Source organism: Acinetobacter sp. HZNU-JH01 (assembly GCF_037996845.1).
Classification (GTDB): domain Bacteria; phylum Pseudomonadota; class Gammaproteobacteria; order Pseudomonadales; family Moraxellaceae; genus Acinetobacter; species Acinetobacter haemolyticus.
Map to the genome: position 1 here is coordinate 1,730,147 of NZ_JBBMZX010000001.1, position 57,671 is coordinate 1,787,817.

The 57,671-nt window shown below is 41.1% G+C and carries 54 protein-coding genes, 1 pseudogene and 1 riboswitch (2 of these 56 running past the window's edge); of the genes and pseudogenes, 16 read left to right on the forward strand and 39 right to left on the reverse strand.

The features are described from left to right. On the reverse strand, positions 1–728 hold the start of the coding sequence (gene acs, locus AAC851_RS08295; protein WP_075314437.1) for an acetate--CoA ligase. It extends 1,231 nt beyond the left edge of the window; only the first 728 of its 1,959 coding nucleotides appear in the window; it begins with the start codon at positions 726–728; the stop codon falls past the left edge of the window. A 449-nt stretch (positions 729–1,177) separates the two neighbouring features. On the opposite strand from acs, the gene AAC851_RS08300 reads away from it, so the two are divergent. After that, a complete protein-coding gene (locus tag AAC851_RS08300; RefSeq protein WP_004641509.1) occupies positions 1,178–2,167 on the forward strand; it encodes a mechanosensitive ion channel family protein in 990 nt (329 codons plus the stop codon). Here the strand turns inward: AAC851_RS08300 and AAC851_RS08305 are convergent. The 5 genes from AAC851_RS08305 to prfB all read right to left on the reverse strand — a co-directional run bounded on the left by AAC851_RS08305 (position 2,147) and on the right by prfB (position 7,096). Continuing rightward, positions 2,147–2,857: a 16S rRNA (uracil(1498)-N(3))-methyltransferase gene (locus AAC851_RS08305; protein WP_134251254.1), complete on the reverse strand. Its 711-nt coding sequence runs from the start codon at positions 2,855–2,857 to the stop codon at positions 2,147–2,149. The two genes, AAC851_RS08300 and AAC851_RS08305, sit on opposite strands and share 21 nt — an antisense overlap. Beyond that, complete coding sequence (locus tag AAC851_RS08310; protein ID WP_340600749.1) at positions 2,854–4,173, reverse strand: 3-deoxy-D-manno-octulosonic acid transferase; 1,320 nt, start codon at positions 4,171–4,173, stop codon at positions 2,854–2,856. Before AAC851_RS08310 ends, AAC851_RS08305 begins: the two co-directional genes overlap by 4 nt. 129 nt (positions 4,174–4,302) lie before the next feature. Continuing rightward, positions 4,303–5,367, reverse strand: a complete 1,065-nt coding sequence (locus AAC851_RS08315) for an alkene reductase (protein ID WP_004641515.1) — start codon at positions 5,365–5,367, stop codon at positions 4,303–4,305. A 55-nt stretch (positions 5,368–5,422) separates the two neighbouring features. Next, on the reverse strand, positions 5,423–5,725 hold the full coding sequence (locus AAC851_RS08320; protein ID WP_075314431.1) for an ArsR/SmtB family transcription factor: 303 nt from the start codon (positions 5,723–5,725) through the stop codon (positions 5,423–5,425). A gap of 275 nt (positions 5,726–6,000) precedes the next feature. Then, a protein-coding gene (gene prfB / locus AAC851_RS08325; RefSeq protein WP_100222739.1) for a peptide chain release factor 2 occupies positions 6,001–7,096 on the reverse strand; the annotation gives its coding sequence in 2 pieces (ribosomal slippage) (positions 6,001–7,023 and positions 7,025–7,096; 1,095 coding nt in all). A 410-nt stretch (positions 7,097–7,506) separates the two neighbouring features. Between prfB and AAC851_RS08330 the strand changes: the two genes are divergently transcribed. Beyond that, positions 7,507–8,289 (forward strand): putative porin, encoded by a 783-nt coding sequence (locus AAC851_RS08330; RefSeq protein ID WP_340600750.1) that lies wholly within the window; start codon positions 7,507–7,509, stop codon positions 8,287–8,289. Positions 8,290–8,553: 264 nt separating this feature from the next. Next, positions 8,554–9,468 (forward strand): putative porin, encoded by a 915-nt coding sequence (locus tag AAC851_RS08335; protein WP_340600751.1) that lies wholly within the window; start codon positions 8,554–8,556, stop codon positions 9,466–9,468. Between the two features lie 47 nt (positions 9,469–9,515). Here AAC851_RS08335 and recJ read toward each other — a convergent pair whose 3' ends face one another. From recJ to AAC851_RS08365, 6 genes are all read right to left on the reverse strand, one after another. Next, the gene (gene recJ / locus AAC851_RS08340; RefSeq protein ID WP_340600752.1) at positions 9,516–11,216 is read right to left on the reverse strand and encodes a single-stranded-DNA-specific exonuclease RecJ; all 1,701 of its coding nucleotides are present in this window, start codon (positions 11,214–11,216) and stop codon (positions 9,516–9,518) included. Then, on the reverse strand, positions 11,217–11,873 hold the full coding sequence (pdxH, locus tag AAC851_RS08345; RefSeq protein WP_100833071.1) for a pyridoxamine 5'-phosphate oxidase: 657 nt from the start codon (positions 11,871–11,873) through the stop codon (positions 11,217–11,219). It lies immediately after the preceding gene. Between the two features lie 12 nt (positions 11,874–11,885). Next, positions 11,886–13,223, reverse strand: coding sequence for a phosphoglucosamine mutase (gene glmM, locus AAC851_RS08350; RefSeq protein WP_340600753.1), 1,338 nt, complete (start codon positions 13,221–13,223; stop codon positions 11,886–11,888). 126 nt (positions 13,224–13,349) lie between these two features. Further along, positions 13,350–14,816 (reverse strand): IMP dehydrogenase, encoded by a 1,467-nt coding sequence (gene guaB, locus AAC851_RS08355; RefSeq protein WP_004641532.1) that lies wholly within the window; start codon positions 14,814–14,816, stop codon positions 13,350–13,352. Positions 14,817–14,955: 139 nt separating this feature from the next. Next, entirely contained in the window at positions 14,956–15,321 is a 366-nt protein-coding gene (locus AAC851_RS08360; RefSeq protein WP_340600754.1) for a YkgJ family cysteine cluster protein, read from the reverse strand. A gap of 124 nt (positions 15,322–15,445) precedes the next feature. Continuing rightward, positions 15,446–16,252: an MBL fold metallo-hydrolase gene (locus AAC851_RS08365; RefSeq protein WP_004641535.1), complete on the reverse strand. Its 807-nt coding sequence runs from the start codon at positions 16,250–16,252 to the stop codon at positions 15,446–15,448. Between the two features lie 221 nt (positions 16,253–16,473). Here AAC851_RS08365 and AAC851_RS08370 point away from each other — a divergent pair, with 221 nt between their 5' ends. After that, entirely contained in the window at positions 16,474–18,597 is a 2,124-nt protein-coding gene (locus AAC851_RS08370) for a TonB-dependent receptor (protein ID WP_340600755.1), read from the forward strand. 103 nt (positions 18,598–18,700) lie between these two features. Here the strand turns inward: AAC851_RS08370 and AAC851_RS08375 are convergent, their stop codons facing one another. The 5 genes from AAC851_RS08375 to AAC851_RS08395 form a co-directional block, all read right to left on the reverse strand. After that, on the reverse strand, positions 18,701–19,276 hold the full coding sequence (locus AAC851_RS08375) for a TMEM165/GDT1 family protein (protein ID WP_008942147.1): 576 nt from the start codon (positions 19,274–19,276) through the stop codon (positions 18,701–18,703). Positions 19,277–19,358: 82 nt separating this feature from the next. Continuing rightward, positions 19,359–19,497: riboswitch (yybP-ykoY riboswitch) on the reverse strand. 40 nt (positions 19,498–19,537) lie between these two features. Then, entirely contained in the window at positions 19,538–19,819 is a 282-nt protein-coding gene (locus AAC851_RS08380) for a hypothetical protein (RefSeq protein ID WP_113996537.1), read from the reverse strand. Between the two features lie 139 nt (positions 19,820–19,958). Then, complete coding sequence (locus AAC851_RS08385; RefSeq protein WP_340600756.1) at positions 19,959–21,938, reverse strand: 2-oxo acid dehydrogenase subunit E2; 1,980 nt, start codon at positions 21,936–21,938, stop codon at positions 19,959–19,961. Positions 21,939–21,940: 2 nt separating this feature from the next. Further along, positions 21,941–24,658, reverse strand: a complete 2,718-nt coding sequence (gene aceE / locus AAC851_RS08390; RefSeq protein WP_161404996.1) for a pyruvate dehydrogenase (acetyl-transferring), homodimeric type — start codon at positions 24,656–24,658, stop codon at positions 21,941–21,943. 205 nt (positions 24,659–24,863) lie between these two features. Next, positions 24,864–25,547, reverse strand: coding sequence for a M23 family metallopeptidase (locus AAC851_RS08395; RefSeq protein WP_004641547.1), 684 nt, complete (start codon positions 25,545–25,547; stop codon positions 24,864–24,866). Between the two features lie 106 nt (positions 25,548–25,653). On the opposite strand from AAC851_RS08395, the gene AAC851_RS08400 reads away from it, so the two are divergent. Continuing rightward, on the forward strand, positions 25,654–26,094 hold the full coding sequence (locus AAC851_RS08400) for a hypothetical protein (RefSeq protein WP_008942142.1): 441 nt from the start codon (positions 25,654–25,656) through the stop codon (positions 26,092–26,094). Positions 26,095–26,192: 98 nt separating this feature from the next. On the opposite strand, the gene lpxC is transcribed toward AAC851_RS08400, so the two are convergent. From lpxC to AAC851_RS08445, 9 genes are all read right to left on the reverse strand, one after another. Then, positions 26,193–27,095, reverse strand: a complete 903-nt coding sequence (gene lpxC, locus AAC851_RS08405) for a UDP-3-O-acyl-N-acetylglucosamine deacetylase (protein ID WP_004641551.1) — start codon at positions 27,093–27,095, stop codon at positions 26,193–26,195. A 166-nt stretch (positions 27,096–27,261) separates the two neighbouring features. Continuing rightward, positions 27,262–28,437, reverse strand: coding sequence for a cell division protein FtsZ (ftsZ, locus tag AAC851_RS08410; RefSeq protein WP_075314407.1), 1,176 nt, complete (start codon positions 28,435–28,437; stop codon positions 27,262–27,264). Positions 28,438–28,702: 265 nt separating this feature from the next. Further along, positions 28,703–29,965, reverse strand: a complete 1,263-nt coding sequence (ftsA, locus tag AAC851_RS08415) for a cell division protein FtsA (RefSeq protein ID WP_004641555.1) — start codon at positions 29,963–29,965, stop codon at positions 28,703–28,705. Between the two features lie 65 nt (positions 29,966–30,030). Beyond that, positions 30,031–30,888: a cell division protein FtsQ/DivIB gene (locus tag AAC851_RS08420; RefSeq protein ID WP_340600757.1), complete on the reverse strand. Its 858-nt coding sequence runs from the start codon at positions 30,886–30,888 to the stop codon at positions 30,031–30,033. A 4-nt stretch (positions 30,889–30,892) separates the two neighbouring features. Then, positions 30,893–31,819 carry a D-alanine--D-alanine ligase gene (locus AAC851_RS08425; protein ID WP_004641558.1) on the reverse strand — a complete coding sequence of 309 codons (927 nt, stop codon included), beginning with the start codon at positions 31,817–31,819 and terminating at the stop codon, positions 30,893–30,895. A 91-nt stretch (positions 31,820–31,910) separates the two neighbouring features. Continuing rightward, complete coding sequence (murC, locus tag AAC851_RS08430; RefSeq protein ID WP_160126799.1) at positions 31,911–33,362, reverse strand: UDP-N-acetylmuramate--L-alanine ligase; 1,452 nt, start codon at positions 33,360–33,362, stop codon at positions 31,911–31,913. A gap of 13 nt (positions 33,363–33,375) precedes the next feature. After that, positions 33,376–34,473, reverse strand: a complete 1,098-nt coding sequence (gene murG, locus AAC851_RS08435) for an undecaprenyldiphospho-muramoylpentapeptide beta-N-acetylglucosaminyltransferase (RefSeq protein ID WP_160140335.1) — start codon at positions 34,471–34,473, stop codon at positions 33,376–33,378. Positions 34,474–34,724: 251 nt separating this feature from the next. Beyond that, entirely contained in the window at positions 34,725–35,669 is a 945-nt protein-coding gene (gene gshB / locus AAC851_RS08440; RefSeq protein ID WP_134251238.1) for a glutathione synthase, read from the reverse strand. 225 nt (positions 35,670–35,894) lie between these two features. Next, positions 35,895–36,377 carry a glutathione peroxidase gene (locus tag AAC851_RS08445; RefSeq protein WP_340600758.1) on the reverse strand — a complete coding sequence of 161 codons (483 nt, stop codon included), beginning with the start codon at positions 36,375–36,377 and terminating at the stop codon, positions 35,895–35,897. Positions 36,378–36,556: 179 nt separating this feature from the next. On the opposite strand from AAC851_RS08445, the gene AAC851_RS08450 reads away from it, so the two are divergent. Together AAC851_RS08450 and AAC851_RS08455 are read left to right on the forward strand one after the other, a co-directional pair. Continuing rightward, positions 36,557–37,009 carry a MarR family winged helix-turn-helix transcriptional regulator gene (locus AAC851_RS08450; protein ID WP_340600759.1) on the forward strand — a complete coding sequence of 151 codons (453 nt, stop codon included), beginning with the start codon at positions 36,557–36,559 and terminating at the stop codon, positions 37,007–37,009. Then, positions 37,010–37,113 (forward strand): annotated as a pseudogene (locus AAC851_RS08455) (DUF3565 domain-containing protein); the annotation flags it as partial. A gap of 210 nt (positions 37,114–37,323) precedes the next feature. Here AAC851_RS08455 and AAC851_RS08460 read toward each other — a convergent pair. Continuing rightward, the gene (locus AAC851_RS08460; RefSeq protein WP_340600760.1) at positions 37,324–37,815 is read right to left on the reverse strand and encodes a GNAT family N-acetyltransferase; all 492 of its coding nucleotides are present in this window, start codon (positions 37,813–37,815) and stop codon (positions 37,324–37,326) included. Then, positions 37,809–38,243, reverse strand: a complete 435-nt coding sequence (locus tag AAC851_RS08465; RefSeq protein WP_262569041.1) for a rhodanese-like domain-containing protein — start codon at positions 38,241–38,243, stop codon at positions 37,809–37,811. Before AAC851_RS08465 ends, AAC851_RS08460 begins: the two co-directional genes overlap by 7 nt. 73 nt (positions 38,244–38,316) lie before the next feature. Between AAC851_RS08465 and ftrA the strand changes: the two genes are divergently transcribed. Further along, complete coding sequence (gene ftrA / locus AAC851_RS08470) at positions 38,317–39,297, forward strand: transcriptional regulator FtrA (protein WP_335982615.1); 981 nt, start codon at positions 38,317–38,319, stop codon at positions 39,295–39,297. A gap of 243 nt (positions 39,298–39,540) precedes the next feature. Continuing rightward, the gene (locus AAC851_RS08475; RefSeq protein ID WP_340600761.1) at positions 39,541–40,260 is read left to right on the forward strand and encodes an SDR family oxidoreductase; all 720 of its coding nucleotides are present in this window, start codon (positions 39,541–39,543) and stop codon (positions 40,258–40,260) included. A 592-nt stretch (positions 40,261–40,852) separates the two neighbouring features. Here AAC851_RS08475 and pyrE read toward each other — a convergent pair. After that, entirely contained in the window at positions 40,853–41,503 is a 651-nt protein-coding gene (gene pyrE / locus AAC851_RS08480; RefSeq protein WP_340600762.1) for an orotate phosphoribosyltransferase, read from the reverse strand. A gap of 41 nt (positions 41,504–41,544) precedes the next feature. On the opposite strand from pyrE, the gene AAC851_RS08485 reads away from it, so the two are divergent. Both AAC851_RS08485 and AAC851_RS08490 read left to right on the forward strand, forming a co-directional pair. Next, a complete protein-coding gene (locus AAC851_RS08485) occupies positions 41,545–42,369 on the forward strand; it encodes an exodeoxyribonuclease III (RefSeq protein ID WP_153568388.1) in 825 nt (274 codons plus the stop codon). Between the two features lie 439 nt (positions 42,370–42,808). After that, positions 42,809–43,159, forward strand: a complete 351-nt coding sequence (locus tag AAC851_RS08490) for an arsenate reductase (protein WP_340600763.1) — start codon at positions 42,809–42,811, stop codon at positions 43,157–43,159. 63 nt (positions 43,160–43,222) lie between these two features. On the opposite strand, the gene AAC851_RS08495 is transcribed toward AAC851_RS08490, so the two are convergent. After that, entirely contained in the window at positions 43,223–43,660 is a 438-nt protein-coding gene (locus AAC851_RS08495; RefSeq protein WP_005087215.1) for a DUF2147 domain-containing protein, read from the reverse strand. 189 nt (positions 43,661–43,849) lie between these two features. On the opposite strand from AAC851_RS08495, the gene AAC851_RS08500 reads away from it, so the two are divergent. Continuing rightward, positions 43,850–44,761, forward strand: coding sequence for an alpha/beta hydrolase (locus AAC851_RS08500; RefSeq protein ID WP_005087216.1), 912 nt, complete (start codon positions 43,850–43,852; stop codon positions 44,759–44,761). A gap of 282 nt (positions 44,762–45,043) precedes the next feature. Further along, positions 45,044–46,231: a GGDEF domain-containing protein gene (locus tag AAC851_RS08505; RefSeq protein ID WP_017396427.1), complete on the forward strand. Its 1,188-nt coding sequence runs from the start codon at positions 45,044–45,046 to the stop codon at positions 46,229–46,231. 41 nt (positions 46,232–46,272) lie between these two features. On the opposite strand, the gene AAC851_RS08510 is transcribed toward AAC851_RS08505, so the two are convergent. The 5 genes from AAC851_RS08510 to AAC851_RS08530 all read right to left on the reverse strand — a co-directional run bounded on the left by AAC851_RS08510 (position 46,273) and on the right by AAC851_RS08530 (position 50,744). Continuing rightward, complete coding sequence (locus tag AAC851_RS08510; RefSeq protein WP_004641589.1) at positions 46,273–46,968, reverse strand: glutathione S-transferase family protein; 696 nt, start codon at positions 46,966–46,968, stop codon at positions 46,273–46,275. Positions 46,969–46,970: 2 nt separating this feature from the next. Beyond that, a complete protein-coding gene (gene dsbD / locus AAC851_RS08515) occupies positions 46,971–48,824 on the reverse strand; it encodes a protein-disulfide reductase DsbD (RefSeq protein ID WP_340600764.1) in 1,854 nt (617 codons plus the stop codon). 77 nt (positions 48,825–48,901) lie between these two features. Beyond that, positions 48,902–49,669, reverse strand: coding sequence for a transporter (locus AAC851_RS08520; RefSeq protein WP_208464655.1), 768 nt, complete (start codon positions 49,667–49,669; stop codon positions 48,902–48,904). 30 nt (positions 49,670–49,699) lie between these two features. Further along, the gene (locus AAC851_RS08525) at positions 49,700–50,245 is read right to left on the reverse strand and encodes an ankyrin repeat domain-containing protein (protein ID WP_005087224.1); all 546 of its coding nucleotides are present in this window, start codon (positions 50,243–50,245) and stop codon (positions 49,700–49,702) included. 139 nt (positions 50,246–50,384) lie between these two features. Next, complete coding sequence (locus tag AAC851_RS08530; RefSeq protein ID WP_004641598.1) at positions 50,385–50,744, reverse strand: HPF/RaiA family ribosome-associated protein; 360 nt, start codon at positions 50,742–50,744, stop codon at positions 50,385–50,387. Between the two features lie 368 nt (positions 50,745–51,112). On the opposite strand from AAC851_RS08530, the gene AAC851_RS08535 reads away from it, so the two are divergent. The 3 genes from AAC851_RS08535 (at position 51,113) to AAC851_RS08545 (ending at position 53,530) form a co-directional block, all read left to right on the forward strand. Further along, positions 51,113–51,838, forward strand: a complete 726-nt coding sequence (locus tag AAC851_RS08535; RefSeq protein WP_005087226.1) for an outer membrane protein OmpK — start codon at positions 51,113–51,115, stop codon at positions 51,836–51,838. 325 nt (positions 51,839–52,163) lie between these two features. After that, a complete protein-coding gene (locus tag AAC851_RS08540) occupies positions 52,164–52,712 on the forward strand; it encodes a GNAT family N-acetyltransferase (RefSeq protein ID WP_335962587.1) in 549 nt (182 codons plus the stop codon). Positions 52,713–52,792: 80 nt separating this feature from the next. After that, positions 52,793–53,530 carry a hypothetical protein gene (locus AAC851_RS08545; protein WP_340600765.1) on the forward strand — a complete coding sequence of 246 codons (738 nt, stop codon included), beginning with the start codon at positions 52,793–52,795 and terminating at the stop codon, positions 53,528–53,530. A gap of 25 nt (positions 53,531–53,555) precedes the next feature. Here the strand turns inward: AAC851_RS08545 and urtE are convergent, their stop codons facing one another. The 4 genes in view from urtE to urtB are tightly spaced (at most 9 nt apart) and all read right to left on the reverse strand, a layout consistent with a single transcriptional unit that may run on beyond the window. Next, positions 53,556–54,254: an urea ABC transporter ATP-binding subunit UrtE gene (urtE, locus tag AAC851_RS08550; RefSeq protein ID WP_008942126.1), complete on the reverse strand. Its 699-nt coding sequence runs from the start codon at positions 54,252–54,254 to the stop codon at positions 53,556–53,558. A 9-nt stretch (positions 54,255–54,263) separates the two neighbouring features. Beyond that, positions 54,264–55,091 (reverse strand): urea ABC transporter ATP-binding protein UrtD, encoded by an 828-nt coding sequence (gene urtD, locus AAC851_RS08555; protein ID WP_004641608.1) that lies wholly within the window; start codon positions 55,089–55,091, stop codon positions 54,264–54,266. Then, the gene (gene urtC, locus AAC851_RS08560) at positions 55,092–56,162 is read right to left on the reverse strand and encodes an urea ABC transporter permease subunit UrtC (RefSeq protein ID WP_262569052.1); all 1,071 of its coding nucleotides are present in this window, start codon (positions 56,160–56,162) and stop codon (positions 55,092–55,094) included. 4 nt (positions 56,163–56,166) lie between these two features. Then, positions 56,167–57,671, reverse strand: partial view of an urea ABC transporter permease subunit UrtB gene (urtB, locus tag AAC851_RS08565; protein ID WP_445290554.1) — the 3' portion only. The gene runs 130 nt beyond the window's last position; only the last 1,505 of its 1,635 coding nucleotides appear in the window; the start codon falls outside the window, past its right edge; it ends in the stop codon at positions 56,167–56,169.

Here is a 57,671-nt window from a genome sequence, read left to right on the forward strand (position 1 = left end):
TCAACTTCCATGATTTCGAGGTGATACCATAAATCACGTGCTTCATTAAACTGAATCGGATTACCGGTGCGATGCACCACAATCACATGTTCTACACTTTCCGTACCCTGAATTTCTAAAGCGGCATCCACATTTTCTTTCAATGGAATTAACTTACCACCACGCATGCCAGCATCCGCAGTAATGACTAATTTTGCTTGACTGTCTTCAATACGGCTTGCCAGTGAATCAGGTGAAAATCCGCCAAAAACGACGCAATGCACAGCACCAATGCGGGCACAAGCCAACATCGCAATTGCTGCTTCAGGGACCATTGGCATATATAAAACAACACGGTCGCCTTTGCTAATACCTTGTTTCTTTAATACATTTGCAAAACGACAAACTTCGTCATGTAACTCAGCAAATGAGATGATCTTGTGACGTGAAGGATGGTCACCTTCCCAAATGATCGCTGGCTTTAATGCATTATCTTTTAAATGACGGTCTAAGCAATTTGCTGATACGTTTAGTTCACCATCGGCAAACCATTCGATTTTAAAATTCGCGGGGTCAAAATTAGTATTTTTGACTTGAGTAAAAGGTTTAATCCAATCAATATTTTGTGCTTCTTCTGCCCAAAAAGCATCAGGCTGCTCAATAGAGTATTGATAACGATTGAAATAGTCTGCTTCCGAGATCCTTGCCATTTCTTTAAATTTTTCAGGCACTGGGTAGATTTCTTTCATAACTTACTTCCTTGGTCTTTTATCTCATACCTTAGATGTACTCATCTATTTCTTTGGTATGTCTGTGCTCATTTGCAGTATGGCGATCATCTATAAGGGTAAACAATGCGGCTTTGGTCGTAGGAGTTTGCGACCTCTTCGACCAATTCGACACATAAAGTCCCTCAAAATAATTTAAATATTAACCGCTTGTCGATGTTTTTTATTTTCAAAAAAGATCATTGTTTTGATCATTGACCATCTATCAACAGACCAAAGTATAAAAAATAAACCGATAAAAATGTTTATTTTTGACAACAAATCTTCCAACAATCATCATAAACGATCATGCCCGATTCGGTATAAAATAAAACCATATCATGACAAACCAATTTCTCATGCGTGCCCAATATAAATTGATTATGATGGCGCACCTGATTCCTCCCTCACCGTGAAATAGAGATCTTACCTTGGCAAACGAACAAATCACCTTAACAAGTGTCGCCAAAGATACAGGCACATTGATCCAACAAGCTGGCAGCAAAACGACCGAAACAGTCCTAGCGCATACGGAAAAATATCAAGATGCATACAGTGCTATCGATAAAATGATCTATGCGTTTTGGGATCGTATCCCCTATATCGGTCTTGCGATTATTGTTTTTGTGATTTTTTGGCTACTCACAAAACTATTCAAAGTTTTTGTGAATAAAACACTCAGTAATCGTTCTTATGCACGACAAAACTTGGTTCTGGTATTACATCGTGTCGGTAGCACTTTCATTCTATTTTTTGGCTTCTTGATTGCTTTGGTGATCGCGATTCCTGGGTTTACACCGAGCCAGCTCATTGGAGCTTTAGGAATCGGCTCAGTCGCGATTGGTTTTGCTTTTAAGGATATTTTTCAGAACTTACTTTCTGGCGTACTCATCTTATTGGGTGAACCATTTCGCATAGGGGATGCCATCATCGTCAATGGCATGGAAGGTACTGTAGAGGATATTCAAATTCGCGCCACCTTCTTACGCTCTTACGATGGTCGTCGAATTGTGATTCCAAATGCGACGGTTTATACCAGTGCCGTAACGGTAAATACGGCTTATCAACAACGCCGCTGTGAGTTTGTCGTTGGCATTGGTTATGATGATGATGAACAGAAAGCGAAACAAATTGTCTTGGACATTTTAAACAATGACCGTAATGTGTTAAGCCAACCAAAATTTTCAGTCAATGTAACAGCACTGGCAGACTTCTCAGTCAACTTAACTGTTCGTTGGTGGATTGATACCACAGAAACCGATATTTTATCATCGACAAGCTCAATCCAAGCTCAAGTAAAACAAGCATTTAATGCTCAAGATATTAATATTCCATACCCAATCCAAGAACTCAAAGTTCAGGCAAATCAAGCCGCACAATTGCCAACAGTGATGCAGCCTTCAGATAAACAGCCGTCCTAAGATATGTGCTACTGCTGTTTCTGTGCGTAAGATTCGGTTGCCTAAGCATACTGCTTGGCAACCATTTTTTTGCATCAATTCAATCTCATATGGAATGAATCCTCCCTCAGGTCCAACGATCACACTACATCGATGTTGAATCGCATGAGGCATAACCGCTTCAGCATAAGGATGTGCGACATATGCAGCGGCCTCAGTCGTGATAAAGCAAGGCAAGATATCTTCAACAAAAGGCTTGAACCGCTTATACAATTGAATCTCAGGAGCAATCGGATCGCCGGCTTGTTCTAAGCCAAGCGTCACATAATCATCCAATTGTTGCAAAAACGGCGTTTGCCAATAGCTTTTATCGACTCGATAACTATGGATTAAACTGATCCGTTCCACCCCCAAAGTCACAGCATCCATCACCATACGGCGCAACACTTTAGGACGAGGTAAAGCCAAAATCAGATGGACTGGTAATTTTTCAGGAATTGCCTCAACTCGAATCGGTTTAACAATGATTCTTTGCTCGGAAACATACAACACTTCTGTTAAATAACGCTGCTCGTTGCGAATACCTATTTTTAATGTATCGCCGGCACTTAATTGCAGATGTTGCTGTAAATGTTTTAATTGACGTGGGTTGTCGATTAACCATTGATCAGCACTAGCCGTTTGATGTGGCTCCAATAAAACCATATTCATGACAAATCAGTTTGCTTCAAATAATGATCAAGTAATTGAATATGCTTTTGCAACGAACCTTGATTACGCTGTAACACCACTTGAGCCTGTTCGATTAACTGCTGACGTTGCGTTGAATCATTCAAACAATTGAGAAGTTGTGCCGTAACCTGCTCAGCATTCTCGCCAATCAAAATCGCCCGCTCTGCAACAAACTCATCCACGATGGTTTGGAAATTAAAATAACGGGGACCAATCACCGTTGGGACATCTAAAACCATCGGCTCTAGAATATTATGCCCACCACCTGGTTCATTCAATGATCCACCTACAAAGCAGGCTTGACTCAAGGCATACCACAACCACATTTCGCCCATACTATCAGCCAAAAAAACTTGCGTATCTGCTTGAATCGTTTGCTTAAGACTACGACGTTGCGTATTTAAATTTAAACTTTGGCAAGCCTTATACACTTCCTCGAAACGCTCTGGATGACGAGGAACAACGATACAAAGTAGATGAGGATTTGAATTTAAATATTGCTGTAATTGTTTAAGTAAATTTTCTTCCTCAGGGGCATGCGTACTGGCTAAAGTGATAATTTGCCGCCCAAGTAAATTCCAGTCTTGTTTTAATTGTTCTGCTTGCTCGATAAACTGCTGGGGAGCAGTAATATCAAATTTTATATTTCCTAAGACCTGACTTTTTGTTCGATCCAGACCTAACTCAATATAGCGTTGTTGGGTAGCTTTATCTTGTGCCAACAGCCAAGTCAGCTGTTGTAACATCGGTCGAGTTAAACGACTCACTTTTCCATAGCCTTTGGCTGATTTTTCCGAAAGGCGTGCATTGAGCAAAATACAGGGAATTTGTTGTTGTCTTGCTTCAGCAATTAAGTTCGGCCAAATTTCAGTTTCAACCAAAGCCAAGAGTTTTGGTTGATATAACTCAAAAAACTGTTTGAGTAATGACTTTTGATCAACGGGTAAGTAAACCGCCTGAAATAAATCAAGATAAGGCGCTTTTAAAAAAAGTGATTTTGCTCGAGCTTGACCTGTCTTGGTGGTATTGGTAACCAGTACTGGATGACCTAATTTTAAATAATGCTCAATCAAAGGCTGTGCAGCATTGGTTTCACCGACAGAAACCACATGAAACCAAATGGTCGCTAAATTTTTTGGTGGCTGGAAGGGACCAAACCGCTCCACACATTCTTGCTGATACAGCGCATCACTTTCTGCACGTTGTTTTATTTTCCAACGATATAAGGGTTTGAGACAGGTCAATAAAAAGTTATACCAAAATGGTGTTTGCTGTACTGCGTTTTGCTGCGCCATCCTAGACCATATTTCACGATTTAATATGTGCTTATTATGCGGAATTTCAATAAAAAACTCATGCCATTTTTGTTGGTTCTGTTAAGACGATTTAACAACCATTAATGACATGAGTGTTCGAATAGAAGCTTATGCTTCTAGTTTTTCAAAAACAGGATAATCCGTATATCCCTCTGCACCATCAGCATATAAAGTTTGAAAGTTTACCTGATTTAAAGGTAAATCATATTGTAAACGCTCAAATAGATCCGGATTGGCAATATACGCTAAACCAAATGCCACAGCATCCGCTTGCCCAGTCGCCAAAATGCGTTTTGCTGATGCAGGCGTTAATTTTTCGTTGGCAATCCAAGTACCTTTGAATTTAGGACGCAATTTTGGCATTAAACTGTCTTCTGCTTCATATTCACGCGTGAAAATGAATGCAACATGACGTTGATCTAACTGCTCCACCACATAACCAAAGGTTGCCAATGGATTTTCATCCCCCATATCGTGCGAATCAGCACGTGGTGCTAAATGTACACCGACACGACCTGCGCCCCACACTTCAATAAAGGCGTCCACGACCTGTAATAACAAACGTGCACGGTTTTCGATAGAACCACCATACTCGTCATCACGTGTATTGGTCTTACTTTGCAAGAATTGATCGATCAAATAACCATTGGCTGCATGTAGCTCCACCCCATCGAAACCTGCTGCTTTGGCTTGTTCAGCAGCATGTTTATATTCCGCTACGATTTCTTGAATTTCTTCATGTGATAAAGCACGAGGCGTGACGAAAGGACGTTTTGGACGAAGTAAACTCACTTCACCAGCAGGTTGAATTGCACTTGGTGCAACAGGTGTATCGCCATCCAATAGGTCAGGATGCGAAATACGGCCCACATGCCAAAGTTGAACAACTATTTTTGAACCTTGTGCATGTACGGCATCAACAATCTTGTGCCAAGCTTGAGCTTGTTCTTGTGACCATAGACCTGGTGTCTTGGCATATCCCACGGCCTTAGGACTAATCACCGTTGCTTCAGTAATAATTAAACCCGCATTCGCACGTTGTTGGTAATATTCCACCATCAAATCATTTGGAATACGTTCTTCACCACTACGTGCACGGGTTAATGGAGCTAAAACCAAACGGTTTTTAATTGTAAAATCACCTACTTGTAAGGTAGAGCTTAATTCTGCCATGATCGCCTCAACTTCACTATGAACCGAAGCTTAAAGACCAAGTCTTGACTCACGGCTATAGTGTTTGTTTTAAATATTCGATGTATTGCTGAATCAAAGCTTCATTACGTGTGAAGTATGACCATTGCCCATATTTTTCAACTTTAATCAAACCCGCTTGCTGTAATACAGACAAGTGATTCGACATCGTCGATTGCGCAACTTTGCCTAAACGTTCGATGTGTCCTGCACATACACCGCGTTCAAAACTGCCACCACATTCTTGTACAGGTAAAAATTGCTCAGGCTCTTTTAACCATTGCAAGATCTGTCGACGTAATGGATTGGCTAAGGCCTTGCTTATAACATCAATATCCATAGACTCACCATGTTTCTCAACAGGCAAAGCTTTGTTCAGCACCTAGAATCAGTATATCGAATTTTATAAATATTAATATCTATTTTTTTCGATATTAATATCATATTTTTCCGATTAACCTTAAGGTACTGAACGAGATTGCCGTTCTGAATTTCTTTATACCCCTCCTTCTGCTCTCTCAGAATACTGAGAAAGTTCATCTCTTCAAAAGAGAGGACACTCGATTAAACCATCGAAGACGTCTCCCTCTTTTAAGAAGTGATTGAGAGAGGTTCTTATAAACCTTGTTTCAAACTCGCTTCAATGAACTTATCTAAGTCACCGTCTAGCACAGCTTTAGTGTTGGAATTCTCCACACCAGTCCGTAAGTCTTTAATTCGTGAATCATCCAAGACATAAGAGCGAATTTGACTTCCCCAACCAATATCAGACTTCGAATCTTCCAATGCTTGTGCAGCTTCATTACGCTTGCTCATCTCTAACTCATAGAGTTTGGCACGTAATTGCTTCCATGCATGGTCACGGTTCGCGTGCTGCGAACGCTGGTTCTGACACGCCACCACAATTCCTGTCGGAGCATGCGTTAAACGCACCGCAGAATCGGTTTTGTTAATATGCTGACCACCTGCACCCGAAGCACGATAGGTATCAGTACGAACGTCAGAAGGATTAATATCAATTTCGATATTGTCATCAATCTCAGGTGAAATGAATACCGCAGAAAATGAAGTATGACGGTTATTGTTACTGTCAAATGGCGATTTACGTACTAAACGATGCACACCACTTTCAGTACGTAACCAACCATAAGCAAACTCACCATCGACACGAATTGTTGCTGATTTAATACCCGCAACATCACCATCTGAAACTTCCATCAACTCGGCCTTAAAGCCATGACGTTCGATCCAACGTAAATACATACGCAATAGCATAGACGCCCAATCCTGTGCTTCTGTTCCGCCAGAACCTGACTGAATTTCAAGGAAGCATGGATTCGGATCCATGGGATTGCTAAACATGCGACGGAATTCTAGATTACCTAAAGCTTGTTCTGCACTGTCCAACTCAGCTTGTACATCGAGCAATAGACTTTCATCATCAGCTTCAACAGCCAAATCAAGCATTGCTTTTGCATCATCAAGCTGTTCAGCAAGACGATCAAACACTCCAATGGTATTTTCTAAACTGCCCTTTTCTTTGGCGATGGCTTGAGCACGGTTTTGATCGTTCCAAATCGCAGGGTCTTCTAATTCTCTTAAAACTTCTTCTAAACGCTCAACTTTTAGATCGTAGTCAAAGATACCCCCGTAGTGTTTGGCTACGATCAGATAAATCTTTCAATTGAACTAAATACGGATTAATTTCCACGTGTGTTTTCTCACAAAAATTTTTCACTCAATTTGATATTTTAACATAACTGATATAGCCGACACAGCCTCTATCAGGTGAGAGCAATAATTGCGAAACAAGATCAACATCAACATTTTTCCTTATCGGTTTTATAACTCTCAAACGACACATTTAGCGACAATAGTGTTCAATAATTACACGAAGAATACCTAAACACACAATCCATCCTATGTTTTAATAAATCAAAACATTAATTTTTTACAATTAAAATCAATATCTTAAATAAAAAAACTTACAATACATTTACATTTGTACCATCTGATTACTGACGAAGGATTGACGCATGCTGGTTTTAGCCTAGACTGGAAGTTGTAACAAAACATGTAATCGAAATTTCATTTGGTTCATTATCTCAAAGGGGCATAACCATGAAAAAATTAGCAATTGCATCAGCACTTTTATCTGTATTTGCAGTAACAGCCACTGCTCATGCGTATCAAGCTGAAGTTGGGGCATCTGTAGGTTATATCGACCCTGACAAAGGTAGTTCAGGCAGTGACTTCGCGATTAATGGTAAATACTATTTCAATCCTGTACAAACTCGTAACGCGCCACTTGCTGAAGCAGCATTTTTAGATCGTGCAAGTAACGTTAGCGCTGAAGCAGTTTGGAAAGACAAAGGTGATACTGATGACAATACCTATGGTGTTGGCGTCGAGTACTTTGTTCCTAACTCAGATTTTTATGTCAGTGGTGATGTTAGCCGTAATATCTTGAAGCTAAATCATGCACGTGATATCAAAACTACTTATTACAGTGCTGAAGTTGGTTATTTACCAGCACCAGGTTTCTTAGTTGCTGTGGGCGCGAAAGGCTATGACAACAAGTTTGACGATGGTGTTGATCCAACTATTCGTGCGAAATATGTGACTCAAGTCGGCGGTAATGACATCAACTTAGAAGCTGGTGCAGCATTCGGTGACTTAGATGAGTTTAACCTAGCAGCGGATTACTACATCGATAAAACATTCAGTGTTGGTGCTGATTACTACGACAATGATCTCACTAAACAACGTGAATTTGGTGTGAATGCACGTAAATTCTTCAACCAACAAATGAGTTTAGAAGGACGTATTGGTTTCGGTAAAGACAGAACCGTTGCTAAAAATGACTACAATACATTTGGTGTTGCAGCAAAATATCGCTTCTAATGTAATTACTAAAATAGACGTTTTCGTCTAATACATAATCGCTCTGAAATAGGAATATTTCAGGGCGATTTTTATATACATAATTTCAACCAAATCAGAATAACAATCCAACTTCCCTAAAAGCATAAATGTCTTTTTTAAACGATAAATATATAATCAATTTGACCATTCATTTAATAATTGACGTATGGTTTTTTTTCACTAAACTACCCCGTGCAACACAATATTAATAAATGACTTATTTTAATAAGGGGTTATCAATCAATGAAAAAACTTAGTCTAATTACAGCGCTTTTATCCTCATTCGTTGGTTTTAATGCAAATGCATATCAAGCAGAAGTCAATGGTGCTTATGAATATACTGATATTGATGGAGGAGTAAAAGTTAATACAACGACTATTAGTGGAAAATACTACTTTAATCCAGTTCAAACTCGAAATGTGCCTTTAGCAGAAACTGCTTTTTTAGATAAAGCGTCAAATATTGGTTTAGGTTATACCTATGCTAAACAATCAATGAAAATTGGCTTTGAAGAAAATGAGTTATTTTGGAATAGCCCTGCCGTAACTGCGAACTTAAAACAAGAGTTTAATACTGTAGGTGTCAATGGTGAATTCTTTATTCCAGACTCACAGTTCTACATTTCTGGGAGTCTCCACAGAACTGACATAAAGAATAGCTCCAAGGTTTTTGGATATTCTTATAGTGAAAGTACTGATGGTGCTGGTTATGCTTTTGAAGCTGGTTTCCTTCCAATGAATGGCTTGTTACTTGCTATAGGTGTTGCGGATCTATCAGAGAGCTTTGATCCAATCCAAGCCGCAAAATATGGTTTTATTACGACTTATACAAATGCAGCAGTTGTCACTGGTGAAGATGATGATAAGGCTGTAACACTTCGTGCTAAATATGTCACTCAAGTTGGTGGTTACTATACCAACTTTGAAGCACAAAGTTATTTTGGCGATGAAACCACTTACCGCTTCGCTGCAGATCTCTATCTAGATCCAACACTTAGTGTCGGAGTTTCAATTGCTGACTCAACTGCAGATGAATCAGATAGTATTTTTAGCATTCGTGCACAAAAATTCTTTACACCACAAGTTGCTGTAGGTGTTGGTTATACTACGATTGACGGTGCAGACTCATTTGGTATCAACGGAACGTTCCGTTTCTAAATTACTTTAGAAAACAGTGAAGATCCGCTCAATATGAGCGGATTTTTTTATTGTTGAAGATGCACAATCTGTAATTGCAGACTGGTACTTCCATTAAATACATTGCGCTCTAAACTATAGACTAAATCGACATACCCTAGCATTGGGTTAAATTCGAAACGATCTATTGCGTTAAAAGCAATCGCGTCAATTGAGTGTGACCCTACTGCCAATTTTAGTTTTAAATGCTGATCTTTAAGCCAACGATAATCAACCACTTGGAATCGTCCTTCAAACTGCGGCAAAGGAAATTTTTGTCCCCAAGGTCCAAGCTGCTCAATCCAATCCAAAGAGCTTAAATGAAGAGCTGAATCCCCCAACTCTCCATCGGTCCACAAGGTGGCCTGAAATAAATCAGAATCCATCTCGGCGATCATTTGAGTAAAGAGGCTTTTAAACTCATCAAAATGTTCTTTCCTAAGCGTTAAACCTGCTGCTGCTGCATGACCACCAAAATGGCTCAGTAGATCTGGACGCTGCTCTGCCACGGATTCAATCATATCTCGGATATGAATACCATCAATAGAACGCGCAGAACCTTTGATGTGTATCCCATCTTCATCAGGTGCAAATACCAAACTTGGGCGATAAAACTGTTCTTTAAGTCGCCCAGCGACAATACCAATCACCCCTTGATGCCATTGTTCATCAAACATCACTAATGCTGGCGGTATTTGCTCAGCTGTTAATTGGATATGTTGCAAGGCAGAAAGTGCTTGTTGCTTCATCTCCGTTTCAACTTGCCGGCGCTCAAGATTTAATTGATTGAGCTGCTGTGCGATTGGATAAGCGGTTTGCATATCGTTTGCAAGTAAACATTCAATGCCGATTCGCATGCTTTCCATACGCCCTGCGGCATTAATACGAGGCCCAAGGACAAAACCTAAATCCTGTGCACGTAAACTCGCAGCATCACGTCCCGCAATATCTAATAAAGCCAGAATTCCTACACGACATTGATGCTGCTGGATCCGTTTCAGCCCCGCATCAATCAATATGCGATTGTTGTAATCCAAGGTTGCGACATCAGCATAGGTTCCCAATGCCACGAGGTCTAAATATTGAGTGACTTTACAGCTACTTTTTCCATACTGAGCACGGTAACTGGCTAATTTTGCCAATACATAAAAAGCAACACCTACCCCAGCCAAAGCTTTGCTTGGGAAATCACAACCCAATTGATTTGGATTAACCACCGCTTCAGCAGCAGGTGTTGGTTTCGTCGTGAGGTGGTGATCGGTAATAATCACCTGCATAGCTAAAGCTTGTGCTGTTTCTACACCAGCATGACTGGAAATGCCATTATCGACCGTGATCAGCAAATCAGGCTGATAACTCTGCTTTGCCAATTCAGCAATTTTGGGCGTGAGCCCATAACCATACTTAAAGCGATCAGGGACTAAATACTCTACTCTTGCCCCCATTTCTTGTAGAACCAAAACCATCAATGCAGTGCTGGTTGCCCCATCCGCATCATAGTCACCAATGATGACAATTTGCTTTTGTTGATCAATCGCTTGATCAATCAATTCAACTGCGGCATCGATCCCTTTTAAAGTAGGGGGCAATAAATGTTTTAACTTGAGCTCAAGTTCTTGCTCTGATTGAACACCTCGTCTTGCTAATATTTCAGCAATAAACGTAGGCACGCCCTGAAACTGTTCAGGGCGTGTAAGCAAAGGTCTTTGTTGAATTTTTATCTGTGTCATTTATGGCATCAAACGTTGTATAACCCATTGCCCATCCTGTTTTTCATAACTCAAGCGGTCATGTAAACGATTTGGACGCCCTTGCCAAAACTCATAATAGTCAGCAACTAAACGATAGCCGCCCCAAAAATCAGGTTTAGTGAGTTCACCGTGTTCACCCACTTGCTGCTGTAAGTCATAAAAACGCTGCTGTAACTCTTCTCGACTCGCAATTCTACCGCTTTGTGGAGTGCTGATATGCGCGGCGATTTGACTATCGCGGGGGCGCTTTAAATAATACTCAGTTGATTCATGTTCAGAGATCTTGATCACTTGACCACTGATACGAACTTGTCGCTCTAAACTTGGCCAGTAAAATAACAACTCAGCGAATGGATTTTCAGCAAGGTCTATCCCTTTTTGGCTGTCATAATTGGTATAAAAATCATAGCCTGCTTCTGTCGCACCACGTAATAATACAGTCCGTACATGTGGGCGACCTTGTGCATTTGCAGTGGCCAAAGACATCGTATACGGCTCATGTAAATGTGCCGCCAAAGCATGATTAAACCAATTCAAGAATTGCAGGTGAGGATGATCGCTGATCTGTGCTTCATGCAACTCACCTTGTTCATAACTTAATCGTAATTCACTCAGATCCTTAATCACATCACTCATTGGTATTCTCTCTTAAGCAACTTGAGCTTGCGCACGCACAGCATCAGCTAAACGGTTTGCTAACGCTTCAACTTCTGGTAAGTCATCACCTTCAACCATTACACGAATGACTGGCTCTGTGCCTGATTTACGAATTAATAAGCGTCCACGACCTTTCAACTGTTGTTCTGCTTTTTCAAACTCTTCAACTAAAGAAGGAATTGAATATGGATCAATCATTTGTTGTAAACGGACATTGACTAATACTTGCGGAAATAGCTCAAAACCATCTACTAACTCATGTAAGGCTTTACCTTGTTCAACCATGACTGTAAGTACTTGCAGAGCTGCAATAATTGCATCACCCGTGGTACTTTTATCTAAGGTTAAAATATGCCCAGATGGTTCTCCACCAATACTCCAATTCTGCTCCTCAAGGGCTTGCAATACATAGCGGTCACCCACTTTTGCACGGACAAATCCAACATTGGCTTTATCTAACGCAAGCTCAAGTGCCATATTGCTCATCACTGTTCCAACCACACCTTCTGGCTTATGGTTGGCTTGTGTTGCAAGAATATAAAGAATATGGTCTCCATCAATGAGATTGCCATTTTTATCCACCATTACGACACGATCGGCATCACCATCAAAAGCAATACCAAGATCTGCTTGATGCTCAACTACCGCTTTTTGTAAATGCTCTGGATGTGTAGAGCCACAGTTTTCATTGATATTTAAACCATCAGGATCATTAAATAGTGGAATAACTTTGGCACCTAACTCGCGGAACACTGATGGTCCAACACTGTAGGCTGCACCATTGGCACAATCCACGACAATTTTTAAATTATGTAGGTTGAAATGATATGGGAAAGTTGATTTGCAGAATTCGATATAGCGACCATTGGCATCTTTTACACGAACACTTTTACCTAAGTTCGCTGTATCATCAATAAGCAAATCTTGTTCAAGCTCTTGATTAATTTGATCTTGTATATTATCTGGAAGTTTCTTACCTTCACCTGAGAAGAACTTAATCCCGTTATCAAAATAAGGATTATGTGAAGCAGAGATCACAATGCCCGCGTGTGCATGCAGAGCACGAGTGAGGTGTGCAATTGCTGGCGTCGGTAATGGACCAAGCAAATGCACATACACACCAGCCGCATTTAAACCCGCTTGTAATGCAGCTTCTAAAATATACCCTGATAAACGTGTATCTTTCCCCAAGACCACAATTGGCTTATTTTTTGGGCTATTACGTTTTAATACTTTTCCTGCAGCAAAACCCAATTTTAAAGCAAATTCTGGCGTAATCGGCAATTGTCCAAATTTGCCTCGAATTCCATCAGTACCAAAATAACTCATTTTCTACTCACTTTCTTATCGTAATATGACGCTAAGTCACATCATTTATCATCTGTTTCACTTTACACTAAAACAAAAAAACCGTCAGCGAACTGACGGTTTTTCCAGCGACAAAATTACCAAAAATCAACCAACACGGTAGTTTGGCGCTTCTTTAGTAATCGTCACGTCATGTACATGTGATTCAGACATACCTGCTGAAGTAATTTTTACAAATTTCGCATTTTGACGAAGATCTTCAATCGCAGCTGAACCCGTATAACCCATAGATGAACGTAAACCGCCCATCATTTGATGTACGATGTTGCCCATTGGACCTTTATAAGGAACACGACCTTCAATACCTTCTGGTACTAATTTTTCAGCACTTGCTTTTGAGTCTTGGAAATAGCGGTCAGCAGAACCAGTCGCGCCTGCCATTGCACCCAATGAACCCATGCCACGATAGGCTTTATAGTAACGACCTTGGAAAAACTCAACTTCACCTGGTGCTTCTTCTGTACCAGCAAGTAGCGAACCTACCATGATCGTGCTTGCACCTGCGCCAATCGCTTTCGCCATATCACCAGAGAAACGAATACCACCATCCGCGATCAAAGGAATTTGATCTTTCAAGGCATTTGCAACGCTATCAATGGCAGAAATTTGTGGCATACCAATACCAGCAACAATACGCGTGGTACAAATAGAACCTGGACCGATACCCACTTTTACCGCATCTGCACCTGCATCAAGCAATGCCAATGCCGCATCACCAGTTGCGATATTACCGCCAATCACTTGAACTTGTGGGTAATTCGCTTTTACCCAACGTACGCGCTCAATGACGCCAGCAGAATGACCATGTGCTGTATCAACAACAATCGCATCTACACCAGCATCGACCAATGCTTCTACGCGGCTTGGTGTCTCAGCACCTGTACCAACTGCTGCACCTACACGTAAACGACCGAGTTCGTCTTTACAGCTATTCGGGTAGCTTTCTGCTTTACGGAAGTCAGTCACCGTAATTAAGCCTTTAAGTTCGTTGTTTTCACCAACAACTAAAACTTTTTCAATACGATGCTTTTGTAGCAATGCTTGGATATTTTCTTTCGACTCGCCTTCACGTACAGTGACTAAGCGATCTTGACCTGTCATGATGTTACTAACAGGTTGCTCTAGATTCGTTTCAAAACGTGTATCACGTCCTGTCACAATACCGACAACTTTGCCGTCCTTAACCACAGGTACACCGCTAATATTATTTGCTTGTGTAATTGCAATCAGTTCACGAACCGTCGTTTCTGGTGTTACTGTGATTGGATCTTTCACCATTCCAGCTTCAAATTTTTTCACACGGCGTACTTCAGCGGCTTGCGCTGCGATATCCATGTTTTTATGCAAAATACCAATACCACCATTTTGCGCCATTGCAATCGCCATACGTGACTCAGTCACTGTATCCATTGCAGCCGAAACGAGAGGGATATTGAGTTGAATTCCGCGAGTTAAACGTGTCTTTAAGGAGACATCTTTTGGGAGAACAGTTGAGTAGGCAGGAAGTAATAAGACATCATCGAAGGTTAGCGCTTCTTGAACGATGGTCAGCATAACAATCTCACTGGTAAATTCCGTGAGCTATTATAAACAAATTTCACAGTGAATTTCATTTTCTAGGATGAAATAATTTCAGAAAAACCGTTACCATCACGTTTCCCTGTTTTTTGAATCCAGTTTCACAGACTTTTAATCAACCCACCTGATCATAATCTTCATTATTTGCAGCATCTTGTTCTTCAATTTGAATCAAAGGAATCATATTGTGTGCAAGTCGAGCTTTATTACAATGATCATCACCAACCTGTACTTCTCGGCAGGTTGAGCTACGCACCGCATAAATTGAACAACTCACCTGCTGTCCAACCACGCCTTCTAAAGCAATACATCTAACCTGAGTTTGATTTGTTCCTTTCATGCATGAATAAACCGCTGTGAGCGGCTCAATCATCTCACTTGGCATGACTTCAGCCTCAGCCCAATAAAACGATACACGGTAATGCGCACAACATGCGCCACAATGGACACATGTTTCAGAGGTCATAATTTGAGACAACATTTTTGTTAAAATTCTCGTTATCAAAATAAAACTCTTTAAAACGCGAATCCTAAAAAAACTTATCTACAAAAACAAGAGAGATGAACCCTATTTTTTGTATTCGACCGTCATATTTATCCTATGTTTAAGCGATTTCTGTGGGCATACTAAAGACATATTCATTCATCAGGTCAACACCACATTCCAGCGTTTCAATCCAATCTAGAAATTGCTCAATCATTTCTTTTCCAACAAAGGCTGTGCCGTGTTGCGGGACAATCATTTCTAAATCCATCTGACGTACCATATTGACCCATAATCGGATCACTTTATTTGAGCACATATAACGCTGGTGAAAACCTTTCATTTTCTTAGTATGCGCTTCAAAATCTGCAATCGGCACACTCGCATCATCTACTATCGATGCTCCCATATCACCAGAAAATAAGATTTTTGCTGTCGGATCATAAAACTGGAAATTACCGACAGAATGTAAGAAATGTGCAGGTACTGCGACAATCGAGGACTGCCCTAAAGGAATAACCTGTCCCGTATCAGACAGCTCGATCAGTCGCTCTTCCCAATTTCCCTTCATACGATCACTCATAAATGCTGAATTGAGATGCGGTAGAAAACGTGCCCACAACTTTGATGCGACAACTTTGGCATCGGTATAGACCAACCAACGAGGCATCGAGGTAATAATGTCTGGGTCCTGATGAGAAGCCATCACATAATCAAGATTTTTCAGTTTGGTGTAGCGATTAAGCTCCATGGTTAAAGGCACATATGTGAGATCACCGCCTGGATCTAAAACCGCAGCTCGCTCATGGTCAATAATCAAAAATTGATTTGCTTGAATGCCTTCCCCTTTCACCAAACTGGTAAAACTAATGCATTTATGCGTACCATTATCAAATAATATCTGTGATGTTGTCCGTTCAAAACTCATAGAAACCCCAAAAAATCTTTTAAATATGAATTATTTTAATTCCATAATAAAATAATGGGATTTAAATCTAGATTCAATCACATATTGGATATTTATCATAATTTATCCAACAATCAGCTTTAGATTTATTGCTTGGTTTTAGAAAACGGATCCCTTAAAATAATAACCATTCTCATTCATAGCATTCACCTGCCATTTTGCTCCCTCCCTTGGACATCCCTATGCTTGTTACGCATCGTACTTTACTCGCAACACTTATCTTAAGCACTATGACCATGGCATATGCTAAAGAAGATCAAGACCTTATACTCCCAACTATTTCGGTCAAAGCCCAACAGCAAGATCAGGCCTATGCCGCCACGACAGCGACTTCAGCACTCAAATCCAATGCACCTCTATTTAAAACTGCTCAATCAGTTTCTGTTGTCACCCGTGAACAACTTGACCAAAAACAAGCAAGAACTCTTACGGATGCACTTGAAGGGGTTGCTGGTGTAGAAGCTGGAAAGCTTGGTCGCCGCGGTTGGGATGATTTTATTATTCGAGGCCAAACTTCTTCTGACTCGGTGTATGTCGATGGTTTAAGAATTGGTCAAAGTTCACCTACCCCTTCTGTAGCTGCTGAAATTTCGGGAATGGATCAAGTACAAATATTAAAAGGCCCTGCTTCGATTAATTTTGGTTTGGTTGCTCCGGGAGGTATGGTCAATTTAGTCACCAAACGACCTGAAGCAGAAAACTTTGCACGAGCTAGCATGACTTATGGTAGTTACAGCCTTAAAGAAGGGACTTTCGACTTAAACTATAGCCCAAATAAGAGTGAAAAAGGTGCCTTCCGTTTAAATGGTCGTATCTCTGATCAAGATGATCCAACTGACTACGTTTATTTTAAAAATTACTACATCTCCCCCTCTTATAACTTTGACTTAGGGGATAACACTGATCTTTCTGTCATCGCAAGCTATCAGCATCGAGAATATATTCGCCAACAAGGTTTACCTGTCATTGGTACATTAAAAGATAACCCTAACGGCGCCATAGACCGAAGTTTATATATTGGCGATCCTCATTTTGGTAAATATGAAGCAGATGTATATCGTACTGGTTATACGTTTAAGCACGCCTTTGAAAATGGATGGAACTTTAACCAAAACTTTGCCGTACAAAAAACTGAAATGGATGGTCAAGCAGTCTTTGCCCGTACAGGTAGTAACTTTTGGGCAGATAAAAACTACACCACGATCAGCCGTAAAAATAACAGTCGCCACCAAATTATTGATAACTTAAGTTATGCAATTGATAACCGTTTAAATAACCAATTTGAATTATATGGCATGCAGCACGACATCAATATAGGTGTTGATGCCTTCCAAGAAAAAAGTGATTACACCAACAACCGTTGTAATGTCGGTGATTTAAACATATACACTCCCGTATATGGACAAACTGTTACTTGTTCCAATCCTGTCAGCAACCACGATATTAACCGTTTAAAATACGCAGGTTTATATATTCGTGACCGTATTCAATTCAATGATCAATTACTGTTAAGTCTATCTGGTCGCCAAGATTGGGCACAAACTCAAACTACAAGTTTAATTACGGGAAATAGCAGTAAACAGTCTGATGAAGCATTTACTGGTAGTGCCTCTGTCATGTATACCCTCAATGACATTGTAGCGCCTTATGTCAGCTACGCGACTTCATTTACTCCAAACAGTGGTACTGATATCAATAGCAACCCGTTTAAGCCAGAAAAAGGAAAACAGGTAGAAGTTGGGATGAAGTTACAAAGCCCAGATCAACGTATTCAAGGTGCTATTGCTTGGTATGACTTAAAACGTCAGAACGTAGTTGTTAATGATTCAGTAAATTCAAATGAAAAAGTACAACGTGGTGAACAGTTAACTCGTGGTATCGAAACTGAACTCAGCTCAGAAATTTTAGAAGGCCTAAAATTAATAGCTGCCTATACCTACACAGCCGATGCCAAAATTAGTAAAGACGCCGATAGTAGCAATATTGGCAAAGCACTTAATAATGTCCCAGAACACAGCTACAGTTTCTCTGCACGTTATAAATTTGATCCCACATCAAAACTTGGCTGGTATATAGGTGGTGGATTTCGCGGCGAAACTTATAAAACTATGGATAAACTAGATGTCCATATTCCAGGTTATACCGTCTTTGATACTGAAGCAGGCTATGATGCGGCACATTGGGGTGCCCAATTGGCAATCCGCAATATGTTTGATAAAGACTATTATGCGGGTGCGCTCAATGAGAATCTCATCACCTTAGGCAATCCACGACAGATTAATTTTACTGTGAAATTTAACTATTAATCATTTAAAGCCCCTTCGATCAAAGGGGCTTTAAAATTGTAATGCGCTCTAATCAACAAAAACTCAACAACTTCTGCCAAAGCGTGTTTTTCAGATTACAACCCTAAAAGAAATAATGCTGAAGCAAAGTAGACACACCGATAATCAAGAAAATGGCAGCGCCGACTTTATGAATCAATGAAATCGGCAATTTATCAGCAATCTTGTGCCCAATGAACACCGCTGGCGCATTGGCAATCATCATCCCTAAGGTTGTACCCATCGTCACCCAAAAGATACTGTCAAAACGTGCAGCTAAAGCAACCGTTGCAATTTGGGTTTTATCTCCAATTTCTGCCAAGAAAAACAAGATAAAAGTCGCACCAAATACACCAAACTTTTGCCATTTATTAATGTTCTCTGATTCATCGCCCAATTCATCCGGAATCAGCATCCAAATCGCCATTCCAATAAATCCAAGCGCCAGAATCCACAACAAAATTTCAGGGCTGAGTACAGTTGTAATCCACTGACCTAGTACAGCAGACACACCATGATTGATCAAGGTCGCCAATAATATAGCAATTAAAATCGGAATCGGCTTACGGAATCGCGCAGCAAGTAACAATGCCAAAAGCTGAGTTTTATCGCCCATTTCAGCAAGGGCAACAATCGAAGTTGAGATGAGAAATTCATACATAATGGATTGCTCTGGCTAGCATATATACCGATGACCTATCCCTCCTGCTAGCCAAAATCAAATGAATTGATGCAGAGTGATAAATCAAAGGTCTTGCCAACAAAAGCACAGCGTGAGCTGCTTTGGTTCTTTGCTATGATGACCATGTTCGGTTGAACAATTATGTTGATCATCACCTCTTTACTTTGCGTAAAGAGCGGCTACTCCCCAATGAAGTTTAATTATTTTAACAAATCCCTTCTCCATTTAAAATCTCTAAATTTAGATTTTTTGATAACACCATAATCCATAACGTAATATACCCAACACACAAGCAAAAAAAAGATTACTCCCTATAAGACCCAGACTGCCCCAACTGCTTACACCACCCACTTGTTGTGCTTGATATTCCATTGTCATCGCGACTGTAGCAACCATTACTTCTAACCCCATCACCATATAGAATACCCATTCCCACGGGAAATGCAGAACACTCACCCAGAGCCCCATAGCAACAAACATAACCAGCAATAACGGCAACATTATTTTATATACCGCGAACATTATTACTCCACATCAGATCTCCTTGTTTAGCATTCATTTTAGATAAAAAATTGCACAAATAAAGCACTAGATTGATTCAGGCTATTCAAAAAAAGAAAACCCCGCAATTGCGAGGTTATTCCAAATCAAACCATTGAAATTACAGTAACAAAGTACGAATATCTTTCAATAATTTAGTCAATTTATTGGTAAAGCGTGCTGCATCGGCGCCGTTGATCACACGATGATCATAAGACAGTGACAATGGCAACATTAAGCGCGGATCAAAGTCTTTACCATTCCATACTGGCTGCATGGTGGCAGGTGAAATACCCAAGATTGCAACTTGAGGCCAGTTCACTAATGGCGTAAAGGCCGTTCCACCAATTGAACCTAAGCTGGTAATCGTGAAGTTCGCACCTTGTAAATCTTTTGGTGATAACTTGCGATCACGCGCTTTTTGACTAAGTTCAGCTAACTCTGTAGCAATTTGCTTAATTGACTTTTGGTCTGGATTACGTAGTACAGGCACTGTCAAACCATCTGGTGTTGCAACCGCAATACCCATATGGATTTCATTACGGAGCAATACAGACTTTTGATCATCCGCCAAATGACCTGCAAAATAAGGCTCATCTTTTAATAAGTGAGCAACCGCTTTCGCGATGAACGCTAAAATAGTTAAGCTAACGCCTTGCTTCTTAAAGCCATCTTTTAGTTCGCCACGCCACGCTTCAAGCTCAGTGATATCAGCCAAGTCAAACTGAGTCACTTGCGGGATAAAGTTATTCAATGACAATTGCGGTACCGAAACCTGTTGCAAACGCGTCATTGCTTTTACTTCACCACCACCAAATGCGGTGAAATCAGGTAGCGATGGCAAACCTGAAGCCACAGGTGCTGCCTGTGTGCTTGGAGCAACTTGCGGTGCAGTTAAACACGTTTTTACATAAGCAAAAACATCATCTTTCATCACACGACCATGTTCACCAGATGCTTTAACTTGGCCAAGTACCACACCCAATTCGCGTGCTAATTTACGCACGGCAGGACCAGCGTATACCTTGGCATTTTCAGCTTCTTGCTCTTTAGTTAACTTGTCAGTACCAGATGGTGCCGCAGGCGCAGACTGAGTTGGAGCAGGAGTTGGAGCAGGAGTTGCCGCTTTAGGTGCCGTTGCTGGTGAAGTAGATGCTACTGCTGCTTTTGCTGCTGGAGCTGCCGCAGTTGCTTGACCTTCAACTTCAATTGTTGCAAGCAATATACCTTGCGAAACTTGTTGACCTGCTTGTAAATGAATTGCTTTGACAACACCAGTAACCGTACTTGGGACTTCTACAGTCGCTTTATCTGACTCAACCACAACAAGGCTTTGGTCGACATCAACTTTATCGCCAACTTGGACCAAGATTTCAGCAACAACTGCTTTATCAACACCTAGATCAGGAACATTGATATCCACTGGACCAGATTGAGTAGCCGTCGCTGCTACAGTTTCTTGCTGAGCTGGTGCAGGTGCTGCAGCAGCAGCTGTGGTAGAAGCAGGCGCCTCAACTGGTGCACTAGATGCAGACGTTGTTTTCACTTGAAGAAGCACAACACCTTCTTTAACGGTATCGCCTTCTTTCACTTGAATGCTTTCCACAGTACCCGCAACACTACTTGGAACTTCTACAGTCGCTTTATCTGACTCGACAACCACAATACTTTGTTCAACATCGATCTGATCACCCACTTTAACGAGGATTTCACCAACCAGTGCTTTTTCAACGCCGATGTCAGGCACAGTTACGTCAACAGTTGCAGTTGATGTAGCAGCAGGTTGGGCTGAAGCTTGAGTTTGTTGTGCAGGTGTTGGAGCAGTTGGCTTTTCTTCAGCCGCAGGAACTGGAGTTGGCGCTGCTTGTGCTGCCCCTTCTGCTTCGACCTCGATCAAAGCCACACCTTCAGTCACATCATCACCTTGATTAATCAAGATACTTTTTACGACACCTGCCGAAGTACTAGGCACTTCAACAGTTGCTTTATCTGACTCAAGCACAACAATACTGTCGTCAACTTCAACACGGTCACCAACTTTTACTAAAATTTCAGCAACGTTTGCTTTATCTACACCAATATCAGGGGTCTTAATTTGCATGCTTAGTTCCCCTCACCTGTTTGCGTTTCATTGTATTCAGCAACAGGCTGAACTTCTGGATGTGCTTGTGGAACCCAGGCTACTGGACGATCCGTATCTAACTCAAAGTTAGAAATTGCATCTTTCACCAAACGTGCATCCACCTCACCTTCATCCGCTAATTTTTTCAAAGTCGCAACAACGATATGCGCAGCATCAACACCAAAGAAACTACGTAGGTTCGCACGGGTATCTGAACGACCATAGCCATCTGTACCCAATGCTACAAATGGGCGACCATCTGGAAGATAGGCACGAATTTGTTCACTATAAGCACGCATATGATCTGTAGCAGAAACGACGATACCTTCCGTACCTCGTAATTGTTTAGATACCCAAGATTCTTTCACTTCTTCAGCAAGTGGGTGTAGGCGATTGTATTCTTCACATGCCATACCATCACGTGCCAATTCGTTGAAGCTAGTGACACTCCACACATTTGAATGAATTTGGTATTCATCACGTAAGATTTTCGCAGCTTTAATCACTTCACGAAGAATTACACCTGAACCAAGTAATTGGACAGTTGCTTTTTCATCTTTTTCGAATAAATACATACCACGTTTAATGCCCTCTTCAACGCCTTCTGGCATTTCAGGATGTTCGTAGTTTTCATTCATTACAGTTAAGTAATAGAACACACGCTCTTGGTTCACATACATACGTTGTAAACCGTCGTGTACGATTACCGCTAACTCATAACCAAAACATGGATCATACGATACGCAGTTTGGAATCGTGTTCGCCAAGATATGTGAATGACCATCTTGGTGCTGTAAACCTTCACCGTTTAATGTTGTACGACCCGCTGTCGCGCCCAACAAGAAACCTTGAGCCTGTGCATCACCAGCAGCCCATGCAATATCACCAATACGTTGGAAACCAAACATTGAGTAGTACATGTACATTGGAATCATCGGCAAGTTATTGGTTGAATAACTGGTTGCCAAAGCAGCCCATGCGCTCATCGCACCTGCTTCATTGATCCCTTCTTGTAACATGTGACCATCTTTTGCTTCACGGTAATGCATGAGCTGTTCTTGATCTTCTGGTGTATATTTTTGACCGTGAGCGGCATAAATACCAAGCTGACGGAACATACCCTCTAAACCAAACGTACGTGCTTCATCTGGAACAATTGGCACGACACGATCTTTAATTGCTTTTTCTTTGAGTAAAGCAGAAATTAAACGCACCATCACCATCGTGGTGGATTGCTCTTTGCCACCCGAACCTTTCAACACTGCATCAAATACAGATAAATCAGGAATCTCTAAAGACTCACTCTCACGACGACGTGCTGGCAAGTAACCACCCAATGCATCGCGGCGCGCCTTCATATATTTCATTTCTGGAGAGTTTTCACCTGGACGATAGAATGGAAGTTCTTCTAACTGCTCATCCGTGAATGGAAGATTGAAACGGTCACGCACATATCGTAACGAGTCAATTTGCATCTTTTTGATTTGGTGCGTTTTATTCACCGCTTCAATTTCTTCAGACAAACCATAACCTTTAATGGTTTTTGCCAAGATTACTGTTGGCTGACCTTTTGCTTTCATTGCTTCTGCATAGGCAGCAAAGACTTTGTAAGGGTCATGACCACCACGGTTAAGGTTATCAATGTCCTCATCACTTAAGTCTTTTACAAGTTCCGCAGCTTCTGGGTACTTGCCAAAGAATTTCTCACGCGTATAGGCACCACCTTTTACTTGGTAGCGCTGGTAGTCACCATCAACAGCTTCTTCCATACGTGCTTTTAAGGCACCGCTTGTATCTTTAGCCAGTAATGGATCCCAATGACGGCCCCATACTACTTTAATGACACGCCAGCCTGCACCACGGAAGATCGATTCAAGTTCTTGAATAATTTTACCGTTACCACGTACAGGGCCATCTAGACGCTGTAAGTTACAGTTAACCACCCAGACTAAATTATCAAGCTTTTCACGGCCTGCCAATGAAATAGCACCTAAGCTTTCTGGTTCATCCATCTCACCATCGCCGAGATATGCCCAGACCTTACGATCTTCTTCTTTAATCAAACCACGGTTCATCAAATATTTCTGAATGTGTGCTTGATAAATCGACATGATTGGACCAAGACCCATTGATACCGTTGGGAATTGCCAATAGTCTGGCATCAGATAAGGGTGTGGATAACTTGGTAAACCATTGCCACCAACTTCACGGCGGAAATTACTTAACTGCTCTTCAGTTAAACGTCCTTCAAGGAATGAACGTGCATAAATACCAGGAGCACAGTGTCCTTGGTAATAAATCATATCTCCGCCGAAATTATCATTATTGGCGCGGAAGAAATGGTTAAAACCGACATCATATAGGGTTGCAGATGATGCAAAACTTGCGAGGTGACCACCTAAATCATCACCTGTTTTATTGGCGCGAAGAACCATCGCTAATGCATTCCAACGAATCAATGCACGAATACGACGCTCCATATCCTGATCACCAGGCATGGCAGGTTGTTCTTCAACTGAAATAGTATTGAGATAAGGTGTATTTAAGCGTTGAATAGGAACGTGTTTGGCAATGGCACGTTGATAAAGTTTCTCAAGTAAGAAAGCAGCGCGTTCCGTGCCCATATGTTGTAATACTGAATCAAAAGCATCTTGCCATTCTTGGGTTTCCTGCGCGTCCGAGTCGCCATAAAACGCCATATAATTCACCTTTTCCCTTAAGCTATATTGTTATTGCTATATTTATCATGTTTTGGCTTCATAAAGGTATCGCCCTAAATGAATACAAAAACGCTTAATATTTTTTTCCTAAATAGTCATTGACCCAAATCAAACAAAAAATATAAAAAATCGCCAATAAAGGCGATTTCTTCAAACATTTATATACAACTGTTAACAAATTACATTAAGGCAACAAAGCAAGATAAGTTGAAGGGTTGCGACGTTGACCATCTTTCACGACTTCAAAATGTAAATGAGGTCCAGTGCAACGACCAGTACAACCAACATTTGCAATATGCTGACCCGCACCAACACGCTCACCCGCATTGACCATTAAGCGTGATGCATGCGCATAACGAGTAACATAGCCATTACCATGATCAATTTCAACGTATTGACCATAACCCGTACCCCAACCTGATTTGGTTACAACCCCAGGACCTGTAGCATAGATAGGTGTGCCCGATGGTGCTGCAATATCAACACCTGAATGATGGCGAGTAGAACCTAATAGCGTACGGTTACCCCAAGTCGAACTGACACGACCATCTTGCAATGGATGACTGACTAACCAAGAATGGCCTGTACCCGCTGAGAATGAAGGTCCACTCTCTTGGCGACCATACTTCTTTTCAATACTGGCATTGTTTAGTTCAATGGTTTTTTCGCGTAATTTAACAGAGACATTTGATACAGCTGGCAGATCAATATCATCAGGATGGGTATAGGAACCTTGAGCTAAGGTTTTAGATAACTGCTCTAGACGGTCTGCAGCAGTGGCTTGATTGATATTTTGATAATCTGCAAAAGCAACCGAAGCGGCTGAAGCAGCAAGTGAAAATGCAAGTAAAATACGACGCGTATGCATAAAAAACCTCTTGAAACCGTCCTTAAATTGTTCCTTTATCATCTCTTCCTTGATCACAGCCGAACTAAACGCTTAAGATGGACAGGTAACCTCTAAGGAAGTTGACATGTCTGAACCTAACAACGTTTTTCAACAGAAAGGACAACATACAAAAACTGGAAACTTAACGTTTCTGACTACGCAAGTCACACAATGGCAAAAACTTACGAAAATTATTCAACCATTATTGCCCCAACCAGAGCAATGGCAGGTTGTTTGTTATCAACATGGCGTTTTGATCATAACAGGTGAAAATCAAGCGATGATTAGTCAACTTAGTTACTTACAAACTCACTATGTCGCGCAGTTCACTCAACTTGAAGTATTCCGTGATTTACGCAAAATTCAAGTTCGATTGAGAAACAAAAAACATGTTTCAACAGAACCTGCCCCCGCATCAAAGAAACTTAATTCAGAGACTCAAGCGCTTTTACGCAGTGCCGCTGAATATGTGAGCGACCCTAAGCTTAGCCAAGCTTTACTACTTTTGGCAAGCAATAAAAAGTAAACAGTACAACTTAAGTGATGGAATATCTTCTTATTTTCCGTGATTTCCATCTCACTTTCATTTGTTACATTATAACATAGGCAAGAAAAGACAATGACTTATGTCACACTTACGTAAGGAATTGGACAATTATTCTCGTCATCAAATGTTACAATTTCATAACTACTTGGATCATTCTGAACATTGCGTAATAACTGGTTATTCAGTGCATGACCTGATTTATAACCATCAAACTTCGCAATGATTTGATGACCTAAAAGATATAAGTCACCCACTGCATCTAATATTTTATGGCGTACAAACTCATCAGCAAAACGCAGACCTTCCTCGTTGACCACACCAGTATCATCTACACCTATCGCATTATCTAAACTCGCACCTAAAGCTAAATTATTGGCTTTTAGATAATCCAAATCTTTCATAAAACCAAAAGTTCGCGCCTCACTCACCTCATATACAAAAGTTTCAGTTGAGAAATCGATCGTTGCTGACTGATATTCTTTAGCAAAGGCGGGATGATCAAAGTCAATAGTAAAGTTAAGTTGGAAACCAGAATGCGGTGTAAAAATAGCGCGTTTATCTTCGATTAGCGCCTCGACAGGTTTTAAAATTCTTATAAATTTCTTCGGTGCATTTTGCTCAGCGAGCTCACCTTGCATCAACAAATAAATAAAAGGACCAGCGCTGCCATCCATAATCGGAACTTCTGACGCAGAGACTTCGACGATGAGATTATCGATTCCAAGCCCTGCAATCGCACTCATCACATGTTCAATGGTACCGACCTTGATATCTTCTCGAACGAGGTTCGAGCACATAAATGCCTCTTGGATCAGCATCGCATTTGCTGGTATATCAACAGGGGGATTCAAGTCGATACGACGAAACACAATTCCTCCATCTACGTGATGTGGAACAAAATTAATCAGCACCTTTTGACCACTGTGCAGACCAATACCGCTCGCTTTCACTACACGTTTAAGAGTCCGTTGTTTCAACATGCCATGCCAACTTTATTTGAAAAAACCGATATAAGTTAGCATATTTGGGGTGTTTTGGCACTTGATAAATCGAATCTGTTGTTGGCAGAAATGTCAATCAATACTTTATTTCAAAAAATTAAAAAGGGAGAAACAAGTTCTCCCTTTTATTAAACATCTGATTCTATTACTTTCTTTGTTGATTTTTTAAGTAATCTTGAATACTCATTGGAGATGAAAGTGGTGATGAACTTGGCGCTGCACTACTCGGTGCTTCTGTATTTGCACGCTTACTGATCGCTGGAACATCATCTTCATCAACACTTTGCGCACCTTGGGAAACGGCCTGTGCATGAGTGGTACGTTTCTTGGTTTCTACTTCAGATGCATTACGCGTTAAGCCCGTTGCGATCACAGTCACACGTAGTTCATCACGTGCATCTGGATCAAATACAGTACCGTAGAAAATTTCACCTTCATCCAAATCAACGATCTGGTTGACAACATCAGTGATAATCTCTGTTTCACGCAGGGTAATATCATCCCCACCTGTAATGTTGATTAACACACCTTTGGCATTGATAATATTAACATTATCAAGCAATGGACTACGAATTGCTTGTTCAGCCGCTTGGCGTGCACGATCTTCACCACGCCCTAGACCAGCACCCATCATGGCGTAACCACGCGTACTCATTGCTGTTTTCAAATCTGCGAAGTCGAGGTTAATATGACCACGATTAACCACTAAATCAAAGATACTGCGTACCGCATTCAACAACACATCATCCGCCTTTTTATAGGCATCTTTCATTGAAATATCGCCATAAACGCTGAGTAAGCGTTGGTTTGGAATAATAATCAAAGAATCAACATGCGCTTCTAAAGCATCGATACCTTTTTCAGCAGACTTTTGACGACGACGACCTTCAAAGTTAAATGGTGTTGTTACGACGCCCACAGTTAGGATGCCCATTTCTTTAGCAACCTCGGCAACCACAGGCGCAGCACCCGTACCTGTACCACCGCCCATACCAGCAGTAACAAATACCATGTCTGTACCTTCAAGGTGTTGACGAATCACCTCACGACTTTCTTCTGCCGCAACTTGACCCACCTCTGGATTTGCACCAGCACCTAAACCACGGGTACTTTGTTCGCCCAATTGAATTTTGAATGGCGCATTCATACAATCAAGTGCTTGCTTATCCGTATTCGCACAAACAAATTTCACGCCTTGAATATCTGACTGCACCATGTGCTGGACAGCATTTCCGCCCCCACCACCAACGCCAAACACTGTGAAACGGGCTTGACCGTTGCCATCGTCTAGTTCATCTTCTATAAATTCAAATGAGGCCATGACCTTTAGATTTCCTAATATATTAATGGCAGTTACTTCAGCCCGTTACTGCCCTGATTTTTAAAACTACTGATGTTTAGGATGCTGTTCAATAATCACTAGCTTGTCAAGTACAGTGACCTACTATTACAACTTCTTAACAAATTTTCCCAAAAAAAACTACAACTAAGGGTTTGTTTAGATTTCTACCCTGCCTTGCCTAATTAGCTAAAAAACCAATGTCGCAATGTGAGTTATAACGCTCAAGGCAGAATCTCAGCAAACCCTAAAATATAGCCTTTAATTTGCTATTCAATGCATTCCAACCATTGGCAACACGTTCGACAAAACTACGCTCGGTTGCTTCCTCTGGTTCTTCAACCACATCTTGCAAATCACTTTGGCTAAACATCAACAAACCCGCAGCCGTTGCATACATTGAACGACGTAGTGCTGGTAGATGTTGATCATCGGCATAGACCTGTAACGGTGGATTGCCCAAATGCGCAGAAACGCCCAACATACGACGTGCCAAATTCACCATGCCTTCAATCTGACATGCATCACCTGTTAATACAACACCATGATACAAACCATGAATCGCACCGCTATGCTCTAATTCCTCACGGATCATCGCAAAAATTTCTTCATAACGCGCAATGATAATCTCAGCCAATTCAATGCGGCTAATGGTTTGTGTCCCATCAATGCCTTGCACCTGAATCATATGATCAGGCTTCACCACACTGAGATCCACACAACCATGTAATATTTTAATACGTTCTGCTTCTTCTGTGGTGGTTTGTAGAACCGCAGCAATATCTCGTGTTACATTTTCACCACCACGCTGTAAAGTTCGCGCCAAAGCTAAACGACCATCTAAATACACCGCAATATTGGTTATACCAGCTCCGATATCCACCAAACATACGCCATATTCTTTTTCATCTTTGAGCAAACTCGCCTCAGCGGTCGCCAAACATGATACGACCATTTTCTCCACCCCAATATTCGCCCCTTTCATGGCGCGATCAAGGTTTTGCATGGTGCTGATTGGCATCATCATGAGCTGATAATGTCCTGTCATGCTGTGCGCTGACATATTGACTGGGTTTTGTACCCATTCACCAGAATCGCCAAGCTCAAAACCTAGCGGCACAGCACTCGCCAAATAATAATCAGGTGAAACATGGCTAGCTTTCGCCAGTTCTAAAGCGCGCACCACTTCATTGGTTGTAATAATATGATCGTGGTTTGCCACAGGCGTACGACCTGATGCATAAAAACTTTGTAATTCTGTACTTGGAATAGATACCCACGCACTATGAATACGGCACTCTGCCATATCCTCAGCTTCGGATACCGCATTTTTAATAGCCGCAATCACCTTGTCGAGACTGACAATCTTGCCTTTCACCATACCACGGTTACGAGCGGACGCCATGCCAATCACTTGAATCTTATCGGGCGCATGGATTTTACCAATTAAAACTGTGACCTTATGAGTCCCAATGTCAATCGTAACAACTGAGGGAACAGTTTCACTCATTACTTCAATACCATATCTTTTGTTGTTTAGTACGGGCAAACTGCCTGTTGTTTTCAAGCCACGTATTATGGCCTTGCCTGAATTCCACCTGCAAGGCTTGTGTCATCAATCGTTACAACAAACTGACCGTTGACGATCTTAGGCGGCGCTGCATTTCTCCACTGGATTGCCAGTCCATTTCGATAACGCAAATCAATCGCCGAGATCTTCGGCCATACAGGTTTAAGATCCGTTTGTGCCAAATGGCTTAAGCGCTGTAACTTATTCATGGTTTGATCTTGATCAACGATAATACGTAAACCCGAATCAAACTGCATAAACCATGTCATACGCTCGGTTAAATACAATTCTTTCAGACGTAAATCTGCTGGCTGAAACAATTGACTAATTTCATTATAACGACGCATCATCATTTTGGATTGGCTGACGGGCCCATGTAAAAGCGGTAGATTAGGATGTGCTTTTGGCACAGCCTCGCTAAACACCTCACCATTGTCACTGAGCAAACGCCCTGTTCCCCAACGCGCAATCGGATGGCGCGGCATGACCCGCACTCGGATTGCATTTGGCCAAGCTCGTGACACCACCACACGGTCAACCCAAGACACTTTTAACGCGTAATCTCGAATTTGCTCTAAATCCGAGGTAAAGTAATTATCTTTAATCACTGGGCTCAACTGCTGGATCAGCTGTTGATTTTCTTGTTTTGAATTTGTACCAACGACCTGCAGTTCCGCCACAGTCGCATCGGTCATCACTTTATATAAACCATAGATGCCCAATGCTAACACTGCAAATGCAACCACCAGCAATATCCAACCACCAGCATTCACCATTTTTTGTTTTGGTGTCGGTGGTTTCTCGTGGATTGAGCTAATCGCTGGTCGTTGCTTGCGACGCATAGATGCAGGAAGTTGAGCCATAAAACTAAACCGACGCTGCTAAGGTTTGCTCTAAAATCGCAACACAGAGCGCATCAAAACTATAACCTACCGCTTGAGCAGCCTTTGGTACTAAAGAGTGGCTGGTCATACCTGGGACGGTATTCACTTCTAACAACCAGAAATTGCCTTGTTCATCCTGCATTGCATCAATACGCCCCCACCCTTCGGCACCAACGGCTTGGAAAGCACGCAAGCAAAGAGCCTGTAATGTCTTTTCTTCTGCTTCACTCAATCCACATGGAATACCATATTCCACATCATTGCGTTGGTATTTTGCTTCATAGTCATAAAATGCGACATCAGCAGGTGGTTGTAGGCGAATCACAGGCAAAGGCTGACCATTTAAAAATGAAATGGTAAATTCACGTCCTGTAATCCATTTTTCGGCCATCACCACTGCATCATGTGCTGTGGCTTTTGCAATTGCAGCAGCAAAGTCTTCGGTTTTTTCAACTTTACTCATCCCAACACTAGAGCCTTCATGTACAGGCTTGATAATCACTGGCAAACCAAGATCAGCAATCACTGCATCTAAATCAGTGTCTTTCGTAATGATACGATATGGCGCTGTTGGTAAATCGCTACCCTGCCAAATTTGCTTGGTTTTGACTTTATCCATCCCAATCGCTGAACCTTGTACGCCAGTGCCTGTGTACGGAATATTCAGCCATTCAAGCACACCTTGAATCTGACCATCTTCTCCGCCACGACCATGCAACACAATAAAAGCGCGATCATAAGCAACCAGCTCAGTCACACTACGCTCTTGAGGGTCAAATGCCTCAGCTTGTACACCCGAACGCAACAATGCCTCTAGCACAGCCTGACCACTGTCTAATGACACAGCTCGCTCAGCTGACTTCCCACCCAATAACACAGCAACTTTGCCGAATTTTGCAGCATTTGACACGTTTATATCCTTAAAAAAACTTCATATATTCTATTAAATCCCTCCCCGCCTCCCTTTTCAAAGGGAGGAGTTCCCCCTTTAACAAAGGGGGTTAGGGGGATTCGGCATACAGACGATGCTGAGCCAATTCTACCGAAATTGCACCAACGTTACCCGCACCTTGTGTTAATAACAGGTCATTGCCTTGTAACACTTTTTGTAGAACACTCGGTAAATTTCCATCAACAGGGTCAACCAAAATCGGTTCAACCTCACCACGCAAACGTATACTGCGTGCCAGTGCTCGACTATCTGCGCCAACAATCGGTTTTTCACCTGCCGAATAAACTTCCAATAATAACAATTGGTCCACTTGTGACAACACTTCCACAAAGTCATCAAAACAATCACGTGTACGGCTGTAACGATGCGGTTGGAACAACATCACCAAACGACGATCTGGATGACTGGCACGTGCTGCTTTAATCGTCGCCTCAACTTCTTTTGGATGATGACCATAATCATCAACCAACTTCACGAGGCCATCGCCCACTTCAAACTCACCCTGAACTTGGAAACGACGCCCGACGCCACTAAACCCAGCCAATGCACGGCAGATTGCGTCATCAGAAACGCCTTCATCTGTTGCCACACCAATTGCTGCAAGCGCATTCAAGACATTGTGTAAACCGGGCTGATTCACGGTCACACGCAATGGCTCACGATCTTTGCGCAACACAGTGAAATGTGAACGCATGCCATCCTGCTCAACGTCGATTGCACGAATATCGTTATCTTCATCAAAACCATAGGTTAAGACTGGGCGACCAACTCGCGGTAAAATCTCACGAATATTGGCATCATCACCACAAACAACAGCCAAACCGTAGAACGGCAAATTATGGAGGAATTGAATAAACGTATCTTTTAACTTATCAAAACTACCTTCATAGGTATCCATGTGATCCGCATCAATATTGGTCACAATCGCTGCCATTGGCTGTAAATACAAGAATGATGCATCTGACTCATCCGCCTCAGCCACAATGATACGGCTATCACCCAGCGCTGCATTGACACCGGTGCTATTCAACAATCCACCAATCACATAGGTTGGGTCGAGATTGCCTTCCGCCAACATGGTAGTCAACAAGCTGGTTGTTGTCGTTTTACCATGCGTGCCCGCCACTGCAATCCCGTGACGATAACGCATAAGCTCACCCAACATTTCAGCGCGGCGCACAATCGGAGTACGTTGTTCAATCGCTGCTTTTACTTCAGGATTTTCAGGATCAATCGCCGTCGACACCACCAGTACATCAGCATGTTTAATATTGTCAGCAGTGTGACCGATATAAACTTTAATGTTATTCGCTTCGAGCTGTGCCGTAGTTTTCGAAGCTTTGATATCAGAACCAGATACTTTATAGCCTTGGTTACTCAACACTTCAGCAATACCGCACATCCCCGCACCACCAATACCAACAAAGTGGATATGTTTAATACGGCGCATTTCTGGCACTTTAATCAGCTTTTTGGCTTGGTTTGGACTTGTTGGAGACATAAATAAACTCGAATTACAATTTTTGAATCAGATCAACCACATGCTGCGTTGCATTTGGTTGCGCCTGTTGACGTGCTTTGATTGCCATTTCAGAGAGTAGCTGGCGGTTGAGCAGATGCCCAAACAACTCATCCAAAGCCGCTGGTGTCATCTCCGCTTGCTGGCAAATCTTGGCAGCCCCCACATTTGCTAAAAATTTTGCATTTGCTGTTTGGTGATCATCGACCGCGATCGGTAAAGGAACAAAAACTGCTGCAAGTCCCGCAGTTGCCACCTCAGTGACTGTTAAGGCACCTGCACGACAAATAATCAAATCTGCTTCACTATAGGCTTTCGCCATATCATGAATAAATGGTTCAACCGTAACATTTAGACCTTCAGGTGCATCCTGATAACGTGCACGCGTTGCATCTTGTTGGTTTTGACCACATTGATGAAACACATTCAAAGATACATTGACCTTTTTTAAGGCTTCAGGCAATCGCTCATTCAGCGCTTGTGCTCCCAACGATCCCCCAACAATCAAAATATTCAATGCTTGCTGTTCTTGTTCACGGGTTTGGTAGCGCCATGAAGGATTTAATATTGCAGTGATCTCAGCGCGGACAGGATTTCCCGTAGTCACCACTTTATCACTGGTCGGGAAAGTATTTGGAAAAGCCTGACACACGGTTGTGGCAATACGTGCCAATTGGGTATTGGTAAAACCTGCAATCGCATTTTGTTCATGGATTAAAATAGGAATACCCAAAATACGAGCAGCTAATCCCCCTGGACCTGCAACATAACCACCAAAACCAGCAACCGCATCAATATTGAGCTGCTTCATGTAGCGCATCGCGCTGAATGTTGCTTTTAAAATTTTAAACGGTGCGCTGAGCTTACGCAGTAAACCATTACCACGTACACCTTGAATATCAATTTGATAAATTGGAATATTTTGATCTTTGAGCAACCGATTTTCCATTCCCGCAGGCGTTGCTAACCACGAGACTTGACAGCCTTCTTGTTGAAGTTGTTTGGCAACAGCAAGTGCAGGAAAAACATGTCCGCCAGTACCTGCAGCCATCATCAAGACATGTTTAGGTTTGTTGTGTGGTGAATTGGTCACGGTCTAATTCTTCAACTCAAAAAAGAAGGTTATCGTCTATTGTTTTCGGGCGTTATTTTAATCCTAAAGCTTCATTCACGAAAAGCGAATTTCACTTGTTTACAACAGAAAGCTCGGCTTTTTTCAATTGTTTGCTAAAAACACGATGATGTCTACATTGAATTGCCTATTTAGTACCAAGTTCGGTAAAAATTCACATGGGCAATTCGGTCAAAAATATAGGGGCTGTTAACATTTCAGCCCCTCATTTTTTAGTGTGTACGACCCGCTTCGAGCACAGCAAAAAGATCATCCGCAATCGAAGTACCATATTGCGCGTCAATTTCACGAATACAGGTTGGGCTGGTCACATTAATTTCAGTGACATAATTACCAATCACATCTAAACCGACAAAAACCAAACCTTTTTCACGCAAGAAAGGACCGACTTTTGCCGCAATCAATTTATCATTTTCAGTGAGTGGTCGCGCCTGCCCCAAACCACCTGCCGCTAAATTACCACGCACTTCACCATTTTGCGGAATTCGCGCTAAGCAATAGGGAATCGGTTCACCATTGACCATCAAGATCCGCTTATCCCCTTCTACAATTTCTGGAATATAGCGTTGTGCCATGATTGGGCGCGTACCCAATTCAGTCAACATTTCTAAAGTCGAACCGATATTCACACCATCTTGGTATAAACGGAAAATCCCAGTTCCTCCCATACCATCAAGTGGCTTTACGATCACATCGCCATGCTCAGTAATAAACTCACGAATTAAGCTTTGCTGTGACGTCACTAGCGTTGGCACTTGTAACTCTGGAAATTGGGTCGCAAACAGCTTTTCATTACAATCACGCAGCGATTGCGGTTTGTTAATAATCCACGCGCCTTCACGTTCAGCTTGTTCCAAGATATAAGTGGTATAGACAAAGTTCATATCAAATGGTGGGTCTTTACGCATCAATACCACATCATAGTCAGCCAATGACTCTTTGCGCTGCTCACCCAACTCATAATAATGATCGTAATCTTCAAAGACTTTAAGCGGTGCAATCAAACCAAACGCTTTACCTTGGTCGATATATAAATCGTGTTGTAATGCATAACCCAGCTCATGTCCGCGACGACTAGCCGCCCATAACATGGCCATCGTGGAATCTTTCTTGAGATTCACCGTTTCTATTGGGTCCATCACGACAAGTACACGCATAATCTGACGCTCGTATTTTTAAATCTTGGCAAAAAGTATAGCGAAGTTCGTCGCTGATCGTGCAACAAGTTGTGTAATTATTAAACCCAAAAAATTCCAATTGATTCAGATGACTACATCAGGTTTATTTTAAAGAAGATTTTTATCTTTCATTATAAATAAAAAAATTACTGGCAAATGATTTCATCGCCAGTAATTCGTGCAACATTCGCTTTCAGCGTCGAATTAAGCCAAAAGTTTTTGAATATCTTTGCCAATTTTTTCAGGTTTGGTCGTTGGAGAATAACGTTTAATCACTTCGCCATTTTGATTAATCAAAAACTTGGTGAAATTCCATTTGATGCTTTCACTACCTAAAATACCTTTGGCTTCTGAGGTGAGGTATTTATAAATCGGATGTGCATTTGAGCCATTCACATCAACTTTGGCAAACATTGGAAATGATACGCCATAGTTGCGCTGACAGAAGCTGCCAATTTCTTCATTGCTTGATGGGTCTTGATTAGCAAACTGGTTACATGGGAAGCCTAAAATCACCAAACCTTGTTGTTGATAATCTTGATATAGCTTCTCAAGCCCTTCAAATTGTGGGGTTAAGCCACACTGACTTGCAGTGTTCACCACCAATAAAACTTTGCCTTGATAGTCTGCAAGGTTCTTTTGCTCGCCTTCTAACAATTGTGCCTGAAAATCATAAATTGTGGTCATACAACATCTCACTCTGATTCAATCAATCTTATTTACCTAATCGCTGTTTGCATTTATTCAGCTGCCAATATTAATATTGCACACAATTATCTTGCATGCAAGTTAATTATGCGCAATATACTTTTGCTGTTAATCAAACTATACTGTGATTTCACAAAGATGACGTTGAGGAGCAAAGCATGACTGAATTTTCTTACTTGGATAATCAAGTGTGTTTTGCGATGTATTCCGCGACTAATGCAATGATTCGTCAATATCGCCCACTACTTCAGGAATATGATCTGACCTACCCGCAATTTATTGTATTGTTGGCTTTGTATGAAAAAGACAATGTGACGTTGTCTGAAATTGGACAAAAGACCTTTTTTGATTCGGGAACGCTGACGCCAATTATTAAAAAACTCGAAGAAAAACAGTTTTTAAAGCGTGTTGCGGTGAAAGAGGATGAGCGTATGAAAAAGGTGATCTTGCTAGAAAAAGCGCTGTCGGCAAAAGATGAAATTACCTTAATTCCTTTTAAACTCGCCTGCTCTTTGGGTGTTGATCCGAATGATTTGGTGGCAATTCATAATCTATGCCATCGTTTTTTAAAGGGTTTGGAACACTCTAAACTTGAAAGTTTGAGTGAATAAATGCAACAAGCCATTGTTGGATTTCACCTCGATGATGAGAATCATTGGGTTGCTGATCTCGCTTGTGGTCATATGCAGCATGTGTGCCATGGCAAAATCGCTCTTGAGTGTTGACTGAACAAGGTAAAACAAAAAAACTTTCTAATATTAAGTACAAAACACATGAAATAATTTAATCTAAATAATTGACTTCAATATGATTGAATCAAAAATGCATAGATATTCTTGCATTTAAAAAAGGAATGACTTATTGAAGTAACTAATAAGTCATTAAAATAACCGTTTAGATATTGATCGAGCTACCAAGAAAATATTTAAGACGACAACATAATTTCTTTTAAGCCGACATTATCCATAATATAGGGCACCCATTTACTATCAGGAGAACCACCATGATGCTTATAAAATACTTCAGCACGATGATTTCCTGCCATGACATCCCATTTTAATCTCGCTCCACCTTGAGCTAGAGTCCAAGCTGCAACATGATGTAACAAGGCAGCTCCAAAACCCTTTCCTCTATGACGAGCATCCACGAAAAGTTCTTTCAAAATAATAGTTGGCCGTAAATCATAGGTGAAAGGAATAATCAATCCAACTGCGTAACCAACAATTCCGTCTATGCCCACGGCAACAAAGATATAGCATTCAGGGTAATCACCAAATGCACGTTCTAATAATGATTTTTCATCGATTTTAAATTCATCGATGTACTCCTCAAACTCTGCTAGTAACCTCATTTGCTTGATTAAATCAGGCACGTCACTTGGTTGAGCTGGGCGAACGGCAATAGAATGCTTTAACATTCACAAGAAATCCCTTCGGTTCTTGGCGAATTATTCTCCCCATCCAAAGAGAGTCCTTCATCAAGCCATCCTGCCACACCACCAATCATTTCTTTCACTGAAAACCCCAAGCTTGCCAAACGAACTGCTGCTCGGTGTACTCCATTACAATGGGGTCCAGCACAGTAGACCACAAATAATGTGTCTTGAGCATATTCAGCCATTCGTGCAGCAGTAATTGTACGAGTTGGAATATTAATAGCACCAGGCACATGAGCTTTAACGAATACTTCACTAGACCTAACGTCTACCAAGACATAATCAATATTACCTAATTGTTGGCTATGAAAAACATCAGAGCAGTCCGTCTCGAATGCTAAGCGCTGACTGAAATGCTTTAGGGCTTCAAAATGAGTTGCTGGTGGTATTTCACTGATTAAGCTAGACATAATAAAACTCCTTATTTGAAAGTGTTTTAATTGTAGGAAGTCATATTATTTTGATAAAGTGGCGTATTAGACAGTGATCGGTAGTTTTCCGCCAATGTTAAATGAACCTGGTTTAGTTGCTGTTCTAGCCTATGATGGGCTATGTACATTTGAATTCGGCATTGCTATGGAGATATTTGGGCTATCACGACCAGAGTTCAATTTTCCATGGTATAGCCATAGAATAGTAGCTGTGGATGCATGTCCAATGCGAGCTTCTGGTGGTATGCAAATCATAACTGACTTTAACTTGGAATCCCTTATCGATGCTCAAACTATTATCATTCCAGGGTGGCGTAATCGAGATGAAAACCCACCAAAGGCTTTGATAGAAGCATTGTGTATCGCCCATGAACGTGGGGCTCGATTGCTCTCTATTTGTTCTGGTGTATTCGTACTCGCCGCAACAGGTTTATTGGATGGACAACGTGCCACCACCCACTGGAAATATACTCATGAACTCGCAACTCGCTATCCTAGTATTGAAGTAGATCCCAATGTTCTTTATGTGGACAATGGCCAACTTATTACCTCTGCAGGTAGCGCCGCAGGTATTGATGCCTGTCTACATCTCGTAAGCAGAGATTTTGGTACGCATATCGCCAACACGGTAGCTAGACGCTTGGTCATGGCACCTCAGCGCTCTGGAGGACAAACGCAATTTATTCCTACACCTGTTGCAAAAAAAACTCGTGATGATCTAGCCCTTGTGCTGGAATGGGTGCTTCGACACCTAGATAGTCCTATTTCAGTGAAGCACATGGCGGATAAAGCTCTAATGAGCGAACGAACATTCCTTCGTCGTTTCAGAGATGCAACTGGTGTAGCGCCAAAAGCATGGTTACTGCAAGCACGTATAAATCTTGCCCGGGACCTATTAGAAAGCAGCTCTTTGAGTAATCAAAAAATTGCAGAAAGTTGTGGTTTTGCTTCCGTAGAAAGTTTTCGGACAGCCTTTCGAAAGGCGGTAGGATTAGCACCTATGTCATATCGCAAGCAATTTGGTAGTCACTGATTATTTTAAAATATACACATTAATATTTTAAAATAAGCCGTCCTATGGATCAGCACACTGGAACAGCTTTTTCTTCACTTTTCAGCTTCCATACTTATTTTTAAACACAACTTACCCAAATTGATTAATTAGCCTAAACACAAAACTCTCTTATTTTTTCCTAATAACTAAACTTAATCCTTGACCTCAAGCTAAGTTGAGCTTTTATAGTTGCCTTTTAATCCTAAATACTTGGGAAGAGTGATGAGCGATTCGAATAAAACATTTCTCATATATGGTGTTAGTAAAGGTTTAGGAAAAGCGATCGTTCAAGCTGTACCAAAACCAACAGATACCATCTATGGCGTATCTCGCACCCAACCACAAGAAATTCAAAATTTAAACTGGATCTGTACCGATCTTTCCGAACCTGAACAAGCTGTAAGTGACGTAAAAACAGCAATTGGACAGCAAAAAGTTGATGTGCTGATTTACAATGTCGGTATTTGGGAACAACAAGCTTTTAGCGACAACTATAATTTTGAAAATGTTCCTGCTACTGAAATCAACCAAATCATCAATACCAATATCATCACCTGTATCCAATCCATTCAATCATTACTTGAAAATCTAAAGCGCTCTGACAATGCCAAAATCATTCTGATCGGTTCAACTTGGGGTGTTGAAAATCATAACGGCAAAGAACTTGTTTTCTCCGCCACCAAATTTGCATTAAGAGGTATTGCACAATCACTACGAGAAATCTTACGTGAACACTTGATTGGGGTCAGTGTGCTTAATCTAGGCTATCTTGCCAGTGGATATGAGATAGAAAAACCTGTTGAAGAAATTTTAGAAGAAACGGAATATTCACTAATCCCATTAGCAGATGTTATTCATGCGATTAATTTTATTATTTCAACCAGTAAAGCTGCCTGTGTTAAAGAAATTTTGATGCCTGCGATGTTAGATCAGAATGTTTAGTTTTATAGATTTTTTAATACTGAGTTGAATAACTCTCCTTTCTCTAGCTTTTTCCACTAGACTTTGGAAGTTTACGTTGAGCAATGATATCGCTCAACGTAAGTATTTAGATAATTGTGTTTAACATTGATAGTTAAAATTTTAAAAACAGTCTTATGCCGAGTCTGAACTCATTAAATGAATCTTTAGCAGCCTCAAAAAAACCTCTATTTTCAAAAGACTTTATGTAAGCAGCTCTATAAATAAGCCATAACTCCAGCATAAAAACTAAAAAAAACAAGCTTAAACAAATATTAGTCACTAATTGGGTATCACCCATAAATAGAACTAAAAATATTTGGAAAATAAAAATTATAATTCCCGATGGGATAAGAAATACCAAATTAAAAAATAAATAATAAGGTAATGTCCAAAATAGAAGTGATACAAAAGGCATGATAATTCTCAGTTTTTTCCAATTATAAACAACAATTTGTATTAAAAATACTTTTTATCGCAAAATATATTTTAAATAATCTATTTTTTCTAGAATTAGTGTAAATAAACGAACAAAAAAGGAAGCCTTCGCTTCCTTTTCTCTTACACCTAAAACTTAGATACCATATTTTTCACGATAAGCCTGCATATTTGCCAATGCTTCTTTCTCGCCTTTTGCATCCAAGTAATCCATCAAATCTTTCATTGTGATTAAAGCATGCACTGGGATTTCAAGTTCTTTTTGCACTTCCTGAATCGCAGAAAGCTCACCTTGACCACGTTCTTGACGGTCTAATGCAACCAACACCCCTGCAATCGTTGCACCTGCATTTTTTAAGATGGTCACAACTTCACGAATCGCAGTCCCCGCGGTGATCACATCATCAATGATCCAGACTTTTTGACCTACAACTGATGCACCAACCAACACACCACCTTCACCATGATCTTTGGCTTCTTTACGATTAAAGCCCCAAGGTACACTCTTGCCATGTACTTGAGACAATGCCACTGCTGTTGCTGCAACAAAAGGAATACCTTTGTACGCTGGACCAAAAATCACTTCAACATTGTCACACTGAACCAATTTATCCGCATAGCCGTGAGCTAACAAAGACAATGCTTCACCATCATTGAGCAAACCTGCGTTAAAGAAATAAGGACTGACACGACCTGATTTTAAGGTAAACTCACCAAATTTAAGCACACCACGTGATAATGCGAGTTCGATAAAAGCTTGCGGATGAAATGACACAGGCGTTGTCATATAAGGTGCTCCAAATTCTTCAATTGAGGTTAAACAGACGTATGATACCAAAGGATAGCTATCCAAGTGATGTAAAAATTCTTCGAGTCGTTTCAATTAACGTGAATGGACTGCGTGCATCCGTAACCAAAGGACTCTTGGAATGGTTAGAACAGTCCGATGCGGATGTGGTCTGTATGCAAGAAAGCCGTATCACTCATGAACAATGGACTGATAAATTTAGACCAGAAGGTTGGTACACACACCTATTCCCTGCTGAACGTGCTGGTTATGCAGGTACAGCCATCTATAGCCGTCTACCATTTGTTTCAGTCACCAATGGTTTAGGCTTCGAACTGGCAGACTCTCAAGGTCGTTTTATTACCGCTGAATTTGATTTAGGACTGTCACATCCTGTTCATATTGCCTCGTTATACTTACCTTCAGGATCAAGTGGTGATGAAGCGCAAGCACGTAAAGATGTATTTCTCGAAGAATACGCAAAAATACTAAAACAATGGCGTGACGAGAATAAATCAATCATCGTGTGTGGTGACTACAATATCGTACACAAGCGTATTGATATTAAAAACTGGTCAGGTAACCAGAAGTCATCAGGCGTGTTACCGCATGAACGTGCATGGCTCGATCATATTTATGATGAATTGGGTTATGTTGATACCTTCCGTGAAGTACGACCTGAAGCAGAGTTGTACTCATGGTGGTCAAATCGCGGTCAAGCGCGTGCAAAAAATGTCGGTTGGCGTATCGACTACCATGCATGCTCTCCAGATTGGAAAGCGCGTACTGCAAATGCATGGGTCTATAAAGAACAATGGTTTAGTGACCATGCCCCTGTGATTATCGACTACAAAATACACGAATAAGTGAACACTTGTTCACTTTGGTCGCTTCTTTAGCTTACATATCATGTCGCTTTTTGTGTATTTTTATTTAACAACTGTGACGGCATTATAGCACCACGGCACAGGGAAGCGGTCAGGATGACCACAAAGGGATAGGACGCCGTAGGAAGATAAAATAAACTTAGTTTAAGTTTATTTGCAAGGATGAGACATTGGACGTTGAAATGAGACCCGCATGATCAGGATGATTAAATGCGGGTTTTCTCTTTTCTGAATATACAATTTTATCGATTTTCCCCTTCGCATTCAGCGCAAAGAACCAATCTACTTATCACCTACTCGATTGACACTTATTAATACCCTACATCGATCAACTTAATAAAAAAATTCGGCTGGCAAATCACATCGCTTTTCAGTTAGGCTGTGAAGAAGATGATTCACTGTTTTTGATGGTTTGAGTATGTTTAAAATTTACGGTATTAAAAATTGTAATTCGATGAAAAAAGCGTTTGATGCACTACAAGCCAAGGGTATTGATTACCAGTTTCATGATTATAAAAAACAAGGTATTGATGCTGAAACTTTAGAGATTTGGTTAAAGGAAATCGGTGCAGATAAAGTCCTTAATAAAAAAGGTACAACATGGCGTAAATTAACAGCAGATGAACAAGCGCATGCAAGCAGTAGCGAGCAAAACCTGATTGAGACTTTAATTGCACAGCCAAGTTTGATTAAACGTCCTGTATTAGAAACCCCGCAAGGTTTTATCATTGGCTTTGATGAAACAACGTATCAAAACCTATCGGCTTAGAATAGACATTAAAAAACCGAGTTCACATTAGGCGAACTCGGTTTTTTTATTCAACTAATCAACTTAGTTAGAACGCACCCAAGTTTGGTTACGACCAAGTGCTGCAACGCCGATATAACCGCGTAATTTCAGCTTTTGACCACCATCGGTAAGCTCTGCTTTAAGCTTATAAGTTTTACCATTTTTTGGATCTACGATAGAACCACCATCATAATTTACGCCACCTACATTTTTAAGGTTACGTACAATCGTTACGCCATTCAATGATTTGTTATGAAATGGACCTTCACATTTCGTACAAACACTTTCCTGACCTGGGACTAAATACTTCTGAATCGATGCAGATAATGAACCGTCCTTTTGTTCAGTAAACTTGACGATCGCTTTGGGTTGCTTGGTTTCATCGTCAATCGTTTGCCACACGCTACCGTGTAATGCGTCCGCTGCATTGGCAAATGCTGTCAAACTAAACAATCCTAGTGCTAAAGCAATTTTCTTCATTTTTGTAATATCCTTAATGGGTCTTTTAAGACTAAGAGTATTGAAAACTTCCATCAATATTGCAATTCTTGATTGTGACTATTAGGTACAACCTGATCAGGTGCAAAACACCGTACAGAACGCCATTGTATAGGTCTTAAAATCAAGTACTCTCTTAGTTGTATACTGCTCTAACAATATGGAAAAATTATGAAATTTGGTACTGTTTGGAAATATTATTTTACTGAATCCCTACTCAAAGCGACCATCCGGACACCAAGTCAATTCAATTTAGCACCGAATGCTTTACGTCCGCTATTAGACCAACTGTGTCGCTTATTCCCACAAAACCCAAACGCGCGAATCCGTCCTCTACGTTTGGCTGGCGTACGTGGTGAGGAAATCAAAACCAAAGCAACAGCAACACAGTTAATTTTCCATATTCATGGCGGCGCATTTTTCTTAGGTAGCCTCAATACACATCGGGCATTGATGACCGATATCGCTGACAGTACCCAAATGCAAGTCATCCATATTGATTATCCATTAGCACCAGAACATCCTTTTCCTGAAGCGATTGATGCAATTTTTGATGTTTACCAAGCGTTACTGGTGCAAGGGATTAAACCCAAAGATATTATTATTTCAGGTGATTCTTGTGGGGCGAATCTTGCACTCGCGCTGTGCTTACGTTTAAAGCAACAACCTGAGCTGATGCCAAGTGGCTTGATTTTAATGTCTCCTTATTTGGATTTAACCCTCACCAGTGAATCGCTACGCTTTAATCAAAAACACGATGCATTACTGTCGATAGAAGCCTTACAAGCGGGAATTAATCATTATCTGACTGCAGATATTCAAGCTGATGATCCTCGTGTCTCTCCTTTATTTGATGATTTAACGGGCTTACCACCAACATTGGTTCAAGTCGGATCTAAAGAGATCTTATTGGATGATTCCAAGCGTTTCCGCGAAAAAGCAGAGCAAGCCGATGTTAAAGTGATTTTCAAACTCTATACAGGCATGTGGCATAATTTTCAAATGTTCAACGCTTGGTTTCCAGAAGCAAAACAAGCATTGGCAGATATTGCAACTTTTGCACAACGGATTGATCGTGACTGAGTCCTTTGGGTTTTGTGTAAAAAATGGTCAGCTATGGCTGACCATTGTCATACTTAATTTATTTTTGTCATCATAAAATAAAATTGATCGATTATTTAGATCATACTCTATTTTTCTAAAAATTTTTCCCGTTCTGATTTGCACTCAAAGCTTAGAAGCAGACTTTCTTCGCATTCCAAAGATGCTATTGTTAGTTATATACGCATTTGATCAACATTTTGATGTCAAATTTACATTTATAAAGTTTCTTAGGAATCTCATTGCATAAAAGGATGCATGCCAATGACGAAGATTCATTTTAAGAGGACGGCGAATCGAGAGAAATGGAGTTTCTCACAGCTTTGGGAACATGAACCACTGATCAACTGGAACATGTTAAAGAAGTCGATTCTGCTACTGATCCTTGCTGCCTTTATGACCCTTTTCGGGATCGTTTGGGATGTACTGGTATTACTCAATCCAGTGACATGGCAATGGGTCAATTTACCGTTGATTTGGTCTAAACTTTGGACCAATTTGATTATGTTTTTTGTCTTTTTGGGCCTGATTGTTCCCTGTTATCTTTTTAAAGATCGGGCTTGGGCGTCTGAAGTTATTCCTATCTTAACCGTCCAATTGTTTACAGCACTGCTGTGTCATACCAGCTATTTAATTGGAAGCTTTAGCCCTGCCACGATGGTGGTTTATGTCAGTGTCGTCGCTGTTGGCTTAGTCCTGTTTAATCGTAAAATGATTTACTGTGCACTTATTCCTGCAACGATTGCATTGTTATTCTGCAATATTTTAAGTTTATATGGTGTGCTCCAGTACGCACCATTATTTAATCCAAAGATTTTGAATCAAGCCGAGATGCACCCATTTTGGGTGGGGAGCATGTTGTTTTTCCTGCTGCCTATTTTAATCGCTTGTTTATTCTTATTTGAGATCTTACTCACCCAATGGCGTACTCGCGAAACTGCCATTCAAGCACTTAGTCGCCTTGATCCTCTTACCAATGTTATGAATCGACGTAGTATTAGTAACCATTTGGAGAAACTAAATAAACAGCCAAATTCATTTTATTCGGTGGTGCTACTTGATCTAGATCATTTCAAAAATATTAATGATGAATTTGGTCATAGCATGGGCGATCAAGTTTTGGTGCATGTCGCAAAGTGCCTTTCAAACAATGTCCGTGATCAGGATCTGATTGGTCGCTTTGGTGGAGAGGAGTTCATTTTATTATTACCCAATACCACAGCAATCCAAGCCAAGAATGTTGCTGAACGTTGTCGATTAGCAATTGCTGACATGTGTTTTATTGCTGAGGATCAACAACAATTTTCTGTCAGTGCGAGTTTTGGGATCAGTAGCTCGCTCAATGCGAATGAACCACACTTAGTTGTCAGTCAGGCCGATCAAGCACTTTATGCCGTGAAAGCATCAGGAAGAAATAATATTCAGATTTTTGGAGATCTTTTGGCAGAGTAATGCAGAAGGGAAATTACTTTCTGCACGACATTCTCAGTCATTTAATCCCGCAGATATACGTCACGATTTTGACGGTACGGCTCATCAAAAGGAACAAACATTTGTTCTTGCTTCGCGTCAGCAATCCACTGTCGAACCGATGGCAAGGCCAAGATTTTTTGCATGTAAGCTTGGCTTGATGCAGAGACAGGCAGCTTGAAACACACAAAGCGCATGACTACAGGTGCATAAAATGCATCAGCGATACTAAACTCACCACATAAAAAGCTGTCTTCACTTGGACGCTCTGACCAGATCTGATCAATTCGTGCAACTTCAGCGCGCAACTGCTCATGCTCAGCCCACAATTGCTCACCAATATGGGTCAGATCAGCTTCAATATTCATCGGGCAAAGATTACGTAAGTTTTGAAAACTGCTATGCATTTCAGCGCTAATGCAACGCGCTCTAGCACGTAATTTCTGATCTTGCGGCAACAGTTTTTTCTCAGGCTGCTGTTCAGCTACATATTCACAAATAGCTAAACTATCCCAAACCGTAATATCTGCATCGACTAGAGTAGGTACTTTTCCTGTTGGATTGAGCTTTAAGATTTCTGTCTTAAACTGGCTGTCTGGTTCAAAGCTATCAAATTGAATTAAATGCTCATGAAAATCAATGCCTGCTTGTTTTAATAAAATCCAAGGGCGCATTGACCATGTTGAGTAATTTTTATTACCAATAAAGAGCGTATACATCGTTATGATTTCCCCTCAAATAAAGCCAGTTGTTGGAGTAACTCCGTTTTTTTAAATGCGCCAGTTAAACGTAATGAACGGAGTTCTTGTTGTTGCGCGTTTAAGAATAAATAAGTGGGTGGACCTAAAATATCCCATTGCTTTAACAAAGCTTGATGAGAATCATCATACTGACTCAAATCCAACTTAATTAAATAATACGGCGCTAAAGCTTGCTGCACTTCTGCATCTTTTAAAATACGATGTTCAATAGGTTGACATGCCACACACCAATCAGCATATACATCAATAACAATCCCACGATCTTTCGGTGCATTGGCAAGAATATGTTGAAACTCATCTGCTGTTTTGGCGACATGCCATTCAGCTAGTTTGTCTGCCTGAACTGAATTTAAATTTTGAATATGTTGATATTGATTGAATACAAGCCAAGGTGTCGTGATCATCAATAAGACAATATAAAGCCATTTCAGTTTACTGTTCTGTGCCAACAAACGAGAGGCGGCATAAATAATAAATGCTAAACCAAGGATTAGACTGAGAATTTGTAATGCCAACTCAGGTAATAATGGACGAATAAAATAAAGACTCAAAGCCAACATTAAAAAGGCAAAAATTACCTTAATTTGATGCATCCACTCCCCTGCTTTTGGCAACACTCGTGCACCTAAAACTGTAGCCAATAACAGTGGTATCCCCATCCCAAAGCCCAAGGTAAATAGCAATAATGCACCTTGCCATTGGTTCTGTGTTTGCGAAATAAATAGCAACACACCGGCAAGAGGAGCTGTCATGCAAGGGCCAACCAATAACGCCGAAATCATGCCCATGACACTCGCACCGACCAGCGTCCCACCTTTTTGTGAGGCTTGCAGATGATCCAGTCGATTTACCCATTTCTGTGGTATTTTCAATTCAAATAAACCAAACAGGTTTAAAGCAAACACCACAAATAACAGACTAAATGCGATCAAGGTGGCAGGTTGTTGTAACCAACGTTGGAAATTCAACCCAGCAGCGGAAGCAATAAGCCCCAGTAGAGCATAGATCATTGCCATACTGACTACAAAAGTCAGCGCTATTGCCCAAGCTTTGACCCCTTTATTTTCACGCACAATAAGTGACGTCAAAATCGGTAGCATGGGGAGTGAGCAAGGTGTAAAGGCCAGTAAAATACCTAAGCCTAAAAATAAAACAATGCTATACAACAATGAATGCTGTGCTAAACGACTCGACCATTTTTGGTCTTGTGCCATTTGCCCTGCCTCATTGGATGAACTTATTGCAGATGCTTGCTCTTGATCAGAAATATCTGCCAGATCGGGGCGTTGCGTATTGATTGCATTGGCAGAGCGAGCGACATCAAGAAAGCGCTTTTGTGCGTTTGGACTGAGGTTTTGTGTATTTACAAGACCATTGGCATCCGTATCAAATGCGATTGTTTGTGGCGGATAACAAATACGATCTTTGGCACATCCCTGCCATGTCACTTGATAGTGTTGAGATGCTTGTGTAGGAATCTCAAATGCAAGCTCATCATAGTACACTTGGCTATGACCATAATTTTCATCATATTGGTCCTTCGCCTTAGGTAAGTTTAAAGCAACAGGCTGATTGCCTTGCTTCACCTCAAACTTATGCTGATATAAATAATAATTTGGTTGAATTTCCCAATGTAATCGAGCTTGATCTGCACGAGATGATTCTACGGAAAATACAAATGCATCCTCAGGATTTAACAGTTGCGCGGAAAGATTCTCTTGGGCGTGGGTAAAACTCCCACATAACAACAGTAAACTACCAAGAAAGTAACGCACCAGTTCGCTACTGTAGCCACCCTGAGCATAGATTTTCATTCAGATTTCTCTTTTATCAACCCAATACTCCCGATGAGAAATGCAGGGATTCACGGGAGATTGAGAAGTGACATGGATTAAAATAAAACGGAAACGCCTAAACCACCGTTATAGCTTCGCGCATTGCCTTCTAAATCGACACCCACACTGGCATCGAGCTGCATACGATTGTTCACTGCATAAATCAGACCTGTACCCAGCCCATATTCATAATCTTGGCTTTCTGCTTTACGATAAATAAACTCTGAATATCCAGACAATTTTCCAGCAATTTTATAATCAATGGTTGGAATTGCAGTCACAGCCCAATTGCTGTTTTGCGCTTCGTAACGCATGGTAATCGAGGTACCAATGAGGTCACTAAACTCATAAGCCACCGCCGAAGTGAGGCTATAGATATCATCATGGGCAGTAAATTCGTCATTTCCTGTCGCAAGAATCGCTTCAGCTAACAATGCCATGCTCAGACGGTCATCTTTTAAATTAATCGCTTTTTTCAAACCGATGCTGACATCACCTAAACCATTGTTTTCTTTAGTTGCACCCGCACGCTTGTGTTGCTGCCAAACAGGACCTTGCCAACCCAACTGAAGCTCTAACCCTTTCGCTAAACCTGTACGTAACAACATATCGCCATTTAAGGTTAAAGTTTTTTCCTTTACCCCATCAATTGTTTGTTGCTGATAACTTGCGGTTGGCAGACCTTGTTCCCAAGCTAGTTGACCAACTGGTGTAATGCCTGTACCTATGCCAGCGCCAGGACGATCAAAAGAAAATTCATTCGCAAAGGCTGAACTTGCTAGCATTGATAGCGCGATCAAGCTTAATGTTTGACGTTGTTTCATCATTATCCCCTTTTATTCAATCGGCTAAACTCAAGTTGCTAGCTCTTTTGACATTTTTGCACCATGTTCCCGTAACAGTTCAAGTGTTGTACGTTCCTCTGCCAACGCCTGTGACCAGTCAATTTCATCAAAATCACAATCAAAGAAAAGCTGACTAATCGAGGATAAAATCGTAAGACCCTCTTCATCACGCGTATTTGGGTCAACTTTTTCATCTAGTAAACGCTTGACCACTGGTGCACATGCTGAACTTGCGGCATCCCACAATGGTCCATAAAACTCTTCCGCATCCCAAAGATGTAAATTCGCTTTGGCTTGAATCAGCGCATCTAAAATATCTAAGTAGACTTGAAGTTGTTGTTGTTTTTCAGTTTCAGTCAGTGGTTGATTAGCTTCATATGCTTCACAGATGGTTTCCCACCATGTAAATAATCCATCACATATCACCGAAACGGGTGGTCCTTGTTCAGGATCGATAAAATTTGGGTCGAGTCCCTCAGCCAGTAAAAATCGCACTTGGTCTAAATCGAGTTGTTGTATGGCTTGCACCAAGGCCTGCTGCTGATTGCTTAACATGACCAATTCTCACAATATATTTAATGGTTCTATTATGCCGAATATCCCGACAGGTTTTTATAAAACGATCTAAAAATCATGTATAAATTTGATACAGGCAAAAAAAAAGCCCAACTTCTGGGCTTTTTCTAAGTTGTTACTAAGATGCTTCATCATCTACGTCAACAAATTCAGGTAAACCACCTCGATGATGATCTTTTTTCTCATAGAGATGTTCCAGACTACGTTTTAATTTATCAATCGCACCATGAATAGAATGATCAATATTTGCAGCTTTGTGTGTTACTGCAACAGGCTTCATTCCTGCTGGACGGGCTTCGATCATACAGCGTTTGTCATGTTCGCCCGTTTTGTCCCCATTTTCATCACTAATATGAACCGAAAAGTGTGTAATACGCTCGCTATAACGTTGGAATTCTTGTGTCAGCTCTTCACGAACATAACTAATTAAACGTTCACTACCTTGAATGTTTTTATCTGTACGGATTTCAATATTCATAAATATCTTCCTCTCTTTTCTGTGAGACGGTTCTACAAAATTATCTTATTGAGCACACTTTTGAGCATGCATTCATTCAACGCAGTTGTATATTTTGTTTATGTAAATGCTTGTCGTCTCCTTGCTTTACATGTGTTGCTTTTCAGTATGAAAGAAGATCTTCTATGATTCCAATATCCGTCCATAATGAAAAATATGCAAGCTGATTTTTGACATTTTTATTAAAACTTGAGCAAAAAATAGTTAAATGACATGCAACTCCCTTTGATTTTCAGCACTACAATTCTTTTGAGCATTTGGTCAAATTTGGCTTTATTTTTGCTTGATTCCTTGTATGCTTTACACGCCTTTCAGGGGGGATTTTTTAAATGCAATTGAAACAACTTGCGGCAACATGTTTATTGGTATCTACAGCAGCTTTTACTCAAGCAAAACCGATCTGGCAAGATTTTAGCCTCACTGGTTTATACGGCGAAAACTATGAAGTTGTTGATGAAAAGCAAACAACTTTAACGGTTGAATACGCAGCAAAAGTAAAATATGCCGATGTATTTTTCTTCATGGATCGTATGCGTGGTAGTGACGACCATAAAAGCACTTATTTCGAGCTTTCACCGCGTTTTAGTCTAGGTGAAATTTCTGGTCAAAAATTAGCTTTCGGTCCAGTCAAAGACGTATTGATTTCAACAACATGGGAAAGCAACAATGATGATTTCTCTAGTTTTGATAACTTCTTATATGGCGTAGGCTTTGATCTTGATCTTCCATATTTCCAATATGCAAATATCAATTTCTACCGTGCAAACAATGAGAAAACAGCTGATGACTACCAGCTTACTTTTGTCTATGCATTGCCATTTAAACTCTCAACTGAAGAGTTCTTAGTCGATGGCTTCCTTGACTGGTCAACAGCTGAAAAAGATCACGCCAGTGAACTCAACTGGACCACACAGTACAAGTGGAATGTGGGTAAACACATTTCGCCTGAAACACGCTTATATTTAGGTGTCGAGCATTCAGTTTGGAATAATAAATTTGGTATCAAAGGCAGCGACGAAAACAACGTTAGCGCTTTGATCAAATATCATTTCTAAATTGGTCAAATCGTTAAAAACAGCAAGCTCAGTCTTGCTGTTTTTTTTTGATATGTAGAATAAAATAATCAAATCTATTTATTTAAATTTAAGATGTCATTTACTACCGTGACAGGCGACATGGATGTCGCCTTGTTGAGTTGCGGTATCAGGATGTACCGTCAACTCAACAGAAGATTTTTGTTACTTTTGATCTTTCAAAAGTAAGAGATTCCCTATACACAAACAATCCGCCTCATCATAATCTATGCGGCAGTAACACAATGTGAAATAAAATCAATTCACTGATTCGAATTCATCTTCCACCTAATTCAACCTATAACCTATGCCTATTTCTACTCAATTTATGCCTCACATATTCAATAAGTATTACAAGATTCGCTTGGCAACAATTCATGATCTTGAGCAAATTATCACCATTTACAACCATGAAATCATCACGGGTACAGCCAACTGGAATGATCAAGCCGTTTCCCTGACAGACTATCAGCAACGCTTCCAAGATTTACAACAGCAGCTATTTCCGATGATTGTGGTTGAAGATCAGCATCTGAAAAAAATTGCGGGTTATGCCTATTATTCAGCATTCCGTTCGATTAGTGGTTACCGACACAGCGTTGAACATTCAGTGTTTATTGACCCAAGTTATGCACGCCAAGGGCTTGGTAAAGCCTTGATGCAACAACTGATTCATCTTGCGACTCAACAGCATATGCATATGATGGTGGCTGCCATAGATAGTGAGAATCAGGGTTCAATCGTGCTCCACGAGCAACTTGGATTCATCCAAACAGGCTATATGCCTCAAATCGGACAAAAATTTGGACAATGGCGTGATTTAGTCCTGATGCAACTACAATTAAATACGCCATAAAAATTTAACAATACAGCACTGCTGTCCTGTGATTTGGCTGGTTAGAATGACAATTATCCGAGTCTATAAAGATAAATAAGATGAGAAAAATATCACTATATATAGCGATAAGTAGCGCATTTGCAGTTACCACAAGTTTTGCCGAATCATCTTATCAACAAGAATTACAACAAGGCTGTGCCAAAGTCAAAAATTATGCGCAGGTAGGAAAGAGGTTTTATGACCAGAAACAATATGCTAAGGCAGCAAAACAATTTGAGAATCAAGCCGCATGGGCACACTTCTGCCAACTGAATGCAGAAGAAAGTGGGATCAAGATTACTGGCCGAGATGTTGAAATTGCAAATAATAATGTAGGACTCAGTTATGCCAAATTGGGTAAACCGCAATGGGCAAGAGTCTGGTTTTTACGAGATAAAGATTCTAAAACCAGTCAATACAACTTAAAACAATTACCCAAACCCCAATTATCGACTGATCTACAAGGAAACTATGTCCGCGCCAATGGTTTTGGGCAATGGGATTACATTACGGTTAAAAAGCAACTGAATCGATATCTTATTGATTTTGAAGGTTACTATTTTGGACTGCGTGGACTTATTTATGGTCCAAACCTAGGTTCATTTGAAACCACGATGCCAATTACTGCAAAACAGGCCAATTATCGTTACGAAGACTGTCAAATCAAACTGCAATTTCTGAATGACCCACAGCATGGACCAAAGATTGAGGTGGAGCAAAATAATGGTGCTTCAACCTGTGGCTTTGGACACAATGTCTATGCAGGTGGGACATTTTATAAAGTGGAAAATAAATAATTAAAAGCCTCTTACGAGGCTTTTATTAAATCGCAACCAACTCCCGAATCCCCTTTTCAGGCATATCCGTACCTTGTCCTTGTGCAATCACCTGGCCACGTGCCATGACGGTATAATTATCAGCAAGTTCTTCAGCGAAATCATAGAACTGCTCAACCAACACAATTGCCATCTCCCCCTGATCTGCCAATTTACGAATCACTCGACCAATATCTTTAATAATCGAGGGTTGAATCCCTTCAGTTGGCTCATCCAAAATCAAAACCCGAGGTTCAGAGGCCAAAGCTCTAGCAATAGCGAGCTGCTGTTGCTGACCACCTGACAAATCACCACCACGGCGATGCTTCATTTCATCTAAAACAGGAAAAATATCATAGAGATGACTCGGTACTTTTCGGGTTTTAGCCCCTGAAAATTTCGCCATTCCAATTAAGATATTTTCCTCTACTGTCAAAGTCGAAAATATATCTCGTCCTTGTGGCACATAAGCCAAGCCTGCACGTACTCGTTGCTCAGGTGACATCTTGGCGATATCTTTTCCATCTAATAAAATCTGTCCTGATTTAATCGGCAAAATCCCCATTAAGCACTTTAATAATGTGGTTTTACCCACGCCATTACGCCCAAGAACCACACTGCATTCCCCTACAGGCGCGGATAAAGACACATCACGCAGAATATGACTGCCACCATAAAACTGGTTAATTTGTTTCACTTCTAACATGGCAGTCTCCTAGCGTCCTAAATACTTTTCAATCACATCTTCATTGGCTTGTACCTCTGCCAATGTACCCTCTGCTAAGATTGCACCTTGCGCTAAGACCGTAACTTTCTCACTGATGGTGTCAATAAAGCTCATATCATGTTCAACCACAACTAACGTGTGATTCTTTTTAAGTTCTAAACATAGTTCGGCTGTTCGTTCAGTTTCTGCATCCGTCATCCCCGCCACAGGTTCATCCAATAAAATTAGTTTTGGTCGCTGCATCAATAACATACCGATTTCTAACCATTGCTTCTGACCATGGGACAATAACCCTGCGGGCTTTTGTACAAATTCCTTTAAACGAATTTGCTCCAAACTTTCATCTAGTGCCAACTGCGCTTCTGGATCAAGTCGGCTAAACAAGCTTTTTTTCACTCGCTTATCTCGTGGCGCAGCCAGCAATAAGTTTTCCATCACGGTGAAATTTTCAAACACAGTGGGTTTTTGAAATTTCCGTCCAATGCCCACTTCAGCAATTTGCTCGGTGCTCATTTTGGCAAGATCATAGTTTTGCCCGAAAAATGCTGTGCCTGTGGTTGGACGGGTTTTGCCTGTAATCACATCCATCAACGTGGTTTTACCTGCACCATTTGGCCCGATAATGCAACGCAACTCACCCTCTGCGATATATAGCGATAAATCATTTAAAGCACGAAATGAATCAAACCAAACACTAACTTTTTCTAAATACAAGGCAATACCATGACTAAAGTCTGCACCTTGTGTTTTGGCGCGTCCGTAGCCCTCACCCAGTTGACCACCATGTTGAGCTGAGTTGTTGTGTAAATCACTCATTTAATTACGCTCCTTTTTAAAGCGGTCAAACAAACCAATGACACCTTTAGGAAGGAATAAAGTCACCACAATAAATAATGCGCCCAAAATCAGCAGCCATGCTTCAGGTGCAGCTACCGTGAAATAGGTTTTAGCGGCATTGATCAGACCTGCACCTAAAATTGGGCCAATCAAGGTACCACGCCCACCCGCAGCAACCCACACGGCCATTTCAATTGAGTTGACAGGATTCATTTCACTCGGATTGATGATGCCAACTTGCGGTACATAGAGTGCACCTGCAATCCCTGCGATCACAGCCGAAAGCACCCATGCTGACAGTTTGTACCACAGCGTGCGATAACCTAAATATTGCAAACGGTTTTCACTGTCACGGATTGCACCGAGTACACGACCATAAGGACGGTTCATCAACTGACGTAATCCAATAAAGCACAGCATCAACATCAAAGCAGTTACAAAACATAAGGTGGCACGCATCGGTGCAGAGGTAATATCAAAACCCAATAAGGTTTTAAAACCTGTGAAACCATTGTTTCCGCCAAAGCCTGTTTCGTTACGGAAGAACAAGAGTGCTGCGGCAAACACCATTGCCTGAGTAATAATCGAGAAATACACTCCTTTGATTTTCGAGCGAAATGCAAAGAAACCAAAAATAAAGGCCACAATTCCAGGGACTAAAATCACCAGTGCCATTGCCCAGAGAATATGTTCTGTTCCTGTCCAATACCACGGCAATTCAGTCCAACTGAGAAACCGCATAAAATCGGGTAAGCCATCGCCTGCGGATTGGCGCATCAGATACATGCCAAAAGCATAACCACCCAGTGCGAAGTACAAACCATGCCCTAAACTCAAAATACCGGCATAGCCCCACACCAAATCCAATGCCAATGCCACTAAAGCAAGGCACATAATTTTGCCAATCAAGGTGACCCAATACGCGGATAAGTAAAATGCTGAATCCGGAGGGAGCAGGTGCAGCCATGGTAAAAGTAGCAACACCCCGAAACACAGACCGATTGCAACCGCACTGTATGGCTGATCTGAAAACATTGTTGTCATTTTCATTGGCTTACTCCACAAAACGGCCTTTGATGGCAAACAAACCTTGTGGACGTTTTTGGATAAACAAAATCACAAGTACCAGTAGAATAATTTTTGCCAATACAGCACCCATGCCGATTTCCAACACCGTGCCACTGATCCCTAAACCAAGTGCTGCCAAAACTGCGCCCCACACTTGCCCCACACCACCGACGACCACCACGAGGAAAGCATCGATAATGTAGTTCTGTCCAAGATCAGGTCCCACATTTCCCACTTGTGCCAGCGCACAACCTGCCAAGCCAGCCAAACCAGAACCGAGACCAAAAGCCATCATATCGATACGCGCTGAACGAATCCCTACTGCACGCGCCATCTGACGGTTTTGTGTGACGGCACGAACGAATAATCCGAAACGGGTTTTATTGAGTAAGAACACCAACAACAGTAAAACTGCAATGGTGAATGCAATAATCGCAATGCGGTTATAAGGCAACATTAAACTCGGCGTAAGTGCAATACCACCACTGAGCCATGACACATTCGAAACTTCGACATTTTGTGCACCAAAAACCATACGTACCAATTGCATCAAAATCAGACTGACACCAAAAGTCGCCAATAAGGTCTCAAGTTGACGACCATATAAAGGACGGATCACCGTACGTTCAATCAGCATGCCGATCAGCGCACTAACAAGGAATGCAGCAGGAATCGCAGCCAGTAAATACCAATCGACTAAACCAACAAAATGGGTTTTGAAAAAGCTTTGTACAACGTAAGTGGTATATGCACCAATCATGATCAATTCGCCATGTGCCATATTAATGACACCCAGCAACCCGTAGGTAATAGCGAGACCAAGTGCTGCAAGCAATAAAATACTGGCGGTGCTTAAACCTGAAAACACATGTCCAGACCATTCACTGGCTTGTATTCTGGTTTTAATTTTACTCTTGGCATCCAACAAAGCCGTTTGTAATTCTTGGTTGGCAATCGGCTGCTCTAAGGTTTGCTCAATCATTGCCAATACATCAGGGCGATTCGATTCAGCGAGAACATTGACCGCCGCAATTTTTCCAAATACATCTGCATCATTAAACTCTAAGCGTGCTTTAAGTTGTGCTAAGCGTGCTTTGACTTTGTTGTTGCTCTCGTTGAGATAGAGTTGCTTGACCATTGCGACATCAATTTCAGCCAAGTTATTTTCCAAAATATCAACGGCTGCCAAACGCTGTGATGCATCTTCTGAATTGAGTTTCACTTTGGCTTGCCCGAAATTAAGCGCTTTGCGTAAGGTATTGACCAAAGTAACTTGAGATAAATCGGCGGGCCAATCTTCCAATACCTGTTTGGCAGGATAACTGAGTAAGACCTCATCATTTTGTAAAATGTAAGTCTGTCCCGCACGATCGGTATACAACTCATTTTGGTCAATATACGCAACCAGTTGGTCCAGTTGTTCAATACTGGCTGGCCACTGATTCAACATCGCACGACGTGTTGCAAAATCACCTTTCACAAAGCTTTGAA

Coding starts and splice junctions, on each gene's coding strand:
- AAC851_RS08305 (WP_134251254.1), bottom strand. CDS start 2,857: ATGAATATGGTTTTATTGGAGCCACATCAAACGGCTAGTGCTGATCAA.
- AAC851_RS08310 (WP_340600749.1), bottom strand. CDS start 4,173: ATGGCGCAGCAAAACGCAGTACAGCAAACACCATTTTGGTATAACTTT.
- AAC851_RS08315 (WP_004641515.1), bottom strand. CDS start 5,367: ATGGCAGAATTAAGCTCTACCTTACAAGTAGGTGATTTTACAATTAAA.
- AAC851_RS08320 (WP_075314431.1), bottom strand. CDS start 5,725: ATGGATATTGATGTTATAAGCAAGGCCTTAGCCAATCCATTACGTCGA.
- AAC851_RS08330 (WP_340600750.1), top strand. CDS start 7,507: ATGAAAAAATTAGCAATTGCATCAGCACTTTTATCTGTATTTGCAGTA.
- AAC851_RS08335 (WP_340600751.1), top strand. CDS start 8,554: ATGAAAAAACTTAGTCTAATTACAGCGCTTTTATCCTCATTCGTTGGT.
- recJ (WP_340600752.1), bottom strand. CDS start 11,216: ATGACACAGATAAAAATTCAACAAAGACCTTTGCTTACACGCCCTGAA.
- pdxH (WP_100833071.1), bottom strand. CDS start 11,873: ATGAGTGATGTGATTAAGGATCTGAGTGAATTACGATTAAGTTATGAA.
- glmM (WP_340600753.1), bottom strand. CDS start 13,223: ATGAGTTATTTTGGTACTGATGGAATTCGAGGCAAATTTGGACAATTG.
- guaB (WP_004641532.1), bottom strand. CDS start 14,816: ATGCTGACCATCGTTCAAGAAGCGCTAACCTTCGATGATGTCTTATTA.
- AAC851_RS08360 (WP_340600754.1), bottom strand. CDS start 15,321: ATGTTGTCTCAAATTATGACCTCTGAAACATGTGTCCATTGTGGCGCA.
- AAC851_RS08365 (WP_004641535.1), bottom strand. CDS start 16,252: ATGAGTTTTGAACGGACAACATCACAGATATTATTTGATAATGGTACG.
- AAC851_RS08370 (WP_340600755.1), top strand. CDS start 16,474: ATGCTTGTTACGCATCGTACTTTACTCGCAACACTTATCTTAAGCACT.
- AAC851_RS08375 (WP_008942147.1), bottom strand. CDS start 19,276: ATGTATGAATTTCTCATCTCAACTTCGATTGTTGCCCTTGCTGAAATG.
- AAC851_RS08380 (WP_113996537.1), bottom strand. CDS start 19,819: ATGTTCGCGGTATATAAAATAATGTTGCCGTTATTGCTGGTTATGTTT.
- AAC851_RS08385 (WP_340600756.1), bottom strand. CDS start 21,938: ATGCAAATTAAGACCCCTGATATTGGTGTAGATAAAGCAAACGTTGCT.
- aceE (WP_161404996.1), bottom strand. CDS start 24,658: ATGGCGTTTTATGGCGACTCGGACGCGCAGGAAACCCAAGAATGGCAA.
- AAC851_RS08395 (WP_004641547.1), bottom strand. CDS start 25,547: ATGCATACGCGTCGTATTTTACTTGCATTTTCACTTGCTGCTTCAGCC.
- AAC851_RS08400 (WP_008942142.1), top strand. CDS start 25,654: ATGTCTGAACCTAACAACGTTTTTCAACAGAAAGGACAACATACAAAA.
- lpxC (WP_004641551.1), bottom strand. CDS start 27,095: ATGTTGAAACAACGGACTCTTAAACGTGTAGTGAAAGCGAGCGGTATT.
- ftsZ (WP_075314407.1), bottom strand. CDS start 28,437: ATGGCCTCATTTGAATTTATAGAAGATGAACTAGACGATGGCAACGGT.
- ftsA (WP_004641555.1), bottom strand. CDS start 29,965: ATGAGTGAAACTGTTCCCTCAGTTGTTACGATTGACATTGGGACTCAT.
- AAC851_RS08420 (WP_340600757.1), bottom strand. CDS start 30,888: ATGGCTCAACTTCCTGCATCTATGCGTCGCAAGCAACGACCAGCGATT.
- murC (WP_160126799.1), bottom strand. CDS start 33,362: ATGTCTCCAACAAGTCCAAACCAAGCCAAAAAGCTGATTAAAGTGCCA.
- gshB (WP_134251238.1), bottom strand. CDS start 35,669: ATGCGTGTACTTGTCGTGATGGACCCAATAGAAACGGTGAATCTCAAG.
- AAC851_RS08445 (WP_340600758.1), bottom strand. CDS start 36,377: ATGACCACAATTTATGATTTTCAGGCACAATTGTTAGAAGGCGAGCAA.
- AAC851_RS08450 (WP_340600759.1), top strand. CDS start 36,557: ATGACTGAATTTTCTTACTTGGATAATCAAGTGTGTTTTGCGATGTAT.
- AAC851_RS08460 (WP_340600760.1), bottom strand. CDS start 37,815: ATGTTAAAGCATTCTATTGCCGTTCGCCCAGCTCAACCAAGTGACGTG.
- AAC851_RS08465 (WP_262569041.1), bottom strand. CDS start 38,243: ATGTCTAGCTTAATCAGTGAAATACCACCAGCAACTCATTTTGAAGCC.
- AAC851_RS08475 (WP_340600761.1), top strand. CDS start 39,541: ATGAGCGATTCGAATAAAACATTTCTCATATATGGTGTTAGTAAAGGT.
- pyrE (WP_340600762.1), bottom strand. CDS start 41,503: ATGACAACGCCTGTGTCATTTCATCCGCAAGCTTTTATCGAACTCGCA.
- AAC851_RS08485 (WP_153568388.1), top strand. CDS start 41,545: ATGATACCAAAGGATAGCTATCCAAGTGATGTAAAAATTCTTCGAGTC.
- AAC851_RS08490 (WP_340600763.1), top strand. CDS start 42,809: ATGTTTAAAATTTACGGTATTAAAAATTGTAATTCGATGAAAAAAGCG.
- AAC851_RS08495 (WP_005087215.1), bottom strand. CDS start 43,660: ATGAAGAAAATTGCTTTAGCACTAGGATTGTTTAGTTTGACAGCATTT.
- AAC851_RS08500 (WP_005087216.1), top strand. CDS start 43,850: ATGAAATTTGGTACTGTTTGGAAATATTATTTTACTGAATCCCTACTC.
- AAC851_RS08505 (WP_017396427.1), top strand. CDS start 45,044: ATGACGAAGATTCATTTTAAGAGGACGGCGAATCGAGAGAAATGGAGT.
- AAC851_RS08510 (WP_004641589.1), bottom strand. CDS start 46,968: ATGTATACGCTCTTTATTGGTAATAAAAATTACTCAACATGGTCAATG.
- dsbD (WP_340600764.1), bottom strand. CDS start 48,824: ATGAAAATCTATGCTCAGGGTGGCTACAGTAGCGAACTGGTGCGTTAC.
- AAC851_RS08520 (WP_208464655.1), bottom strand. CDS start 49,669: ATGAAACAACGTCAAACATTAAGCTTGATCGCGCTATCAATGCTAGCA.
- AAC851_RS08525 (WP_005087224.1), bottom strand. CDS start 50,245: ATGTTAAGCAATCAGCAGCAGGCCTTGGTGCAAGCCATACAACAACTC.
- AAC851_RS08530 (WP_004641598.1), bottom strand. CDS start 50,744: ATGAATATTGAAATCCGTACAGATAAAAACATTCAAGGTAGTGAACGT.
- AAC851_RS08535 (WP_005087226.1), top strand. CDS start 51,113: ATGCAATTGAAACAACTTGCGGCAACATGTTTATTGGTATCTACAGCA.
- AAC851_RS08540 (WP_335962587.1), top strand. CDS start 52,164: ATGCCTATTTCTACTCAATTTATGCCTCACATATTCAATAAGTATTAC.
- AAC851_RS08545 (WP_340600765.1), top strand. CDS start 52,793: ATGAGAAAAATATCACTATATATAGCGATAAGTAGCGCATTTGCAGTT.
- urtE (WP_008942126.1), bottom strand. CDS start 54,254: ATGTTAGAAGTGAAACAAATTAACCAGTTTTATGGTGGCAGTCATATT.
- urtD (WP_004641608.1), bottom strand. CDS start 55,091: ATGAGTGATTTACACAACAACTCAGCTCAACATGGTGGTCAACTGGGT.
- urtC (WP_262569052.1), bottom strand. CDS start 56,162: ATGAAAATGACAACAATGTTTTCAGATCAGCCATACAGTGCGGTTGCA.